Origin of the sequence: Novosphingobium sp. (assembly GCF_036803765.1) — a bacterium.
In the GTDB taxonomy this organism is placed as follows: Bacteria; Pseudomonadota; Alphaproteobacteria; order Sphingomonadales; family Sphingomonadaceae; genus Novosphingobium.
Genome location: NZ_DAIRTS010000006.1, coordinates 57672 through 114277, shown reverse-complemented (window position 1 = coordinate 114277; position 56606 = coordinate 57672). Strand labels below are relative to the sequence as shown.

54 protein-coding genes (2 of these 54 cut by a window edge) are annotated in these 56606 nt (G+C 66.8%); 33 read left to right on the top strand and 21 right to left on the bottom strand.

Annotated features, from left to right (window positions below):
- Positions 1 to 19: the end of a hypothetical protein gene (locus V7Q48_RS05795; RefSeq protein ID WP_333836830.1), read on the top strand. 1595 nt of this gene lie to the left of the window's left edge; the window shows 19 of its 1614 coding nt (coding positions 1596-1614); the start codon falls outside the window, past its left edge; it ends in the stop codon at positions 17 to 19.
- Between the two features lie 36 nt (positions 20 to 55).
- On the opposite strand, the gene topA is transcribed toward V7Q48_RS05795, so the two are convergent.
- The 3 genes from topA to plsY all read right to left on the bottom strand — a co-directional run bounded on the left by topA (position 56) and on the right by plsY (position 4543).
- Positions 56 to 2701: a type I DNA topoisomerase gene (gene topA, locus V7Q48_RS05790; protein WP_333836829.1), complete on the bottom strand. Its 2646-nt coding sequence runs from the start codon at positions 2699 to 2701 to the stop codon at positions 56 to 58.
- Positions 2702 to 2801: 100 nt separating this feature from the next.
- Positions 2802 to 3956 (bottom strand): DNA-processing protein DprA, encoded by a 1155-nt coding sequence (gene dprA, locus V7Q48_RS05785; protein ID WP_333836828.1) that lies wholly within the window; start codon positions 3954 to 3956, stop codon positions 2802 to 2804.
- Entirely contained in the window at positions 3956 to 4543 is a 588-nt protein-coding gene (gene plsY / locus V7Q48_RS05780) for a glycerol-3-phosphate 1-O-acyltransferase PlsY (RefSeq protein ID WP_442947097.1), read from the bottom strand. The genes dprA and plsY overlap by 1 nt, the downstream gene beginning before the upstream one ends.
- Before the next feature lie 124 nt (positions 4544 to 4667).
- Here plsY and murI point away from each other — a divergent pair, with 124 nt between their 5' ends.
- From murI to V7Q48_RS05760, 4 genes are all read left to right on the top strand, one after another.
- Positions 4668 to 5489: a glutamate racemase gene (gene murI / locus V7Q48_RS05775; protein ID WP_333836827.1), complete on the top strand. Its 822-nt coding sequence runs from the start codon at positions 4668 to 4670 to the stop codon at positions 5487 to 5489.
- 268 nt (positions 5490 to 5757) lie between these two features.
- Entirely contained in the window at positions 5758 to 6984 is a 1227-nt protein-coding gene (hemA, locus tag V7Q48_RS05770) for a 5-aminolevulinate synthase (RefSeq protein WP_333836826.1), read from the top strand.
- A 20-nt stretch (positions 6985 to 7004) separates the two neighbouring features.
- Positions 7005 to 7220: a hypothetical protein gene (locus tag V7Q48_RS05765; protein WP_333836825.1), complete on the top strand. Its 216-nt coding sequence runs from the start codon at positions 7005 to 7007 to the stop codon at positions 7218 to 7220.
- A 165-nt stretch (positions 7221 to 7385) separates the two neighbouring features.
- Entirely contained in the window at positions 7386 to 10382 is a 2997-nt protein-coding gene (locus V7Q48_RS05760; protein ID WP_333836824.1) for a TonB-dependent receptor domain-containing protein, read from the top strand.
- A gap of 369 nt (positions 10383 to 10751) precedes the next feature.
- Here the strand turns inward: V7Q48_RS05760 and V7Q48_RS05755 are convergent, their stop codons facing one another.
- The 3 genes from V7Q48_RS05755 to V7Q48_RS05745 all read right to left on the bottom strand — a co-directional run bounded on the left by V7Q48_RS05755 (position 10752) and on the right by V7Q48_RS05745 (position 14712).
- Positions 10752 to 11951 (bottom strand): type III PLP-dependent enzyme, encoded by a 1200-nt coding sequence (locus V7Q48_RS05755; protein WP_333836823.1) that lies wholly within the window; start codon positions 11949 to 11951, stop codon positions 10752 to 10754.
- Between the two features lie 216 nt (positions 11952 to 12167).
- Entirely contained in the window at positions 12168 to 13364 is a 1197-nt protein-coding gene (locus V7Q48_RS05750; RefSeq protein ID WP_333836822.1) for a carboxynorspermidine decarboxylase, read from the bottom strand.
- A 142-nt stretch (positions 13365 to 13506) separates the two neighbouring features.
- Positions 13507 to 14712: a saccharopine dehydrogenase family protein gene (locus tag V7Q48_RS05745; RefSeq protein ID WP_333836821.1), complete on the bottom strand. Its 1206-nt coding sequence runs from the start codon at positions 14710 to 14712 to the stop codon at positions 13507 to 13509.
- 202 nt (positions 14713 to 14914) lie between these two features.
- Between V7Q48_RS05745 and V7Q48_RS05740 the strand changes: the two genes are divergently transcribed.
- Both V7Q48_RS05740 and V7Q48_RS05735 read left to right on the top strand, forming a co-directional pair.
- The gene (locus tag V7Q48_RS05740; RefSeq protein WP_333836820.1) at positions 14915 to 16153 is read left to right on the top strand and encodes a DUF3419 family protein; all 1239 of its coding nucleotides are present in this window, start codon (positions 14915 to 14917) and stop codon (positions 16151 to 16153) included.
- Between the two features lie 38 nt (positions 16154 to 16191).
- Positions 16192 to 16803, top strand: a complete 612-nt coding sequence (locus V7Q48_RS05735; RefSeq protein WP_333836819.1) for a class I SAM-dependent methyltransferase — start codon at positions 16192 to 16194, stop codon at positions 16801 to 16803.
- A 15-nt stretch (positions 16804 to 16818) separates the two neighbouring features.
- On the opposite strand, the gene V7Q48_RS05730 is transcribed toward V7Q48_RS05735, so the two are convergent.
- Entirely contained in the window at positions 16819 to 17061 is a 243-nt protein-coding gene (locus tag V7Q48_RS05730) for a hypothetical protein (protein ID WP_333836818.1), read from the bottom strand.
- A gap of 103 nt (positions 17062 to 17164) precedes the next feature.
- Between V7Q48_RS05730 and V7Q48_RS05725 the strand changes: the two genes are divergently transcribed.
- Together V7Q48_RS05725 and V7Q48_RS05720 are read left to right on the top strand one after the other, a co-directional pair.
- Entirely contained in the window at positions 17165 to 18064 is a 900-nt protein-coding gene (locus V7Q48_RS05725) for a DMT family transporter (RefSeq protein ID WP_333836817.1), read from the top strand.
- Positions 18065 to 18179: 115 nt separating this feature from the next.
- Positions 18180 to 18314, top strand: coding sequence for an entericidin A/B family lipoprotein (locus V7Q48_RS05720; RefSeq protein WP_333836816.1), 135 nt, complete (start codon positions 18180 to 18182; stop codon positions 18312 to 18314).
- A gap of 95 nt (positions 18315 to 18409) precedes the next feature.
- Here the strand turns inward: V7Q48_RS05720 and V7Q48_RS05715 are convergent, their stop codons facing one another.
- From V7Q48_RS05715 to V7Q48_RS05705, 3 genes are read right to left on the bottom strand one after another with little or no spacing between them, the layout of a single operon-like run.
- Positions 18410 to 20200, bottom strand: a complete 1791-nt coding sequence (locus V7Q48_RS05715) for an acyl-CoA dehydrogenase C-terminal domain-containing protein (protein WP_333836815.1) — start codon at positions 20198 to 20200, stop codon at positions 18410 to 18412.
- 14 nt (positions 20201 to 20214) lie between these two features.
- Positions 20215 to 22542 carry a 3-hydroxyacyl-CoA dehydrogenase/enoyl-CoA hydratase family protein gene (locus tag V7Q48_RS05710; protein ID WP_333836814.1) on the bottom strand — a complete coding sequence of 776 codons (2328 nt, stop codon included), beginning with the start codon at positions 22540 to 22542 and terminating at the stop codon, positions 20215 to 20217.
- 2 nt (positions 22543 to 22544) lie between these two features.
- Complete coding sequence (locus V7Q48_RS05705; RefSeq protein ID WP_333836812.1) at positions 22545 to 23678, bottom strand: thiolase family protein; 1134 nt, start codon at positions 23676 to 23678, stop codon at positions 22545 to 22547.
- Between the two features lie 207 nt (positions 23679 to 23885).
- Here V7Q48_RS05705 and V7Q48_RS05700 point away from each other — a divergent pair, with 207 nt between their 5' ends.
- From V7Q48_RS05700 to V7Q48_RS05685, 4 genes are all read left to right on the top strand, one after another.
- Complete coding sequence (locus tag V7Q48_RS05700) at positions 23886 to 24341, top strand: DUF2147 domain-containing protein (protein WP_442947095.1); 456 nt, start codon at positions 23886 to 23888, stop codon at positions 24339 to 24341.
- Positions 24342 to 24385: 44 nt separating this feature from the next.
- The gene (locus V7Q48_RS05695) at positions 24386 to 25690 is read left to right on the top strand and encodes an OmpP1/FadL family transporter (RefSeq protein ID WP_333836811.1); all 1305 of its coding nucleotides are present in this window, start codon (positions 24386 to 24388) and stop codon (positions 25688 to 25690) included.
- A gap of 220 nt (positions 25691 to 25910) precedes the next feature.
- Complete coding sequence (locus tag V7Q48_RS05690) at positions 25911 to 27527, top strand: long-chain-fatty-acid--CoA ligase (RefSeq protein ID WP_333836909.1); 1617 nt, start codon at positions 25911 to 25913, stop codon at positions 27525 to 27527.
- Positions 27528 to 27660: 133 nt separating this feature from the next.
- Entirely contained in the window at positions 27661 to 28140 is a 480-nt protein-coding gene (locus V7Q48_RS05685) for a MerR family transcriptional regulator (RefSeq protein ID WP_333836810.1), read from the top strand.
- On the opposite strand, the gene V7Q48_RS05680 is transcribed toward V7Q48_RS05685, so the two are convergent.
- Positions 28118 to 29053 carry a DMT family transporter gene (locus tag V7Q48_RS05680; RefSeq protein ID WP_333836809.1) on the bottom strand — a complete coding sequence of 312 codons (936 nt, stop codon included), beginning with the start codon at positions 29051 to 29053 and terminating at the stop codon, positions 28118 to 28120. The two genes, V7Q48_RS05685 and V7Q48_RS05680, sit on opposite strands and share 23 nt — an antisense overlap.
- Positions 29054 to 29253: 200 nt before the next feature.
- Between V7Q48_RS05680 and V7Q48_RS05675 the strand changes: the two genes are divergently transcribed.
- The 12 genes from V7Q48_RS05675 to V7Q48_RS05620 all read left to right on the top strand — a co-directional run bounded on the left by V7Q48_RS05675 (position 29254) and on the right by V7Q48_RS05620 (position 39202).
- On the top strand, positions 29254 to 29565 hold the full coding sequence (locus tag V7Q48_RS05675; protein ID WP_333836808.1) for an STAS domain-containing protein: 312 nt from the start codon (positions 29254 to 29256) through the stop codon (positions 29563 to 29565).
- A complete protein-coding gene (locus tag V7Q48_RS05670) occupies positions 29562 to 29930 on the top strand; it encodes a response regulator (protein WP_333836807.1) in 369 nt (122 codons plus the stop codon). Before V7Q48_RS05675 ends, V7Q48_RS05670 begins: the two co-directional genes overlap by 4 nt.
- The gene (locus tag V7Q48_RS05665; protein ID WP_333836806.1) at positions 29927 to 31927 is read left to right on the top strand and encodes a chemotaxis protein CheA; all 2001 of its coding nucleotides are present in this window, start codon (positions 29927 to 29929) and stop codon (positions 31925 to 31927) included. Before V7Q48_RS05670 ends, V7Q48_RS05665 begins: the two co-directional genes overlap by 4 nt.
- A gap of 2 nt (positions 31928 to 31929) precedes the next feature.
- Positions 31930 to 32424, top strand: a complete 495-nt coding sequence (locus tag V7Q48_RS05660) for a chemotaxis protein CheW (protein WP_333836805.1) — start codon at positions 31930 to 31932, stop codon at positions 32422 to 32424.
- Positions 32421 to 32921, top strand: a complete 501-nt coding sequence (locus V7Q48_RS05655; protein ID WP_333836804.1) for a chemotaxis protein CheW — start codon at positions 32421 to 32423, stop codon at positions 32919 to 32921. Before V7Q48_RS05660 ends, V7Q48_RS05655 begins: the two co-directional genes overlap by 4 nt.
- A 4-nt stretch (positions 32922 to 32925) precedes the next feature.
- Positions 32926 to 34008 carry a protein-glutamate methylesterase/protein-glutamine glutaminase gene (locus tag V7Q48_RS05650; RefSeq protein ID WP_333836803.1) on the top strand — a complete coding sequence of 361 codons (1083 nt, stop codon included), beginning with the start codon at positions 32926 to 32928 and terminating at the stop codon, positions 34006 to 34008.
- Positions 34005 to 35819: a hypothetical protein gene (locus V7Q48_RS05645; protein WP_333836802.1), complete on the top strand. Its 1815-nt coding sequence runs from the start codon at positions 34005 to 34007 to the stop codon at positions 35817 to 35819. The genes V7Q48_RS05650 and V7Q48_RS05645 overlap by 4 nt, the downstream gene beginning before the upstream one ends.
- 51 nt (positions 35820 to 35870) lie before the next feature.
- Entirely contained in the window at positions 35871 to 36503 is a 633-nt protein-coding gene (locus V7Q48_RS05640) for a TetR/AcrR family transcriptional regulator (RefSeq protein WP_333836801.1), read from the top strand.
- Positions 36504 to 37050: 547 nt separating this feature from the next.
- Positions 37051 to 37641 (top strand): response regulator transcription factor, encoded by a 591-nt coding sequence (locus V7Q48_RS05635; RefSeq protein ID WP_333836799.1) that lies wholly within the window; start codon positions 37051 to 37053, stop codon positions 37639 to 37641.
- Positions 37638 to 38090, top strand: coding sequence for a BLUF domain-containing protein (locus tag V7Q48_RS05630; RefSeq protein WP_333836797.1), 453 nt, complete (start codon positions 37638 to 37640; stop codon positions 38088 to 38090). Before V7Q48_RS05635 ends, V7Q48_RS05630 begins: the two co-directional genes overlap by 4 nt.
- 538 nt (positions 38091 to 38628) lie before the next feature.
- On the top strand, positions 38629 to 38904 hold the full coding sequence (locus V7Q48_RS05625; protein ID WP_333836796.1) for an HU family DNA-binding protein: 276 nt from the start codon (positions 38629 to 38631) through the stop codon (positions 38902 to 38904).
- Positions 38905 to 38938: 34 nt separating this feature from the next.
- The gene (locus V7Q48_RS05620; protein ID WP_333836795.1) at positions 38939 to 39202 is read left to right on the top strand and encodes a hypothetical protein; all 264 of its coding nucleotides are present in this window, start codon (positions 38939 to 38941) and stop codon (positions 39200 to 39202) included.
- Here V7Q48_RS05620 and V7Q48_RS05615 read toward each other — a convergent pair.
- On the bottom strand, positions 39186 to 39668 hold the full coding sequence (locus V7Q48_RS05615; protein WP_333836908.1) for a GreA/GreB family elongation factor: 483 nt from the start codon (positions 39666 to 39668) through the stop codon (positions 39186 to 39188). The genes V7Q48_RS05620 and V7Q48_RS05615 overlap by 17 nt on opposite strands.
- 154 nt (positions 39669 to 39822) lie before the next feature.
- On the opposite strand from V7Q48_RS05615, the gene V7Q48_RS05610 reads away from it, so the two are divergent.
- From V7Q48_RS05610 to V7Q48_RS05595, 4 genes are all read left to right on the top strand, one after another.
- Positions 39823 to 40404 carry a DUF159 family protein gene (locus V7Q48_RS05610; RefSeq protein ID WP_333836794.1) on the top strand — a complete coding sequence of 194 codons (582 nt, stop codon included), beginning with the start codon at positions 39823 to 39825 and terminating at the stop codon, positions 40402 to 40404.
- A 156-nt stretch (positions 40405 to 40560) separates the two neighbouring features.
- Complete coding sequence (locus V7Q48_RS05605) at positions 40561 to 41574, top strand: diacylglycerol/lipid kinase family protein (protein ID WP_333836793.1); 1014 nt, start codon at positions 40561 to 40563, stop codon at positions 41572 to 41574.
- A 22-nt stretch (positions 41575 to 41596) separates the two neighbouring features.
- Positions 41597 to 42487, top strand: coding sequence for a hypothetical protein (locus V7Q48_RS05600; protein ID WP_333836792.1), 891 nt, complete (start codon positions 41597 to 41599; stop codon positions 42485 to 42487).
- Positions 42484 to 43233 (top strand): nucleotidyltransferase family protein, encoded by a 750-nt coding sequence (locus tag V7Q48_RS05595; protein ID WP_333836791.1) that lies wholly within the window; start codon positions 42484 to 42486, stop codon positions 43231 to 43233. The genes V7Q48_RS05600 and V7Q48_RS05595 overlap by 4 nt, the downstream gene beginning before the upstream one ends.
- A gap of 20 nt (positions 43234 to 43253) precedes the next feature.
- Here V7Q48_RS05595 and V7Q48_RS05590 read toward each other — a convergent pair whose 3' ends face one another.
- The gene (locus V7Q48_RS05590) at positions 43254 to 44570 is read right to left on the bottom strand and encodes a lipopolysaccharide biosynthesis protein (RefSeq protein WP_333836790.1); all 1317 of its coding nucleotides are present in this window, start codon (positions 44568 to 44570) and stop codon (positions 43254 to 43256) included.
- Entirely contained in the window at positions 44567 to 45751 is a 1185-nt protein-coding gene (locus V7Q48_RS05585; RefSeq protein WP_333836789.1) for a hypothetical protein, read from the bottom strand. The genes V7Q48_RS05590 and V7Q48_RS05585 overlap by 4 nt, the downstream gene beginning before the upstream one ends.
- Before the next feature lie 80 nt (positions 45752 to 45831).
- Here V7Q48_RS05585 and V7Q48_RS05580 point away from each other — a divergent pair, with 80 nt between their 5' ends.
- Complete coding sequence (locus V7Q48_RS05580) at positions 45832 to 46347, top strand: DUF2141 domain-containing protein (RefSeq protein ID WP_333836788.1); 516 nt, start codon at positions 45832 to 45834, stop codon at positions 46345 to 46347.
- Positions 46348 to 46361: 14 nt separating this feature from the next.
- On the opposite strand, the gene V7Q48_RS05575 is transcribed toward V7Q48_RS05580, so the two are convergent.
- The 4 genes from V7Q48_RS05575 to V7Q48_RS05560 all read right to left on the bottom strand — a co-directional run bounded on the left by V7Q48_RS05575 (position 46362) and on the right by V7Q48_RS05560 (position 52843).
- On the bottom strand, positions 46362 to 48170 hold the full coding sequence (locus V7Q48_RS05575; RefSeq protein WP_333836787.1) for a GGDEF domain-containing protein: 1809 nt from the start codon (positions 48168 to 48170) through the stop codon (positions 46362 to 46364).
- A 122-nt stretch (positions 48171 to 48292) separates the two neighbouring features.
- Positions 48293 to 50749, bottom strand: coding sequence for a TonB-dependent receptor (locus V7Q48_RS05570; RefSeq protein ID WP_333836786.1), 2457 nt, complete (start codon positions 50747 to 50749; stop codon positions 48293 to 48295).
- A 100-nt stretch (positions 50750 to 50849) separates the two neighbouring features.
- A complete protein-coding gene (locus tag V7Q48_RS05565) occupies positions 50850 to 51533 on the bottom strand; it encodes a response regulator transcription factor (RefSeq protein ID WP_333836784.1) in 684 nt (227 codons plus the stop codon).
- A complete protein-coding gene (locus tag V7Q48_RS05560) occupies positions 51530 to 52843 on the bottom strand; it encodes a sensor histidine kinase (protein ID WP_333836782.1) in 1314 nt (437 codons plus the stop codon). The genes V7Q48_RS05565 and V7Q48_RS05560 overlap by 4 nt, the downstream gene beginning before the upstream one ends.
- A gap of 92 nt (positions 52844 to 52935) precedes the next feature.
- Here V7Q48_RS05560 and V7Q48_RS05555 point away from each other — a divergent pair, with 92 nt between their 5' ends.
- Together V7Q48_RS05555 and V7Q48_RS05550 are read left to right on the top strand one after the other, a co-directional pair.
- A complete protein-coding gene (locus V7Q48_RS05555) occupies positions 52936 to 53370 on the top strand; it encodes a globin domain-containing protein (protein ID WP_333836781.1) in 435 nt (144 codons plus the stop codon).
- 161 nt (positions 53371 to 53531) lie between these two features.
- Positions 53532 to 53696: a hypothetical protein gene (locus V7Q48_RS05550; protein WP_333836780.1), complete on the top strand. Its 165-nt coding sequence runs from the start codon at positions 53532 to 53534 to the stop codon at positions 53694 to 53696.
- A 10-nt stretch (positions 53697 to 53706) separates the two neighbouring features.
- On the opposite strand, the gene V7Q48_RS05545 is transcribed toward V7Q48_RS05550, so the two are convergent.
- Positions 53707 to 54669 carry a bile acid:sodium symporter family protein gene (locus V7Q48_RS05545; protein ID WP_333836779.1) on the bottom strand — a complete coding sequence of 321 codons (963 nt, stop codon included), beginning with the start codon at positions 54667 to 54669 and terminating at the stop codon, positions 53707 to 53709.
- Positions 54670 to 54975: 306 nt separating this feature from the next.
- Here V7Q48_RS05545 and V7Q48_RS05540 point away from each other — a divergent pair, with 306 nt between their 5' ends.
- Entirely contained in the window at positions 54976 to 55389 is a 414-nt protein-coding gene (locus tag V7Q48_RS05540; RefSeq protein ID WP_333836777.1) for a DoxX family protein, read from the top strand.
- On the opposite strand, the gene V7Q48_RS05535 is transcribed toward V7Q48_RS05540, so the two are convergent.
- Complete coding sequence (locus tag V7Q48_RS05535; RefSeq protein ID WP_333836776.1) at positions 55361 to 56326, bottom strand: fumarylacetoacetate hydrolase family protein; 966 nt, start codon at positions 56324 to 56326, stop codon at positions 55361 to 55363. The genes V7Q48_RS05540 and V7Q48_RS05535 overlap by 29 nt on opposite strands.
- A 4-nt stretch (positions 56327 to 56330) precedes the next feature.
- Positions 56331 to 56606: the 3' end of a cyclase family protein gene (locus V7Q48_RS05530; RefSeq protein ID WP_333836775.1), read on the bottom strand. 504 nt of this gene lie beyond the right edge of the window; the window shows 276 of its 780 coding nt (coding positions 505-780); its start codon lies off the right edge, out of view; its stop codon occupies positions 56331 to 56333.

Genomic DNA, 56606 nt, shown 5'->3' with positions numbered 1-56606 from the left:
CCTCTACGCCCGGCGTTGAGCGGGCCGGCGCATCGGCGCCAGCCCGCCCATTCGCTTATTCTGCCGCAGCCTTCTTGGCGGGCGCCTTCTTCGCCGGTGCTTTCTTGGCCGCAGCCTTGGGCGCCGCCGCCTTTTTGGCCGCGGGCTTCTTGGCAGGCTCGGCGTCGCCGGCAGCGGCCTTCTTGGCCGGTGCCTTTTTCGCCGCAGCCTTCTTGGCCGGAGCCTTCTTCTTGCCCTTGGCCGGCCCCTTGGCGGCGCGCTCGTCGATCAGGACGATGGCTTCCTCGGCGGTCAGGGTCTCGGGCTGCTTGTCCCGCGGCAGCGTGGCGTTGGTCGTGCCATCCGTGACGTAGGGACCGTACCGCCCCGACATCAGCTTGATCTCGCCGCCACTGGTCGGATGCGCGCCGAACGTCTTGAGCGGCTCGGCCGCCGTGCGCGCACCGCGCCCACCGCCGCTCGCCGCCTCGGCCAGCTTGACAACCGCGGCGTTCATGCCGGTCTCGAACACTTCGGCCGTCGCCTTGAGCCGCGCATACTTACCGTCGTGCGCCAGATAAGGGCCGTAGCGGCCGATCGAGGCGGTGATCGGTTTGCCGCTTTCAGGGTGGATGCCAACCTCACGCGGGAGATTGAGCAGCTTCAGCGCCCATTCGAGGTCGAGTTCGGGAATGTCCTTGGGGATCGAGGCGCGCTTTGCTTCCTTGCCCTCGCCCAGCTGGATGTAGGGCCCGAACCGGCCTGAGCGGCGGGTGACTTCCAGCCCCGTCTCCGGGTCCTTGCCCATCGGCGCGTCGTCGCCTTCCGTGCCATCGGCGCCGCCCGGCTGCGCGAACTTGCGCGTGAACTTGCACTCGGGATAGTTCGAGCAGGCGATGAAGGCGCCATACTTGCCGCCCCGCAGTGCAAGCCGCCCTTCGCCGCACTTGGGGCACTCGCGCGGGTCGTGCCCGTCGGCGCGCGGCGGGAACAGATAGTCGCCAAGGAACACGTCGAGCTCGGCCGTGACCTCGCTCGGCTTCTTCTCCATGACCTCGTCGGACTTGGGTTTGAAGTCGCGCCAGAACGCGGCGAGCACCTGCTTCCACGCCGCGCGTCCACCCGAGACGTCGTCGAGTTCGTCCTCCATCCCGGCGGTGAACTCGTAGGCCACATAGCGGTCGAAGAACCGCTCGAGGAACGCGGTCAGCATCCGCCCCGACTCTTCGGCAAAGAACCGGTTCTTTTCAGTGCGGACGTAATTGCGGTCCTTCAAAACCTGCAGCGTCGCGGCATACGTCGAGGGTCGACCGATGCCCAGCTCCTCGAGCCGCTTGACCAGGCTCGCTTCGGAATAGCGCGGCGGCGGCTGCGTGAAGTGCTGCGTTGCATCGACGCCGTGCTTCGTGGGGCAGTCGCCCTTGTTCAGCATCGGCAGCAGGTTGCTGTCGTCGTCGTCTCCGTCCGCCTTCTGGTCGCGCCCTTCCTCGTAGACCGCAAGGAAGCCCGGGAACTTGACGACCTGGCCGGTGGCGCGCAGCTCGTGCTGGCCGGTGCCTTCGCGGAAGGTGACAGTGGTGCGCTCGATCGCGGCCGAGGCCATCTGGCTCGCCAGCGCGCGCTTCCAGATCAGGCTGTAGAGCCGCGCCTCGTCGCCGCTGCCGTGGTGATCGCGGGTGAAGTCGGTCGGGCGGATCGCCTCGTGCGCTTCCTGCGCGTTTTTCGCCTTGGTCTCGTAGATGCGCGGCTTTTCGGGCAGATAGTGACCGTTATAGCGATCCGAGATCGCGCGGCGCGCCGCGTCGATGGCGCTCGGGTCCATCTGCACGCCATCGGTACGCATGTAGGTGATCGCGCCCGCTTCGTAGAGCGTCTGCGCCACGCGCATCGTGTGGCTGGCGGAGAAGCCCAGCTTGCGGGCGGCTTCCTGCTGCAGCGTCGAGGTGGTGAACGGCGGCGAGGGATTGCGCCGCGTCGGACGCACATCGACGTCCTCGACGCGGAAGGTCGCGGCCTCGACCACGCCCTTGGCGCGCACCGCCACGCCTTCCTCGCCCAGCGACAGCCGGTCGAGCTTCTGCCCGTCGAACTTGACGAGGCGCGCCACGAACGGCGTGCCGTCGTGCTCCATGCGTGCGGCGACGGACCAGTATTCCTGCGCCTTGAACGTCTCGATCTCGCGCTCGCGCTCGACGATGAGGCGCAACGCCACTGACTGCACGCGTCCGGCCGACTTGGCGCCCGGCAGCTTGCGCCACAGCACAGGCGAAAGCGTGAAGCCGAACAGATAATCCAGTGCGCGACGCGCGAGGTACGCGTCGATCAGATCCTGGTCCAGCTCGCGCGGCGCCTTCATCGCCGAGGTCACCGCCTGCTTGGTAATGGCGTTGAACGTGACGCGCGAGACATCCTTGGGCAGCGCGCGGCGTTTGGCCAGCAACTCGCGCACGTGCCAGGAAATGGCCTCGCCCTCGCGATCAGGGTCGGTCGCGAGGATCAGGCCATCAGCTTCCTTGGCAGCGTCCGTGATCGCCTTCACGCGCGACTGCTTGTCGCCGTAAAGCTCCCAGTCCATTGCGAAGTCCTCGTCCGGGCGGACCGAGCCGTCCTTCACCGGCAGGTCGCGGACGTGGCCATAGGAGGCGAGAACCTTGAAGCCGGGGCCCAGGTACTTTTCGATGGTCTTGGCCTTGGCCGGGGATTCTACGATGACAAGCTGCATGGCGGCGGTCGATATGTCCTTGCGCGTATACGTGCGTACGAGGGTGGCGGCGGTTTGCCCGGCCCGTCAAGGCCTGCGCTGCAAATTGACCACCGGCCTTTCAGGCGAGTGACACCCGCCCGCCGGCGTGGCGGACCAGCCGGCCGGCCAGTTCCAGCTCGATCAGCGCCAGTTGCACCGCGCCGGCCGGTGCTTGCGACAGGCGGACGAGTTCGTCCACCGCCACCGGTGCCGTGCCCAGCAGGCCCGCGACATCCGCGGGTTCATGGGCGTCGCGGCCGGCCGGCACCTCGGGCACGGCGGGTTCGTGAAAGACCGAACGCGGTTGCCCGCTATAGCTTTCGAGCAGTTCGATGACGTCCTGCGGGCTCTGCACCAGGATCGCGCCGTCGCGGATCAGCTGGTTGCAACCGTGGCTGCGCGAATCGAGCGGCGATCCGGGGATCGCCATGATCTCGCGCCCACACTCGCCGGCAATGCGCGCAGTGATCAGGGAGCCCGACCGCGGCGCGGCCTCAACCACCACGGTGCCCGCACAAAGCCCGGCGATGATGCGGTTGCGCCGGGGAAAGTGGCGCGCCTGCGGCTCGGTGCCGGGTGGCATCTCGGCCAGGAGCAGCCCTTCGGCCGCGACCTGGTTCTGCAAGTCGGCATTTTCGGGCGGGTAGCAGACGTCGATACCGCCGGCGATCACCCCGATCGTGCCCCCGCCCCGCCCGGTCCCGCGCGAAGTTGCCGTGCCGCCGACCAGCGCGCCGCGATGAACCGCCGCGTCGACAACGCGCGCCAGGCCCGAGACAACTGCATAGCCCGCCTCGGCCAAGGCCGCGGCAAACTCGCGCGCAAGCCGCATCGCCGCGGCCGAGGCATTGCGCGCCCCCACCAGCGCGACGGCCGGTCTTTCCATCAACGTGGCATCACCGCGCATGGTCAGGATGGGCGGCGGCGCATCGGTTTGCGCGAGCAATCGCGAATAGGTTGGTGAATCATGAAAGAGATAGCGCGCGCCTGCCGCCCGGACGGCGGCTGCCTCGGCGGCGATACGCGCCGGGTCGGTCGGCCGGTAGGGCGCCCCGCCCCGCGCGGCCAGACCCGGCAGCGCCTCGATCGCCTCCCCGGCCGAGCCAAAGCGGCGGAGCAACTGGTAATAGGACACTGGCCCTACATTGGGCGAACGCAGCAGCCGCAGCCGCGCGAGCGCTTCCTCGTTGGGCAGCGCAGGGACCGGAGCCGGGGCGGGCGCCGGGTCAGCCATCAGCCCTTGCTGCCGATACGCGGCTCGGTCCCGGCCAGCAGCCGCGCGATGTTGGCGCGATGCAGCACGACCACCAGCGCCGCGATGATCGCCAGCACCAGCGCATAGTCCGCCCGTCCGATCACCAGGGCCGCAATCGGCGCGGAGATGGCGGCAGTCATCCCGCCGACCGAGGAGATGCGCACCGTCGCCAGTAGGCCCAGCCACACCAGCGCATAGACCAGCCCGATCGGCCAGGCGAGGCCGAGTGCGACGCCCATCGTGGTGGCCACGCCCTTGCCGCCACGGAAGCGCAGCCACACCGGAAAGCAATGGCCCACCACCGCGGCGAGCGCCACCAGCGCTTCCGAACCGGGCAGAAAGGCGCGCGCCAGCCAGACGGCCGCAGCCCCCTTGAGCAGATCGAGCAGGAGGGTGGCCGCTGCCAGGCCCTTTCGGCCGGTGCGCAGCACGTTGGTCGCGCCGATGTTGCCCGACCCTATCGCGCGCAGGTCTCCGGCGCCGGTCACGCGGGTCAGCAACAGCCCGAACGGGATCGAACCCAGCAGGTAGGCGGCCGCGATCGCGAGCAGCAGGGTGGGCGTCAGGGCGGGCAGGATCGAGGCGGTTTGGGTCACGCGCCCGCTCTTAGCCGGGGCGATCCGGCAGCGGCAAGCCGCACCGCGCCTCGCCCCCTCCCTTTTTGCCGCCACTCTCGATAGAAGCCGGGTGATGACCGATCCCGTGCAAGCCGAATCCATTCCGCCCTCCGCGCCGCTCCTCCTGTTCGACTCCGGCGTCGGCGGCCTCTCGGTGCTGGCGCGGGTGCGCGCGGCGCTCCCGCAAGCGCCGGTCATCTACGTCGCGGACAACGCCGGCCTGCCCTATGGCACCAAGACCGAGGCGCAGATCGCCGCGCGCGTTTCCGGACTGCTCGGCCGCCTCACCGAACGGCTGCACCCCCGCCTCGTGTGCATCGCCTGCAACACCGCCTCGACGATCGCGCTCGCTTCAGTGCGCGAAGTCCTGGAGGTGCCGATCGTCGGCACGGTGCCGGCGATCAAGCCTGCCGCCGCAATGACGCGCAGCGGAGTGATCGGGCTGCTCGGTACCGAGGCGACGATCCGCCAAGGCTATGTCGACCGGCTGGAAGCGGAATTCGCCCGCGGCAAGACGCTGCTGCGCCATGGCGCGCCGGAACTCGTGGCAGCCGCCGAAGCACGGCTGCGTGGCGAGCGTGTCGATCCGGCCGTGTTCGCCCGGGCCACCGATGCCCTGCGTCGCCAGCCCGGCGGCGAGGCGATCGACACCGTGGTCCTCGCCTGCACGCATTTTCCGTTGATCGAAGCCGAGCTTGCCGCCGCCTTCGGCCCTGGTGTCGCCTTCATCGACGGGTCGGAGGGGATCGCCCGCCGCATCGCGCACCTCACGCAAGGGCAAGCCTTTGCCCGGATCCATGCCGACACCGCGCTGTTTACCCGGCTCGACGACACGATTGCCCCTCTGGGACCGATACTTATGTCGTATGGACTGGACGAGGCAGGTGGTGTCTGAAGGCACGTGCATTCGACGCGATCACTCAAACCGTAAAAGTCACTTGGCAATGGTTTGGGCGCGGGAGTAGAGGTACGCCGTCCGCCGGCCGATCCTTGGGAGAGGGGACGTCGACAGGCGGGATAAAGATTTGCGGTTCTGCCGATGTCCTCGTTCAGCGATGCGTCGGGATTGTTGCGATAGAACAAAGACGCGCAGGTCCGGGGATGCTTCAGGGTGAAGCGGATCGGGCCCAGCCGGTCAGCTGCGTTATGAAGGAGCGGCAGCAGTGAACTACGACCAGATTTTTGATGCTGCCATCGATCGTCTGCATTCCGAAGGTCGCTACCGCGTTTTCATCGACATCCTGCGCAACAAGGGCGCCTACCCCAACGCGCGCTGCTTTGCCGGCCACAATGGCCCCAAGCCGATCACTGTATGGTGCTCGAACGACTACCTTGCGATGGGCCAGCACCCCAAGGTCATCGGCGCCATGGAAGAGGCGCTGCACGACGTCGGCGCAGGCTCGGGCGGCACGCGCAACATCGGCGGCAACACGCATTACCACGTCGACCTCGAACGCGAGCTGGCCGACCTCCACGGCAAGGACGGCGCGCTGCTGTTCACCTCGGGCTATGTCTCGAACGACGCCACGCTGTCGACGCTGGCCAAGGTGCTGCCGGGCTGCGTGATCTTCTCCGACCAGCTCAACCACGCCAGCATGATCGCTGGCATCCAGAATTCGGGTGCCGAGAAGCGCATCTTCCGCCACAACGACCTCGAGCATCTCGAGGAGCTGCTGGCCGCGACCGACCCTGCCCTGCCCAAGCTGATCGCTTTCGAGAGCGTCTACTCGATGGACGGCGACGTCGCCCCGATCCACGCGATCTGCGACCTGGCGGACAAGTACAACGCGCTGACCTACATCGACGAGGTCCACGCGGTGGGCATGTACGGCCCGCGCGGCGGCGGCATTACCGACCGAGACGAGGCCGCGCATCGCATCGACATCATCGAGGGCACGCTGGGCAAGGCATTCGGCGTCATGGGTGGCTATATCGCCGCCGACAACCGGATCATCGACGTGATCCGCTCCTATGCGCCGGGCTTCATCTTCACGACCTCGCTGTCGCCCGTGCTGGTGGCAGGCGTCCTGGCCTCGGTGCGGCACCTCAAGGCCTCGAGCGTCGAGCGCGAGGCCCAGCAGGCTGCCGCTGCAACGCTCAAGCAACTGTTCCGCGAGGCCGGCCTGCCGGTCATGGACAGCACCACGCACATCGTGCCGCTGATGGTCGGCGATCCGGTGCGCGCCAAGAAGGTGTCGGACATCCTGCTGGCCGAATACGGCGTCTACGTGCAACCGATCAATTTTCCGACCGTGCCGCGCGGTACCGAACGCCTGCGCTTTACCCCGGGGCCGTCGCATACAGAGGCGATGATGGTCGACCTTACCCGCGCGCTCGTCGAAATCTGGGAGCGCCTGGAACTCGAGACGGTGCAACGCCAGGCCGCCTGATCATACATTCACCGACAACCGTGATCGCCGCCCTGTCCGGGCGGCGATTTGCGTTTGGCCATCCGACTCAACACTGTCGCGCAGATGCCGTGCAGGGCCGGTCGACGCGCAATTTACCCCTTCGTCGCATTTCCGAATATGACCGGAACAGAGTGAAAATTCGTGCGTTGCAGCGCAAAGGCGATGCCAGTTCAAAAATTGCGACATCAAAAATGGTGTACGCGGCATTCATGTAACCTTCATGCAACATGCGTCGCAAACCTTTGGGAAACGCCGTTCATTTTGGTTGCAAATCGGAACGGGCTGGGCACACCCGGTACCACTTGCAACAAAATGGGGGCTTCATGGCCAACTTCTCCCTTTCGCGCCGTCGTTTGAACGCGCTTGCAGCATCGGCTTCGATGCTCGCGCCGCTCATGTTCGCGACTGCTGCCCACGCCCAGGACGCGGCTCCCGCGCCCGCACCCCAGGCCGAACAGCCGGCCGCTGAATCCGGTACGCCGGAAATCCTCGTCACCGGTTCGCGCATCACCAAGGCGCCGATCACCGACCAGCCGGTGGCCACGCTGAACAGCGAACTGCTCGAGCAGCGCGGCTTTACCAACCTTGGCCAGGCGCTGCTGCAGCTGCCGGGCTTCGGCGTGCCGGGCAACAGCGTCGCCGGCTCGCAGGGCAGCTTCGGCGCCGGCCAGACCTTCGCCAACCTCTACAACCTCGGCTCGCAGCGCACGCTGACGCTCGTCAACGGCATGCGCTTCATCAGCCCGGCCACGTCGTCGATCTTCGGCGCGGTTGCCGGCAGCCCGGTCGACCTCGGCCAGATCGCGCCGAGCCTCGTCGACCGCGTCGAAGTCGTGTCGGTCGGCGGTGCGCCGATCTATGGCTCGGACGCGATCGCCGGTACCGTCAACGTCATCCTGAAGAAGAATTATCAGGGCGTCGAACTCAACGGTTCGTCGGGCATCTCGCAGCACGGTGACGGCCAGGACTACAACTTCTCGGCGCTGGCCGGATACAACTTCAACGAAGGCCGCGGCAACATCACCGCGAACTTCTTCTACGACAACCAGACCGGCATCGCCGGCTACCAGCGCCCGACGACCTACGGCGGCTCGCGCTCGTTCTTCGGTACGTCGCGCCGCGGCTCGCCCTACTCGTTCGCGCTTTATGGCGGCGGCCAGCGCTACAACGTGTTCACTAACACCGGCATGCCGATGGCGTTCGACTCCTACCCGATCATCGGCGGGCAGGCATACGACGGCATCACCAATGCCGCCGGCCAGGCGCTGTTCTTCAACCGCACCGGCCAGCTCGTGCCGTTCCAGAACGGCCAGCTCACCGGCAGCTCGATCTACCAGGCGGGTGGCGACGGTTTCGCCATTGCCGACTACAGCAACTTCCTCGTCTCTTCGGAACGCTACCAGGGCACGATCCTGACGCACTACGACTTCAGCGACAGCATCCGCTTCAACGGCGAAGTCTGGTTCAGCCGCAACTATGCGACCAACACCTCCGACCAGCCGTTCTACAACTACGCGGGCTTCGGTGATGCGGGTGACCCCAACGGCAACCTCGTGTTCAGCACGGCCAACCCGTTCCTGAGCAATGCCGACCGCGCGACGATCATCAGCAATTTGACCGCCGTCGGCGCCGATCCCTCGACGTTCTACCTCTCGCGCGCCAACACCGACCTCGCCAGCGGCTCATTCCGCACCAGCACCGACCTGCTGCGCTTCGTCGGTGGCCTGACCGGCGACATCCAGGCCGGCGAACGCAAGTTCACCTGGGAAGTCAACGGCACCTACGGCCGCACGATTTCGCGCACGACCGAGCGCCAGATCGTCACGCAGAACTTCTTCAATGCGCTCAATGCCGTGCGTGACGGCAGTGGCAACATCGTCTGCGCCCCGGGCTACACCAACTCGGCGTTCCAGACGTTCAGCAGCACCTGTGCGCCGCTGAACGTGTTCGGTACCGGTCGCGCCAGCAAGGCGGCAACCGACTACATCACCGGTCTTGCGACCACGCGCCAGCTGAACAAGCAGTTCGACATCATCGCCGATATCAAGGGCGATCTGGTGCGCATGCCGGGCGGTTTCGCCAAGTTCGTGCTGGGTTACGAACACCGCTACGAGAGCGCCAACTTCGATCCGGGCGCGTTCTATCGTGGCCAGGACAACGGTGACGGCACGTTCTCGCAGTACGGCAACTCGATTCCGATCACGCCGGTCGTGGGTAGCTACTACACCAACGAAGGCTTTGCCGAGCTCGACATTCCCGTCGTCGGCCCCGACAACAACGTGCCCGCGATCTATCGCCTCGATGTCAACGGCGCCGCGCGCTACGTGAAGAACAGCAACACCAGCAAGGGGTTCTGGACCTACACCGGTGGCGCAACCTACGCGCCGGTTCAGGCGCTGACCTTCCGGGGCAACTACACCCGCTCGTTCCGTTCGCCCGCGATCGCCGAGCTCTATGCCCCGATCGGTTCGATCTTCGACACCGGCGACGATCCGTGCGACGCCCGCTACATCGGCCAGGGCCCCAACCCTGCCCGCCGTGCGGCCAATTGCGCAGCGGCAGGCGTTCCCGCCAACTTCACCTCGAACGTGGCCGACGCCACCGTTCAGGGCACGTCGGGCGGCAACCCCAACCTGCAGAACGAAGTGGCCAACAGCTGGACTGTCGGCGGCGTGTTCCAGCCCAACTTCATCCCGGGCCTCACGATCACATCCGACTACGTCAACATCAAGATCAAGAACGAGATCGCGACGCTCAGCCTGACCGACCTGATGAACGCGTGCTATGACGCGGTCAATCCGGGCGCCAGCGGCTATTGCGGCACCTTCACGCGCGGCCCCGATAGCCAGGTTACCGGCTTCGCCGAAGGCAACTACAACATCGGCCAGGAAACCTTCCGCGCCATCCAGACCTCGGCCAAGTACAACCTGCCGCTCGAGCGCCTCGGCATGAGCTCGACCGCCGGCGTGCTGCAGCTGGACGTCAATTACCTGCACACCTTCCGCCACTACTACCAGATCGGCATGGGCGACCTGACCAAGACGGCCGGTGGCGTGGGCGAGCCGACCGACAACTTCACCGCCACGGCCAACTACCAGCGCAAGGGCTTCGGCTGGATGTGGCAGGCCATGTATTATGGTCCGTCGCGCGTGTCGGTGAACTCGGCCGATACCGTCTACCAGTACCCGAAGGTCAACGCGTTCGTTCAGTTCAACACCTCGTTGAACTTCGACGTCACGCCGCGCTTCAACTTCCGCTTCATCGTCAACAACGTGTTCAACCGCGGGGCGCCGTTCCCGTACTCGCTGAGCGCGAACCGTTACTACGATGCCATCATGGGCCGCTACTTCCGCGTCTCGGCCGGCGTGAAGTTCTGATCCGACGATCGGGCCGCTTGTCCAAAGCAGCGGCCCGACGCGGACCAACCAATCATGACGAAGAGCCCCGCCGGACCACCGGCGGGGTTTTTCATGCGCCACGCATGCGTGTGGATAGACCGCCGCCACAGCGACGATAGCGAAATCCGCCCGTCACCCCGGCCGGATGCGCTTCAAATCATGCTGTGAGCTGAGCCTGACGAGTGCCGGGGTAACGAACAGCAGGCGACCGACAAAAGAAAAGCCCCACCGGCAACCGGCGGGGCTTTTCCTCGCGACCCGATCGGCTCGGGATTTATGCGATCATATCGATTGCCGGATGACCCAAGAATGAACCGGCAGGTACGTGCCCTGCCGGTTCTTATAGGATTAGCGCAGCGACACCACGTTGTCACCGACGCGCAGCGTACGGCGCGAGCCGTTGTACTGGCTGGCCATCGGTTCGTCGGCCACAGTGAAGACCTCCACCGCCTCGAAGCCGTTGAACGCGGTCTTCATCGCCGCGCCATAGGCGCCGAGCATGCCGATCTCGATGTAGTCGCCGGCGCGGACGTCGGCGGGCAGGGGGAACGGACCGGCCATGTAGTCCATGTCGTCGCAGGTCGGGCCGTAGAAGCTGAAGTCCACTGGCTCGCCCGCGCTGTCGTTGTCACCGTCGCGCAGCAGGCGGACGGGGAAACGCCAACCGACGTGTGCAGCGTCGAACAGCGCGCCATAGGCGCCATCGTTAATGAACAGCTCGTTCTCGCGGCGCTTTTCGACACGCACGATGATCGAGTTGTACTCGGCGCACAGCGCACGGCCCGGCTCGCACCACAGTTCGGCCGAATAGGACACCGGCAGCGATTCGTAGGTGCGGTCGATCAGCGCGAAGTAGTCTTCGAGCGGCGGCGGCTCCATGCCGGGATAGACCGAGGGGAAGCCACCACCGACATCGATGATGTCGACCGTGACCGCCGCGTCGACGATCGCCGCTCGGGCCTTTTCCAGCGCGAGCACATAGGCATGCGGGCTCATCGCCTGGCTGCCGACGTGGAAGCACACACCGAGGCTGTCGGCGAGCTGGCGGGTCTGCTGGAGCAGCTCGCGCGCATCGACGAGGTCGCAGCCGAACTTGGCGGCGAGGCTCAGCTCCGAATGCTCCGACGAGACCCGCAGCCGCACGCAGAGCGTGAGGTCGGTCGCGCCATCGGTCGCTTCACGGATCTTCTCCAGCTCGTCGAGCGAGTCGAGGCTGAAGGTCCGCACGCCATGGACGTGGTACGCCTCGGCGATGGCGCGGGGCGCCTTCACCGGGTGCATGAAGCACAGCGTCGCGTCGGGCAGCGTCGCGCGCACGAGCTTCACCTCGGTGATCGAGGCGACGTCGTAATGCGTGATGCCCGAGTCCCAGAGGACGCGGAGGAGGTCAGGAGAAGGGTTCGCTTTGACAGCATAGAGCGACTTGCCCGGAAACTTCTCTACAAAGAAGCGGGCTGCGCGCGCGGCTGCATGCGGGCGGTTGATAATAGCGGGTTGGTCAGGCGCGGTGGCGCGAACTACAGCCCGTGCATCAGGATGAATGTGCAACTCAAGGGACCCCCAAACGGAACGTGGAACGAAAGCTGCCTTGCGGTTTGGAAGTCCCCATGGGGCAGCGAGGAAGCGCTAAATACGGCGGGGGGGGCGAAGTTCAAGTGAAAAAATCACCCCTTCACAAAACTGTCACACAGTCGACTTCGATCCGGCGCGCGCGCGCCACGGGCAGGCGCCGCCGGATTCGAAGTTTTCCTTTTAAATCAATAGTCAGCTCAGGCGGTCGCGAAAATCTTCGTAGGAAAATTTCCGCACGCGATCGAGCGCGTCTGTGGCACTGTCCCAAAGCCATATCGACGGCAGCGGGACGCCGTTGAAGGTGGTCGTCTTGACCATCGAATAATGCGCCTGGTCGAGGAACGCGAAGCGGGCGCCTGGCTCGGCCGGAATCGGCAGGCGATAGTCGCCGATGACGTCGCCAGCGAGGCACGAGGGACCGCCGAGGCGCACCGGTGCGTCGCCCTCACCACCCTCGTACTCGTCGAGCGGCTTCTCGCCGAGCATGGCGGGCCGATAGGGCGCCTCGATCACGTCGGGCATGTGGCAGGTTGCCGAAATGTCCGTCACGGCGATGTCGAGGCCATTCCAGTGCCGGTCGAGCACGGTGCCGACGAGGATGCCCGCGTCCAGGGCTACCGCCTCACCGGGTTCCAGATACAGCTCGCACCCGGTTTCGCCCTTCACCGCCTGCAGGAAGGCGACGAGGTCGTCGCGCTGGTAATCGGCGCGCGTGACATGGTGCCCGCCACCGAAGTTCAGCCACTTGAGCTGGCCGAACCAGGGCGCGATGCGCGGCTTGAGCGCAGCCCAGGTGCGCGCAAGCGGCTCGAAGTCCTGCTCGCACAAGGTATGGAAGTGCAGGCCCGACACGCCTTCCAGATGCTCGGGCTGCAACTGGTCGACCGGGAAGCCAAGCCGCGAGTGCGGGGCGCACGGGTCGTAGCGCGGCACCTCGCCCTCGGCGTGCAGCGGATTGATGCGCAGGCCGACGTCGAAGACGAGGCCCGCGGCGCGCGCGGCATCGAGCTGCGGCTTGAAGCGGGCGATCTGATAGGGCGAGTTGAAGATCACGTGGTCCGAGATCGCGAGGATCTCGGGCAGGTCCTCCGCCTTGTAGGCGGCGCAATAGGTCGCGATCTCGCCTTGGTAGTGTTCCTGCGCCAGCTTCGCTTCCCACAGGCCCGAGGTGCATACCCCATCGAGGTATTCGCCGACCACCGGCGCCACCTGCCACATCGAGAACGCCTTGAGCGCGGCCAGGACCTTGAGCCCCGCCCGATCGCGAATGTCGGCGAGCGTCGCGAGATTGCGGCGCAGCGCCTGCACGTCGACGACGAACGACGGGCTGTCGACGCGCGACAGGTCGAAGTGGGCGAAAGCGCCCGGATCACCGGCTCTGGTTTCCATGGGGATGGGCCTTTCGTAACTATGTTGCGTCAGGCTTCCACCACCCCCAACCCCCTCCTCTGAAGAGGCGGGGGCGTCTCATCTCCCCCTCTCCTTAGAGGAGGGGGTCGGGGGGTGGTGGAAGCCTGGAACCGTAAAAACGTCAGAACTGCAGCGGACCTGCCAGTTCCTTCACCTGCCAGGGCAGGCCGTGCTGGTTGAGCATGTCCATGAAGGGATCGGGATCGAGCTGCTCGATGTTGAACACGCCCTCGCCCTGCCACAGGCCCTTCACCATCAGCGCCGCGCCGATCGTGGCCGGGACGCCGGTGGTGTAGCTGATCGCCTGGTTGCCGGTCTCGGCGAAGGCATCCTCGTGGTCGCAGATGTTGTAGATGTAGAACGTCTTCTCGACGCCATCCTTGGTGCCGGTGGCGATGTCGCCGATGTTGGTCTTGCCCTTGGTCGTGGCGCCGAGCGAGGCGGGTTCGGGCAGGACGGCCTTGAGGAACTGCAGCGGAATGATTTCCTTGCCCTCGTAGACCACCGGGTCGATCCGGGTCATGCCGACGTTCTGCAGCACGGTGAGGTGCGTGATATAGGCATCGCCGAAGGTCATCCAGAAGCGGATGCGCTCGATCTCGGGCAGGTGCGTCTTCAGGCTTTCGATTTCCTCATGGTACATGAGGTACATGTTCTTGGGGCCGACGGCCTCGAAATCGAACTGCTGGCGGATGGTCAGCGCCGGGGTTTCGACCCACTCGCCGTTCAGCCAGTGACGCGCCGGGGCGGTCACTTCGCGGATGTTGATTTCGGGATTGAAGTTGGTGGCAAAGGCCTGCCCGTGATCGCCGCCGTTGCAGTCGAGGATGTCGAGCGTCTTGATCGTGTCGAGCTTGTGCTTCTTGAGCCAGGTCGCGAAGACCGAGGTCACGCCCGGGTCGAAGCCCGAGCCGAGCACGGCCATCAGGCCCTTTTCCTTGAAGCGGTCCTGATAGGCCCACTGCCACTTATACTCGAACTTCGCTTCCTCGCGCGGTTCGTAGTTGGCGGTGTCCATGTAGTTGACGCCGGCCGCGAGGCAGGCATCCATGATCGTCAGATCCTGGTACGGCAGCGCCAGGTTGACGACCAGCACCGGCTTGACCTCGTTGATCAGCGCCGTGGTCGCGGCGACGTCATCGGCATCGATCTGGTAGGTGGCGACATCGACGCCGGTGCGTTCCTTCACCGAGGCGGCGATCGCGTCGCACTTGCTCTTGGTACGGCTGGCGAGGGCAATGCCGGTGAAGATATCGGCATTCATCGCCATCTTGTGGACGGCGACCGAGCCGACACCGCCGGCACCGATGACAAGAACCTGAGCCATGGACACTCCATAAATCTGGGAAAAACAGGGGACACGCGGGCCCATCCGCGAAGGATGGCCCATCATGCGCAGGCCCATAAGGCAAGCACATGACAAACCCAAGTCCTGTTTCGCGACAGGCCAGGCGCAGCGGGCTTGCCACATAACCGCAATACCATCGCCGTATTGCCGCGCCATCCATACCAATGGGAAGGGCAAGGCCATGCAATTGCGCAAGAAACCACGGCTCCGCAACGGCGCGCATCCGATTACGCGGTCCGTCGTGCGCAAGGGCACCCGCGTTGTCAGCCGGCTGCTCGACCACACCTTTGCCTTTGCCTTCCGCGGCCTCGTCTATGCGCAGATCTGGGAAGACCCCAAAGTCGACATGGAGGCGCTGCAGATCGCGCCGGACAGTCGCATCGTGGCCATCGCCAGCGGCGGCTGCAACGTCTTGTCCTACCTCGTCGCCGATCCCGAAAGCATCACCGCAGTCGATCTCAACACCGCCCATATCGCGCTCAACAAGCTGAAGGTCGCCGCTGCGCAAGCGCTGCCCGATCACGCGCATTTCCGCCGCTTCTTCGCCGAGGCGGACAGCCCCGCCAACGTGGCGGCCTACCGCGAGCACCTTGCCCCCCACCTCGACGAAACCACGCGCCGCTATTGGGAAGGTCGGGACCTGATCGGCCGGCGCCGCATCGGTGGCTTCCGCAAGGGGATCTACAAGCGCGGCCTGCTGGGCAACTTCATCGGCGTCGCCCATCTCCTCGCCAAGCTCTATCGCATTGATCTTGCCCGCATCCTTGCGGCGCCGACGCAGGAAGACCAGCGCGCGGTGTTCGAGGCCGAACTGGCGCCGGTGTTCGACAAGCGCTTCGTGCGCTGGCTGACCGACCAGCCGGCCGCGCTGTTCGGCCTCGGCATTCCGCCGGCCCAATTCGACGCGCTGGCCGGTGACGAACGCATGGCGCAAGTGCTGCGCCGACGCCTCGAAAAGCTCGCCTGCGACTTCCCGGTCAGTGACAACTACTTTGCCTGGCAGGCCTTTTCACGCGGCTATGCCCGCGATGCGCAAGCGCCGCTGCCGCCTTATCTCCAGGCTGCCAATTGGGATGCCGTGCGCGCCCGCGCCGAGCGCATATCCGTCCTGCACGCCAACTTCACCGAACACCTCGCCACGCTCCCCGCCGCCTCGCGTGATCGCTATGTCCTGCTCGATGCACAGGACTGGATGACCGACGACCAGCTGAACGCCCTGTGGCGCGAGATCACCCGGACGGCCCGCCCCGGTGCGCGCGTCCTGTTCCGCACCGCCGCGGAACCCAGCCTGCTGCCCGGCCGCGTCGCGCCCGCCATCCTCGATCGCTGGACATATCACGCGGAGGCCTCGGCCGATTTCACCCGCCGCGACCGCTCCTCGATCTATGGCGGCGTCCACCTCTACGTACTGCGGCCGTGACCGGGCTGGCCCCGCACCAGCGCCAGCATGCGGCGCTGATGGACGCGATCTATCGCCGGCAGGTCCATATCTATGACGCGACGCGGAAGTACTATCTGTTCGGCCGCGATCGCCTGATCCGCCAGCTCGACGTGCCTGAGGCCGGGCGCGTACTCGAGATCGGCTGCGGTACGGGGCGCAACCTGGCGCAGATCGCACGTGCTTGGCCCGGCAGCCGGCTCTACGGGATCGATATTTCGCAGCAGATGCTGCGAACCGCGCAAGCCAAGCTGGGGAAAGGCGCCCGGCTAGGCCTGGGCGATGCGACGAATTTCGATCCCGCGGCACTTCTGGGGACCGCCCAGTTCGATCGCGTTGTCATTTCATTCGCCCTGTCGATGATCCCCCAATGGCAGCACGCCATCGCTCACGCGGCGGGCCTGCTCGCCCCCGGCGGCGCACTGCACATGGTCGATTTCCATGATGGGGCCGGTTTGCCCGGACCACTCCGCCGCGCACTCATGCGCTGGCTGGCCCGCTTCCATGTCAGCCCGCGACTCGATCTGGCGGAGGTAGCGCAGGCAATCGCGGGGCAGCGCGGCTTACTCATGCACGTACACCAGGGCGGATTCGGCTATTATCGCCAGGTCACGCTAAGCCGCCCGCGGTGATCCGACGCGAGCGCCTCAGGCCATCGCGCGCAAGGCCGTCGCCAGCAGGATACTCGCGACGAAGAAACTGAGCACGTAGATCATCGTCCACGGCATGCACCCGACGCGGTCGAGATTGCGCCGGCGACGACGCTGACGATCCGCCAAGAGCGCCAGCAGTGCGACCAGCAGCAGCGCCAGCCCGGCCGCGATGATCGCGTGTATCGGCTCCAGGGCCACCCAGTCCCACGCCCGTTCCAATCCGCTCTGCCCGTCCACGTTGTCTGTGCATCCTGCCTGCAATCTGCGCCGGGCAGATGGGCAGCGGGACTTTCCGGCGCAAGGGCTTGCCTCGCTTTGCCCACCACTTTAGGCGCAGCCCATGCCGGCACGCGATCGTCCCTTCCTGGCCTTAGGCCTGCGCCTGGCGGCCATGGCCACGCTGTCGATCATGCTGCTGCTGGTCAAGCTGGCGGGCACGCGCGGCATGCCGCTGCCCGAGACGATGTTCTGGCGGCAAGCGATTCCCGCCGTGCTCATTCTTGCCTGGCTCGTGTCGACCCGGCGGATGCATCTCTTGCGCACGGCCCGGCCGTGGATCCATTTCCGCCGCGCCATGATCGGGACGGCAGGCATGTTCCTGACGCTCGGAGTTGTGCAGATCCTGCCCCTGGCCGAGGCGACCGTGCTGGGATTCACCGCACCGGTCTTCGCCGTGATCCTGTCGGCGACGTTGCTCAAGGAACAGGTCGGGCCGTGGCGATGGGCCGCGGTGGTACTGGGGCTGGCAGGCATTCTGGTGATTGCCGGTCCCGATCGCGGGCATGTGCCATTGGTCGGCCTGGCCACCGGGATCGGTGCGGCCTTCGCGGTCGCGCTGGTGTCGATCCAGATCCGCGACCTCGGCCGTACCGAGCAGCCGCTGACCGTCGTGTTCTATTTTTCGGCGATGAGCCTGCCCGCCCTCGCCCCGTTCCTCGTTTTTACCGGCATCAACCACGATCCGGTCGGCTGGCTGATTCTGGGCGGCATCGGCCTCAGCGGGCTTTTCGCGCAAGTGCTGATGACCGCGGCCCTGCGCATCGGCGTCGTCTCCAGCGTGATCGTCATGGACTATTCGCAGTTCGGCTGGGCGACGCTGTGGGGGTGGCTGGTGTTCGGACAGTTGCCCCCCGGCACGACCTGGCTGGGCGCCCCGATCGTGATCGCATCGGGCCTCTTGATCGCGTGGCGCGAACACGTTCTGTCGCGTCGCAGAGCCGACGCGGCCGCCACCGCCTGATGCTAGAACGACGGTAGACCTATCACACAGGAACCGCGCGGAAATCCGCGCGTTGTGGCAGCGTTCGGGAGGGCGCTGGCCGCCTCTGCCCCTGCACCAAAGGGAGTTTTTCACCATGATGCGCAAGATCATCGTTGCTGCCGCTATGGGCGGCCTGCTGCTGGGCACCGCTGCGTGCAATACCGTCAAGGGCGCGGGCCGCGACATCCAGTCGGTCGGTCAGGCCGGTTCGGACGCGATCAACAAGTAAGGTCGGCACGCCGGTTCGCCGGCATGCCACCCCAAGCAAAAACGCCGCGCGGACGATAAGTCCACGCGGCGTTTCTCGTTATCGTGCGGCTCGCCTCAGAACGCGTCTTCGGCGAAGTCCATGACTGCAGCCTTGCCGGCCTTGATCGTCAGGTAAAGCGCTGCCGACTGCGGCAGCAGCTTTTCATAGAAGAACCGCGCGGTGTCGATCTTTGCCTTGTAGAAGGCGACTTCGCCGGTGCCGCTCATCAGCGCGCGCGACGCGATCTTGGTCGACTTGGCGAAGCAGTAAGCCATCGCCACCAGGCCCATCAGGCGCAGGTAGTCGGTCGCCGCCGCACCGCCCTCTTCGGGGTCCTTCATGCCGCGCTCGGCGATCATCGCGGTCGCGCCCTGCAGCGCCTCGAACGAACGCTTGAGGCCTGCGACCATCTTGCCGATCGCCGGATCCTCGAGGTTTTCCTCGATGAACTCGCTGATCGGGTGGAACAGGCTGCGCAGGTAACGGCCCATCGCGAAGGGCAGCTTGCGGCCGACGAGGTCGAGCGCCTGGATGCCGTTGGTGCCTTCGTAGAGCATGGCGATGCGCGCATCGCGCATGTACTGCTCCACGCCGCTTTCACGGATGAAGCCGTGGCCGCCGTAGGTCTGCACCGCGAGGCTGGCGTTCTCGAGGCCGATGTCGGTGAACATCGCCTTGACCACCGGGGTCATCAGCGCGACGAAATCCGAGGCGCGCTGGCGCTGTTCGGGCTCGTCGGCATGCTTTTCCGCGTCGAGCGCACGCGCGACCCAGGCCGAAACGCTGCGGCAACCCTCGTTCCACGCACGCATGGTAAGCAGCATCTTGCGCACGTCGGGGTGGACGATGATCGGATCCGCCGGCTTGTCGGGGTGCTTCGGCCCCGACAGCGAGCGACCCTGCAGGCGGTCCTTGGCGTACCATACGGCCGATTGATAAGCCGCCTCGCCGATGCCCAGGCCCTGGATACCCACGCCTACGCGCTCGGCGTTCATCATCGTGAACATCGCCTCGAGACCGCGATGCGGTTCGCCGACGAGCCAGCCCTTGGCGTCCTCGAACAGCATCTGGCACGTGGCCGATGCCTTGAGACCCATCTTGTGCTCGATCGCGGTGCACTTGGCGCCGTTGCGCACCGACGGGTTGCCATCGGCATCCGGCAGGTACTTGGGCACCAGGAACAGGCTGATGCCCTTCACGCCCTTGGGGGCATCGGGCAGGCGTGCCAGCACGAGGTGGACGATGTTGCCGGTCAGGTCGTGCTCGCCGGCCGAGATGAAGATCTTGGCGCCCGAGATCTTGTAGCTGCCGTCCTCGCCCACGTCGGCACGGGTGCGCAGCAGGCCGAGGTCGGTGCCGCAGTGCGGCTCGGTAAGGCACATCGTGCCAGACCATTCGCCGCTGACCATTTTGGGCAGGTAGGCCTGCTTCAGCTCGTCATTGGCATATTCGGTCAGCGCGGCGATCGCGCCGTTGGTCAGGCCCGGATAAAGGCTGAACGACACATTGGTCGCGCAGATCATTTCCTCGACCAGCTTGCCCACGGCCTCGGGCGCGCCCTGCCCGCCCCATTCGGGCGGCAGGACGAGCGCGTTCCACCCGCCTTCGGTGAAGGCCTTGTAGGCTTCGATGAAGCCCTTGGGGGTACGCACTACGCCGTTTTCGAGCGTGCAGCCTTCCTCGTCGCCGCTGCGGTTGAGCGGCAGGAGCACGTCCTGGCACAGCTTGGCCGCCTCGGTCAGGACCGCCTCGGTCAGGTCGGGGGTAAAGTCAGCCAGCGCCGGAATATCGCCGAAGCCGTCGTCGGTGTGGAGTTCGTTGAGAACGAAGCGCATGTCGCGCAAGGGGGCAGTATAGATCTGCATGGCAAATCTCCCGATCAGTTGCGAAGCGGCTTGCCGGTCGTGAGCATATGCTCGACGCGGGCCTGTGTCGCGGGATTACGGACGAGGGCGGCGAATTCGCGGCGCTCGAGGGCGAGCAAGTCGTCCTCGGTCACGACGTCCACCACATCGGCGTCGCCGCCGGTGAGGATGCGGGCCAGCGCGCCCGAGACGACTTCGTCATAGGGCGTGGCGAGACCGCGGGCGCGGAAGCCCTGCACCGCCATGTCGAGGGCGGTACGACCACCGGCACCGGGCAGGCGGAACGTCGGCGGCTCGGGCGGGGTATAGCCCTCGACCATGGCCAGCGCGCGCGCCTTGGCATCGGCGAGCAGGCGATCGCGGTTCATCGTTACCTTGTCGGTCGGGCGCAGGAAGCCATGCTCGATGGCCTGCGCCGCCGACTTGGACACCGTGGCGGTCGAGACGGTCTCGAACACCTTGGCCACTGCCGGCATCGGCCCCTTGGGCAGAGCCGGGTTCTGGCGCCAGCGATCGATCATCTCGCCGTTGCCGCCCCAGCCCGGGACCAGACCGACGCCGCATTCGACCAGGCCGATGTAGCTTTCGGCATGGGCCTGGATGGCATCGCAGTGAAGCAGGACTTCACATCCGCCGCCCAGCGCCATGCCCGAGGGCGCGCCGACCACCGGGAACGGTGCGTACTTCAGCGCCTTCAGCGCCTGCTGCCCGCCCGAGACCAGCTTCTCGATCTCGCCCCAGGCCGCGATGTTCATCGCGAAGATGGCAAGGCCGAGGTTGGCACCGGCGGAGAAGTTGCTGCCTTCGTTGTAGATGACCAGCGCCTTGAACTTCTCGGCCACGACCGGGACGGCCTGGCTGATCAGCTTCATGACCTCGTTGTCGAGCGCGTTCATCTTGCCGGTGAACTCGATCGCGGCGACGCCGTCGCCGACGTCCCACAGCGCCGCCGAGGCGGTCTTCATGATCGGCTTGGCCGAGAGCTTGATGTCCTCGAGCAGCAGCACGCCATCCGGGCGCGCAACGTCATGGTAGGCCCCATCGAGACCCAGCGCCTGCCGCTTGCCGCCCTCGACACGATAGAACGGACGGCCGGCGGCGGTCTCGACGATCGCCGGGACCGGCTTGCCTTCGGCCTTGAGGCGTTCGGCGAAGGCGCCGGTGCCCAGCTTGTCGATCAGCTCGAACGGACCGAACTTCCAGTTGTAGCCCAGGCGCATGGCCGCATCGATCGCGACGATGTCGTCGCTCGCCTGCGGCACCAGCGACGCTGCATAAGACAGCGTGGCGCCGAGGATCGCCCAGGCATAGGCGCCGAGCTTGCCCGACAGGCCGACGAGCGCGCGCAGGTCCTTCTGCGCCGCGGCCGGAAGATTGGGCGCCTTGGTCGCCGCGCGGTATTCTCCGGTCGCGAGGTCGATCGCTTCCTTGCGCTTCCCCATGTCGCGGTTGAGACGGTAGAAACCGCCCTTGCCCTTGCGGCCGGTGTAGCCGTCGGCGATCATCCTGGTGATCAGCGGGTGATCGACCGCGATGGTCCGATAGGCATCATCGGCCGGCAGCGTCGCGGTCAGGCTGGCCTTGAGATGCGGCATCAGGTCGATGCCGACGAGATCGACCAGACCGAACACGCCGGTCTTGGGCACGCCCATCGGCTTGCCCGCGACAGCATCGGCTTCCTCGACCGTGAGGCCGAGGTCAATCGCGGCGTTGATCGCCTGCTGGATCCAGAACGTGCCGACGCGATTGGCGAGGAACCCGGGGGTATCCTTGGCGCGCACCACGGTCTTGCCCAGCGCGCGGTCGGCGAAGTCCGACACGGCGGTGACCAGCGCGGGATCGCTGTTGGGGCCGGCCACCACTTCGATCAGGCGCATGTAGCGCGGCGGATTGAAGAAGTGAGTGATGAGGAAATCGCGCACGAAGCCTTCGCTGCGGCCGGCGACGAGCTGCTCGAGCGGGATCGTCGAGGTGTTCGACGAGACCGCCGTGCCCGGGCGGCGCACCGCCTCGAGCTTTTCGTACAGCGCGTGCTTGAGATCGAGCCGCTCGATGATCGCCTCGATCACCCAGTCGCATTCGGCGACGCGGCCGAGATCGTCTTCGATGTTGCCCACTTCGACGAGCTTGGCGTTGCGCTTGCTCATGAAGGCGGCGGGTTCGGCCTTGAGCAGGCGATCGAGCGCGCCCTGCGCCACCGCATTGCGGTTCGCCGGATCGCGCACGATGTCGAGCAGCAGGACGGGGACGCCGGCGTTGGCGACCTGCGCCGCAATGCCCGCCCCCATCGTGCCTGCGCCAATGACGCAGACCTTCCGGATGGTGGTTGTCGTATCGCTCATGGTCAGATGGCCTCCAGAACCGTGGCGATGCCCTGCCCGCCGCCGATGCACTGCGTGGCCAGCGCATACTTGCCGCCCGTGCGCTGCAGCAGGCTGGCGGCCTTGCCGACGATGCGCGCACCGGTGGCGCCGAGCGGGTGGCCCAGCGCGATCGCGCCGCCATCGAGGTTGATCTTGGCAGTGTCGAGACCGAGGTCGGCGATGCACGCCATGGCCTGGCTGGCAAAGGCTTCGTTCAGTTCGATCACGTCGAGATCGGCGACCGAGATGCCTGCGCGGGCCAGGGCCTTGCGGCTCGATTCGACCGGCCCGATGCCCATGATTTCCGGCGCGCAGCCCGAGATCGCGACCGACTTGATGCGGGCGAGGATCGGCAGGCCGTGAGCGCGGGCATAGTCCTCGCTGGCCACGAGGACGGCGCTGGCGCCATCGGTCAGCGGCGACGACGTACCGGCCGTCACCGTGCCGTCGGCGCTGAACGCGGGCTTGAGGCCGGCAAGCGCCTCGGCGGTGGTGCCGGGACGCGGGCAACCGTCGACATCGACGAGGCCAGCCTTGGTTTCGATGCCGACGATCTCGTCCTTCAGACGACCCTCGGCGATCGCGGCGGCCGCCTTGTGCTGGCTGGCGACGGCGAAGGCTTCCTGCGCCGAACGGTCGAGGCCGTACTGACGGGCCAGGTTCTCGGCGGTGTCACCCATGCCGATGTAGGCCTGGCTGGCCTTGGCAAGCGCCGGGTTGGGCAGCGGGTTGAAGCCCATCATCGGCACGCGGCTCATCGATTCGACACCGGCAGCGATGAAGACTTCGCCGGCACCCATGGCGATCTGGCCAGCAGCATAGTGGACCGAGCTCATCGACGACCCGCAGAAACGGTTGACGGTCATGCCGCCGACCGAGCGCGGCAGGCCGGCGATCATGCCGATCAGACGCGCGACGTTGAAGCCCTGCTCACCCTCGGGGAAGGCGCAACCGACGATCAGGTCCTCGATCGCATCGGCCGAAACGCCGGTGCGCTCGACCAGGCCCTTGACGACGGCAGCGGCCAGGTCGTCGGGCCGGGTGCGCGCCAGCGCGCCCTTGCCGGCCAGGTGGAAAGGCGATCGGGCGTACCCGGCGATAACCGCATTCGGCATGTTCAGCATCCTCGCAAGTGGCGCGGTGTCCGGGCGTGAAAAATGGAATCACCCTTGGCACCGCTTTCGTCCGTAATGGTGCGCAAGTTTCCCTATACGTCAACTGATTTTTGAGGCATACACTGATTCGTACCGGCGGCACCCGCCGGGTCCAACAGGGCATCGGAACAGCGCACAGGCGGTGTAACCGGTTCCCAAGGGTCGAGGATGACAGAGATGAAAGGTGTGCCGCTTCAGGCCTTTACCGCAGTATCCCTGCTCGCAGCCGCAGCCCTTGCTGCACCCGTGGCTGGCGCAGCATCGGCAGACCAGGCGCTGGGGCGCTGGTCCACCCCGTCCAAGCACGGCGTCGTCGAAGTCGCCACCTGCGGCAGCTCGATCTGCGGCCGTCTAATGGATTCCGACAGCATCCGCGCCAACCCGGCCTTTGCCGACGGCAAGAACAAGGATGCGGCGCTGCGGACCCGTCCGCTCAAGGGTATGACGATCCTCAAGGGCTTCACCCGGACCAAGGACGGCTGGGACGGCGGCTCGATCTACAACCCCGAAGACGGCGGGACCTACAAGGCGACCATCACCGTCGTGGATGCCGACACGCTCAAGCTTAAAGGCTGCATCGTCTGGCCGTTGTGCAAGACCCAGACGTGGAAGCGGCTGCGCTAATGCGCGTCGCGGTGACGAATACAGAGACGACCAAGGGAGAGAGAATGATGAAGACGATCAACCGCCGCTCCATCGGCGCTGCCATGCTGCTGGCGGGCACGGCGGGCATCGCCACCCCGGCGTTCGCCGGTGCGTTCTACCTGCAGGACCAGTCGGCGAAGGCGACCGGCCGCGCCTATTCGGGCGAAGTGGCTGACACCGGTGTCGAGAGCCTGTGGTGGAACCCGGCCAGCATCGCCGGAATGGAAGGCGGCGAAGGCGCGCTGAGCGCGACCGGCATCCTGCCCTATGGCGAAGTCAACAACGTCAACACGCTGATCAAGCGCCCGGGACAGCCGCTGGCACCCGTCGGTGGCGAGCAGAGCGCGCGCAACCCGATCAACAAGGGCGTTGTCCCCTCGGGTGCCATCGCGCATTCGCTCGGCAAGAACCTTGCGTTCGGCCTGGCCGTGACCGCGCCCTACAACTTTACTACCGAATACAGCGCCAACAGCTGGGCCCGCTACACCGCGCTGCGCACCAGCCTGCGCACGATCGACATCCAGCCCTCGCTGGCGCTGCAGCTGACGCCGGTGATCTCGATCGGTGGTGCGGTGAACGTCGAACATGCCGATGCCACGCTCGGCAATGCCCTGCCCAACCTCTCGCCGCTGCTGCCCGACGGCAGCCAGACGCTGAAGGGCAAGGGTTGGGATGTGGGTTGGTCGGCCGGCACGCAGTTCCGCGGCAAGACCGTGACAGTGGGCCTCAGCTACAAGTCGTCGATCAAGCACACGCTGAACGGTGACGTGGTGATCGCCGGCCTGCTCGGCCCGCTTGCCGCCCAGAACCGCACCGTGTCGACCCAGGCGCAGTTCTCGACCCCGTGGCAGCTGACCTTCGGCGGCCGCTGGGCCGTCACGCCGATGCTGACTCTGAATGCCCAGGCCACCCGCTTCGGCTGGTCGCGCTTCAAGCAGATCTCGCTCGGCGCGCCGCTCAACACCGCAATCCCCGAGGACTATCGCAACACCTGGGCCTTCGCGGCGGGCTTCGATGCCAACGTCTCGCCCAAGTGGACGATCCGCGGCGGTGTGCAGCGCGACGTGACGCCGGTTCGCCCGAACGAGCGCGACGCCCGCGTGCCCGACAGCAGCCGCTGGAACTACGCACTTGGCGCAACGCATGCCTTCAGCAACGCGTTCAAGATCGACGTGGCGGCCAATTACCTCACGCTCGCCGATGCGCCGGTCAATCGCCTGACCGCCGCCTATGCCGGAACGCCGGTGCAGACGCCGATCGTGGTCAACGGTACGTTGCAGGACGCGCACGTCGTCGTGCTGTCGCTCGGCGGCCGAGTGAAGTTCTGACCGTTCGGCGCCGGGGGTTGCCTCTCCCTCCCCCGGCGCCACCCCGGTCCGCGATGCGGGCCGGCGTTAAGAGCCGAGGCATGACGCCTCGCGCATGATTACCGACCACCAGGAGTTCGCGATGATCGCTGCCCCCTCGATCCCGGCCTCTCATGATCCCGTCGTGCCGCTGTCCGCCGATTGCGACGAGACCCTGGCGCCAGACTGGTCGCCGCCCGAGATGCTGCTGAGCGACCTCATCGACAATGCCGTACGCGACCATGGCGCCCGGCCCGCCATCGATTTCATGGGCCGCACCTGGACCTATCGCGCCGTCGGCCGGCTCGTCGAGCGGGCCGCGCGCGGGTTCCAGGACATGGGCGTGCGCAAGGGCGACCGCATCGCGCTGTGCCTGCCCAACACGCCCTACTACATCGTGCTCTACTTCGCGGCGCTCAAGATCGGCGCGGTGATCGTCAACATGAACCCGCTCTACACCGAGTGCGAGATGCGCCACCTGCTCAAGGACAGCGGCGCGCGGATCGTGGCGGTCCCGGACTTGCGCGAGATCCACGGCAAGGTCCGTGCCGTCGCCGACGAATGCGGGCTGCAGTCGATCATCGTTTGCCCGATGGCCGGCATTCTTCCGCGCATGAAGGCGTTGGGCTGGCGGCTGTTCAAGCGGCGCGACCATGCCCGCTATGCGCACGACACGCTGCACGTACGGTTTTGCGACCTCGTCGCGCGCGGCGACGCGCCGAAGCCGGTGCCGATGCAACCCTCGGACCTGGCCGTGCTGCAATACACCGGCGGCACGACCGGCACGCCCAAGGGCGCGATGCTCACGCATCGCAACCTGACGGCCAATGCACTGCAGCAGCAGGCCCACATCCACGGGTCGCTGCCCCAGCCACAGCGCACGCTGGCGGTGCTGCCGTTCTTCCATGTCTTCGCGCTGACCGCCGTGCTCGATTTCTCGATCCTGATCGGGGCCGAGCTGGTGCTCATGCCGCGCTTCGAGATGGGCGCGATGCTGGCGACCATTCGCCGCAAGCCGCCGACGCTGTTCTTCGGCGTGCCCACGCTGTTCATCGCCATGAATGCGCTGGAAGATGCCAGGGTGCCCAACCTCTCGGGCCTGCACGCCTGCATCTCGGGCGGTGCACCGCTGCCGCTGGAAGTCCGCCAGACTTTCGAGCAGCGCACCGGTGCGCGCGTGGTCGAGGGCTATGGCCTGACCGAAGCCTCGCCGATCATCGCCTGCAACCTGCTCAAGGGCGAGATCCGCGAGAACAGCTGCGGCGTGCGCTTCCCCGGCACAATCCTCGAAATCCGCGATCCGGACAATCCCGAGACGCTCCTGCCGACCGGCGTCAACGGCGAGGTCTGCGCCCGCGGTCCGCAGGTCATGGCCGGCTATTGGCAGCGCCCCGACGATACCGCCCAGGTCTTCGTCGATGGCGCGCTGCGGACGGGTGACATCGGACATCTCGACGAGGACGGCTACCTCTATCTCGTCGACCGCCTGAAGGACCTGATCCTGTGCGGGGGCTACAACGTCTATCCGCGCGTGATCGAGGAAGCGGCCTACCTCCACCCGGCAGTGGAAGAGGCGATCGCCATCGGCGTCGACGATCCCTATCGCGGGCAGAGCCCCAAGCTTTTCGTCAAGCTGCACGCTGGCATGACGGTGACGACCGAGGAACTGCTGGCCTTTCTGGGCAGCCATCTCAACAAGATCGAGGTGCCGCGCAGCATCGAGATCCGCGATACGCTGCCCAAGACCATGGTGGGCAAGCTGTCGAAGAAGGAACTGGTTGCGGAAGAGCGGGCCAAGCGGGCGCAAGCCGCACATTGAGGGGTGCGCCCGCAGCGGCCGGAAGGGCAATCGGCCTTGCGGCACTTGATCTGGATCGGATGTTCCTGTTTTGCTGGTGTGTGGCTCATGCTGCAGTTGCGATGGACGGGTTGAAGGGGGTAGAGTGGCGACCATGATCGAGACGCAGCCCGGTCTGCCCCCGACGAACGGGGAGGACACGCGTGGCGAAGCCGCGCAGGTCGCAGCGAGCAAATCCGCCCCGGAACAGCTGCAGGGCATCCAGCAGGTGGCCGAGCGCCTCGGCGTGACTCACCGGACCTTGCGTTTCTACGAAGACAAAGGCCTGATCGAGCCGGCACGCGTCGGCAACACCCGCATCTATTCGCCGCGGGAAGTGGCGCGCATGCAATTGATCCTGCGCGGCAAGCGGCTTGGCTTTACCATCCGCGAGATCAAGGAGTTCCTCGACCTCTACGACGTCGACCATACCGGGTTGGAGCAGTTGCAGCATCTCGTCGCGCACATTCGCTCGCGCATTCGCAAGCTTGAAAGCCAGCAGCGTGCGCTGGTAAAGACGATGGCCGAGCTTCAGGTGATGGAGCAGGAAGCCGACGCGCGGATCGCCGAGCTCAAGCGGGGCTGCGCCGCCTGAACAACCGCGCGGCTGCGGCCGGAATGCTGTCGGCAGTGCTGACCACTACGATACCGGCGAGGATCAGTACGGCGCCGATGATGAACGCGCCGCTCAGCTTGTCGTTCAGCACCGTCACGCCCGCGATCACGCCGAAGATCGGCGTCATGAAGCTGAGCACGCCGAGCCGCGCGGCGCTGTAGCGGCGCAGCAGCGCGTACCATACCAGGTAGCTCAGAAAAGCCACGACGACGATCTGGAAGCCCATGCTGGCAAGCAGGATAGGCGTCACGCGGAATGCGGTCTCGTGCATGATCGGCGCAAGGCCGGTGCAGAGCACGAAGGCACCGGCAAGCTGGTAGAACAGCGTGACCGACGCGGGCGCATTGGCCAGCGAGGAATTACGCAGCACCAGCGTGGTACAGGCCCAGCCGAGTGCACCGCCCAAGGCCAGCGCGTCACCCAGCCGCATGTGCGGGTAGCGCGCGGCATCGGTCTCGCCACTGAAAGCGACGATGACGCCGACGAACGATAGCGCCACACCCAGCCACTGCCCGGCGCGCAGCCGCTCGTCTCGGCGCAGCAGGCCAAGGCCGATCGCCGCCGCGATGGGTGCGGAATAGACGTAGATCGTGGTGTGCGACGCGCTGGTGAAGCGCAAGGCTTCACCCCCCAGGACGAACTCGGTGCCAAACAGCACGCCGATCGCTAGCCCGGGCAGGATCGTGTGCCGCCTGAAAGCGTGGCCTTCGCCGCGCCAAGCGATGACGCCAAGGGTCGCGAGCGCCGCCAACCCCGAACGCAGGCCCATCTGCAGAAGCGGGCTCATCGAGCCGGCGGCGAGCTTGATGGCCACCTGCTGGAAGCCCCAGATTGCGCAGAGGACGAGCATGATGAGCGCGGCGGACGCGTCGATGGGCTTGCGATCGTTCACTGGGCGGGACCTCACGGCTGCGTCGCCGCTCCCTTGCCACCATGCGCGCCGAAATCACAATGCGTTTTCATCATCGCTTTGCTGCCACGGCATGGCCGCCGCCGCGTCGGGCCATGGACATACGCATAGTGCCCCATGCCCAGGCTTACCGGCACTTCATCAAAACCGGCGTAGTCCTGGCGCCCTAGCCGGAGGGTGTGATGACCTACGTTGTCGGCCTGGGATCCCGGGCGAACATGCAGACGATCGCGACGATCTGCAGCGATCTTGCCGAAGCCCTCGAGACGCATGACGCGATCACCGTGGATTGCACCGAGGTCGTCGACGCCGACCTGTCGATCGTCCAGCTGCTCGAGGCCGCGCGCGGACAGGCGGCCCGCTGCCACAAGACCCTCGCGCTTGCCGCGCCTGCGGGGCCGGCGATCACCGCCGTACTCGAGCGCGGCGGCTTCCTGACCGATCCCTCTCCGGAATTCCGCGATTTCTGGTGCCATGGAGACCATTCCCGATGACGGCCTCGATCCTGACTGTAGATGATTCGGCCAGCCTGCGCCTCGCCACCCGCATCGCGCTGACAGGGGCCGGCTACACGGTGGCAGAGGCGTCCGACGGCGTGGAGGGGCTGGCCAAGGCGCGCAGCTGCCGCTTCGACCTGATCATCACCGATCTCAACATGCCCAACATGGATGGCCTGACCATGATCAGGCAGATCCGGCAATTGCCGATCCAGACGGGCACGCCGATCATCTTCCTCAGCACCGAATCCGACGACGGCCTCAAGCAACAGGCCAAGGCCGCCGGCGCCACAGGCTGGCTGGTCAAGCCGTTCCAGCCCGAACAGCTGCTGCGCATCACCCAGAAAGTCTTGGCCCGGTGAGCGAACAGGATCCTGCCGCAGCATTCCGGATCGAAGCGGCCGACCTGCTCGACGGGATCGAGCAGGCCCTGCTCGACCTTGCCATGCAGTTGGACGACCGCGACCTTGTCGACACCGTCTTCCGCGGTCTGCATACACTCAAGGGTTCCGGCGCGATGTTCGGCTTCGATGCCCTTGCCGCCTTTACGCACCATTGCGAAACGGCGTTCGACCGCGTGCGCAAGGGACAGGCCCAGGCCAGCGCCGAACTGGTCCACGTCATCCTCTCGGCCATGGACCACATGCGCGCGCTCGTGGATGGCGATGCGCCCGAGGCCGCGAGCGATGCCATTCTCGCGCGCCTGCACGCCGCGCTTCCAGCAGACGGCGCCCCTGCTGCCCGTTACCCCGACCTTTCCGACAAGGCTCCGGGTCAGCGCGCCCCGGAAATGGCAGGCTGGCGCCTGGCCTTCCGCCTCCCTCCCGATGCCATGGCGAACGGCACCAATCCGCTGGCCCTGCTCGACGAATTGCGCGGTCTCGGCGCTTGGCGCGTCCGTACGCTGGCGAGCGATCTGCCCGCGCTCGATGAGTTGAACCCACAGGATTGCCTGATCCGCTGGGAGGTCGAGCTCGACGGGGCGATCCCGCGTGAGGCGATCGAGGACGTCTTTATCTTCGTGATGGACGACATGGAGATGCAACTCGAGCCGGTGACGCCTTCAGTGCCCGACACCGTGAATGTCCCGACCTCGCTCCCGCCGCCCGCCGTGCCCGAGCCTGTAACCCACAAGGTGGAAACCGCCGCCCGTGCAGTGCCGCGCGCCGGAGAAAGCGTCAGGGTCCCCGCCGAGCGCCTCGACGTGCTGATGGACCGCGTGGGCGAGCTCGTCATCGTCCAAAGCCGCCTGTCCCAGCTCGCCAACAGCCCGTTCTCCGCGACCGCGGGCAACGCCATCGTATTGCGCTCGATCGCCGAGGAGATCGAACGGCTGGTGAGCGAGATGCGCGATACCATGATGGTCCTGCGCATGGTGCCGATCGCCACGCTGTTCGGCCGGTTCCGCCGGCTGATCCACGACCTGGCGCGTGAGACGGGCAAGGACATCGAACTCGTCACCGAGGGCGAGGCCACCGAGGTCGACAAGACCGTCGCCGAGCAACTGGCCGATCCCATCGTCCACCTGATCCGCAACGCCTGCGACCATGGCCTCGAAACCGCCGCCGAGCGCGTCGCCGCCGGGAAAGCGCCGGCGGGGCGTGTTACTCTCACCGCCGCCCACGCCGGCGGCGAGGTGCTCATCACCATCACCGATGACGGACGCGGCATCGACCGTGACCGGGTACGCGCCAAGGCCGAGGCGAACGGGTTGGTCCAGCCCGGCCAGGCCCTGTCGGACCCGGACTTGCTGCACATGATCTTCCACCCGGGCTTTTCCACGGCGGCGCAAGTGACCAGCCTGTCAGGGCGCGGCGTCGGTATGGATGTCGTCAAGCGCACGATAGAGGGGCTGCGCGGCACGATCGATATTTCCAGCGTGGCTGGCGCGGGATCGACCTTCACCCTGCGCATTCCGCTAACCCTTGCGATCATCGAGGGCCTGCTGGTGCGCGTCGGGACGGGGCGCTACGTCATCCCCCTGACGGCGGTCGAGGAATGCCTCGAGCTGACCGCGCACGACGACGATCGCTCGCGCGGGCGCAGCCTGATCCGCCTGCGCGATGCCCTCGTCCCGTTTCTGCGTCTACGCGACCTGTTCGGCAGCACGTCCGCGCCCGACGATCATCAGAAGATCGTCGTCATCGCCACGGGCGGCGAACGCGTCGGCCTGGTGGTCGACCAGATCATCGGCAGCCACCAGACGGTCATCAAGTCGATGTCGGCGGTGCATCGCCCCGTCACCAGCTTTTCAGGCGCGACCATCCTTGGCGATGGCAGCGTCGCCCTGATCCTCGACATCATGCATCTGGTCGCGCTGGGCCAGCACCGGGAGGCGCGGCTGCGGGCCGTGGGCTGACGATGGACGACACCGCCAACACCCCCTGGGACGACAATGGCCAACTCGAGGTGCTGACCTTCGACGTGGGAGACGAACGCCTCGCGATCGAGGCGACGCATATCCGCGAGATCGTCGACCTGCTTCCCGAGACGCTCGTGCCCGGGTCCGAGCCGCTGGTGGCCAGCATCGTCAACTATCGTGGCAAGATCATCCCGATCGCGGACCTCAGGGTCGCGTTCGACATGCCGCTTGCCGAACCGACGCCCGACAGTCGCATCGTCGTCATCGAGACCGAACTGGCCGGAGAGGTCACGCAACTCGGCCTCAGGACGGACAAGGTCCACGAGGTAGCCATCCTCAGCCGGCAAGACAGCTCGCCCCCGCCCCAGGTCGGGCTGCGCTGGCGCCGCGACTATGTTCGGGCGCTGGTCCGGCTGCCCGATGCCGTGCTTGCGCTGCCCGATCTGGGGGTCATTTTCGACTCAGTCCTCGGCTCTGGAAGGAAAGCGGCATGAGCGTGCTGGAACGGACGAGCGCCGCAGGCAGGCGCGAAGACGTCCAGGTCGTCACGTTCGGACTGGGCCGCGAGGTCTTTGCAGTGCCGGTCGCTATGGTCCGCGAAATCCTCGACTTCGCACCGCCCAGCCACATGCCCGGTGGGCCCGACCACTTTCTCGGCCTTACCGATGTTCGCGGCCAGGGCATACCGACCGTCGATTTTCGCCGACGCCTCGGCCTGCCACCAGCTGAGCCGACGCTGGCCACGCGGATCATCATCCTCGATGTTCCCCTCCCCGACCGCACGCTGGCGCTGGGCGTGGTGATCGACCGGGTCCTGGCCGTGAGCACCCTTGACGGTGCGCGGGTAGAGCCGGCGCCCGATATCGGGATCGGCTGGCGGTCCGAATTCGTCGCCGGGGTGGTGCGCGAGCGCGACGGGTTCGTGGTCATCCTCGACGTCGCCCTGATCTTCGGCCGCGAGGATGCGGTCATGGCCGATGCGGAGACCTGATCCCATGGCCCGCCCTCCCATCCGCGTCCTTGTCATCGACGACAGCGCCAGCGTGCGCCAGACCATGAAGGCCATCCTCGAGGAGGATCCCGACCTGCAGGTCGTGGCGACCGCCGCCGATCCCTTCGCCGCGGCGCGCCATATCCAGAACCAGGTGCCCGACGTCATCACCCTCGATGTCGAGATGCCGCGGATGGATGGCATCACCTTCCTGCGCAAGCTGATGCAGCAATGCCCGATACCGGTGGTGATGTGCTCTTCCCTGACAGAGGCTGGCTCGGATACCCTGCTCGAGGCGATGCAGGCTGGCGCGGTCGACGTCATCCTCAAGCCGCGGATCGGCGTCGCCGACCATCTGGCGGAAAGCCGCATGATGGTCCGCGATACGGTCAAGGCCGCGGCCCGCGCCCGTGTACGCCAGCAAAGCGCGCGAGAACTTGCCCAGCCCCGCCTGACCGCCGACGCGGTGCTGCCGCCCCCGCTGCGCAACCCCGGCACGCGGGCGATGAGCCGCACGACCGAGATGGTCGTGTGCATCGGCGCTTCGACCGGCGGCACCGAGGCGCTGCGCGAAATGCTCGTCGCCCTCCCCGCCAACGCGCCCGGCATCGTCATCGTCCAGCACATGCCCGAGCACTTCACCCGCGCATTTGCCGCCCGTCTCGACAGCCTGTGCGAAGTGTCGGTCAAGGAAGCGGAGGATGGCGACACCGTCATGCGCGGCCATGTCCTCATCGCGCCGGGCGGACGGCACACCCTGCTCGACCGCCAGGGCGCGCGCTATTGCGTGTCGGTCCGCGACGGGCCGCTGGTCAGCCGTCACAGGCCCTCGGTCGACGTGCTGTTCCGCTCGGCCGCGCGCTGCGCCGGCAGCAACGCGCTGGGCATCATCATGACCGGCATGGGCGACGACGGTGCGCGCGGCCTGCTCGAAATGAAACAGGCCGGCGCACGCACCATCGCGCAGGACGAGGCGACTTCGGTCGTGTTCGGCATGCCCAAGGAAGCCATCGCGCGCGGCGCCGTCGATCGCGTCGCTCCGTTAGGCGCCATAGCCCAGAGCCTGATGCAGGAAACCGCCCGTTGACCATGCCCCGGATGGCGCCCCAGCTGGCGCCGCTGCCTGATCTGCCACCTTTTCCGCCAGAGGGTGATGCCCACCACAGTGGTGGGCCGACGGCGCTGCCCCGCACCGCCGCCGTGCGCGCACAGCTCGCCGACGTTCTCACCGGGCTCGACGATCACTTTACCCGCATCGGCGCGGCGCTGGAGCAGACGGTGAGCGCGATCGCCGCCATGCTCAGCACCTTGGGGACGATCAGCGCCGCGCTTCATGCCGGCGATGGCAACGGCGCGGTGGGCAAACTGACCGCAGCCGCCGGTCGGTTGCACCAGGTGACCGGCCAGGTCGCCGGCCGCCGCAGTGAAGTCGCCCGCATCCGCCGAATCTCGGCCGCGCTCACCGACCAGGTTGGCGATCTCATGCGCACGCTCGAGGCGCTGCGGATCTACGGCATGAACGTCAAGATCACCGCGGGCGGCGCGCGTGAATTCGTCGACTTCGCCGAATTGATGGCGGACAAGCTCAACGCCGGGAAGGCCGATGCCGAGGGCTTCCATGCCCGACTTGCCGAGCTTGAACGCAGTCTTGTCGGCATGGTCCGGTCCGACGAACGGCTGGCCAGCGAATGCGCCCGGGTGGTGCCACAAGTGCCCGATCGCCTGATCCGCGATTCCGCCGCCCTGCAGCAGCATCAGGACGCCTTGGGTGCGACGGCAAAGGCCGTGGCCGAAGCCGCCGCCGTAATCCAGAGCCGGGTCGCCACCGTGCTCGGCGCCATCCAGATCGGCGACATCGCGCGTCAGCGGCTCGAGCACATCCTCGGCGCCTGCGAGACCCTGGACGCGCACCTCGATCGCGACGAGGGCCACAATGAGTCGGCCACCAGCTGTGCGCGTGTACTTGCATTGATCCAGGCCCAGCTCGACGACACGGCCGCCGACTTCCGCCGGGAGACGCAAGTGCTCGTGGCCTCGCTGCGCGAGCTTGAGCCGCAGGCGCGCCGCCTCGTTGCCTTGCAGACGCGGACCGGTTCGCCGGCCGATGGGCAGAATGCCGAAGCCGGGTTCCTGCGCCAGCTGGAGGCCGGGATCACCGAGGCGACTGCCATGATCGCGCAGTTGCAGAAGGCCGATCGACAGGCCGCCGCAACCCTCGGGCTGATCGTCGACACCGTGCGCGATCTCACCTCGCGTGCCACGGCCATCCGCGCCCTGCGCATCGACGTGCAGCTGATGGCGATCAACATCGGTCTCTCGTGCCGCCGGGTCGAGGTGATCGGCCGGCCCATGACCGTCATCGCCAACGAGATCCGCACCCATTCCGAGCAACTCGACGAGGCGGTGACGAGCATAACCGCCGCCGCCGACGACCTGCAGGGTTGCGCAAAGGCGATGGACGACGCCGCATCGGGCCCGGCCAGCGGCGGTACGGGCGAAGACCTCGACCAGTCGCTGGCGATGATCCGCGAGGCCGCCGGCAGCACCGAACGGGCCTTGTGCGTGGCCGCCGAGCAGGGCGACACGATCGTGAGGATGATCGACGAAACGCGCGATGCCCTCGAGATCAGCCTCGAACTGGCGACGCGGGTCGAGGCGGTGGGCGCCGGGGCGAGCGAACTCGTGAATGCACTAGGAACGGCAGCATCGGGGGCTGGCGAACCTGGCGCCGAAGATGCGGCCGGGGCTGTCATGGACGTCATCGCGCGCAGCTACACCATGGCGGGCGAGCGCCAGGTCCATGAACGCTTTCGCGCGCTGGTAGGGCCACATGCCGGCCCGAGCGCGTCCGTCAGCGGCTGTCCGCAACAGGAGGATGACGACGCACTTTTCCTGTGACACGCACGACAATGGACGGGGCGACGATGCCCTTCTATGCTGGACGGTACGATGAACGCGACAGCTTCCACCCCGACAGTGCCCACCGAATGCGTCACGCGCGGACGCCCGCGCCAATTCGATCCCGACCAGGCATTGATGTCGGCGCTCAAGGTCTTCTGGGCGCGTGGCTACGATGGCGCCTCGCTGTCGGAACTGACCGAGGCGATGGGAATCACCCGCCCCAGCCTCTATGCCTGCTTCGGAAACAAGGAGTCGCTGTTTCGCAAGGCGCTGGATCTCTACGAGCGCGACAAGCTCAACTACGTGCTTGCCGGTCTCGACGAGCCAACCGCGCGCGGCGCAATGTCACAGCTGTTGCATCGCGCGCTCGTGCTGATCACCGGCGACGAGTCGCAGCGGGCATGCCTTGGCGTGATGAGTGCGGTCGCGTCGAGCACCTTCGACCACGAGATGCGCGATGAAATCAAGGCGCGCCGCGCTGCTTACAACGACGCGATCATGCGCCGTTTCGATCGCGCCGAGGCCGACGGCGACATCCCCCCCGGCCATGACGGTCACTCACTCGGCGCCCTGTGCATCTGCATTCTCAATGGCTTGAGCGTCATGGCCAGTTCCGGCGCCAGCGACGAGACCATGCGCCGTGCGTCCGAGGCCGCACTTGCGGTCTGGCCGGGTCGCTGAATACCTCGGCTTTTGGCTCTATCTGCCGTCTACGAAGAGGTTGACCACGCCGGGCTTCGTTTATATACCGATTGGTATTGAATGCCCTGGCCAGCCAGCCTCCCCCCAGGCCGGTTTCCCCCTCCCCCCAAGGCCAGCGGACATTCAAGGTACGGCGCGCCCCCTGCGCGTCGGTCCAATATCGGCAAGACCCTCCCCCCGGTCTGCCGTGGATTGGCCCCGGTTTCGCCGACGCAGCACTGTCCGTGCCGGCGAAACCGGACCTTTCCTTGCCAGATTATGGCTCGTTGCTGCGATGTATTGCGCAAATGCCGACAGCTTTTTCAGCGCGATTTAGGCCAAACCACAGTCGTCTCGGTATTTTCCCGTAGCGATACGGTATTGGTTTGCGTCATCTCCAACTACACACGCTTTCTCTATAAGATTAAGAATTTGTAGGCATTTGGGGCAGATGGGCGGATTAAACCTGGGGCAACGCAACGTGCATGTCGTCGACGGAGACGCCGTACACCGTCGCGACCTCGCAAAACAGCTGCGCCAATTGGGGTTGGAAGCCCACCCTTTCGCCTCGATGTCGGACTTCGCCGATGCGGCAGGTTACCTGCCGGCCGGATGCGTGCTGCTCGCCTATCGCACGCATAGCGATGATAGTGGGCAAGCGAAGCGCGAAGCCACGGACATGGCCCGCGACATCCAGTCGACGGTGCAATCCGTACTCGAACGGCGCCCCGAAATGTCCGTGATCATCATGGATACCGAAGCCAGCGTCCGCGCGGCGGTCCAAGCGCTGCGCGCCGGTGCGATCGATTTCCTGCACATTCCTGCCAGCACGGCCGAATTGCGCGATGTTCTGGACCATGCCTTCGCGGTCCTGCCTGCGCGCATCGTGCGGCAGCAGCGCGTCGGCCAAGCCACGGCGATGACCACCCAATTGACGCCGCGCGAGCAGGAAGTGCTGCGCGGGGTCGTCGCCGGCCTCACCAATCGCGCCATCGCCGAACGGCTCAAGATCGGCGTTCGCACCGTCGAGATGCACCGCGGCAACATCATGCACAAGCTGCAGATGGACAATCTTGCAGCCTTGATTCGCTTTGCGCTGCTGACCGGCATCCTCGACCAGGGACTGGACGCGGCGTGACCACGCCTGGTGCCGCGCCCACCGGCACCGCCTCCGAGCCGCAGTGCCGGCATTGGGCCTATGTGAGCCGGTGCATCCTGCCCGTGTCGTGGAGCGCGGGCGCCGTCGACGACATCGTGCGGCGGGCACGGCTGTCCAACTTCCATGCCGGCATCAGCGGTGCACTGCTGTTCACCGGCGAACATTTCGCGCAATACATCGAGGGGCCTGCCGATGCCCTCCAGCGCCTTCAGGACCGCATCGGAGCAGATCGGCGCCACACCGACCTTTCCATCGTCGCGGAGGGCACGCGACCGGACCGAATCTTCACCGGCTGGTCACTGGCCTATGATGGAACCTCGACCTACCTCGCAGCCACCATCGCGCGGATGTGGGCGCGCGAAAGCGGGGCGGACGACCTGATGGCGATCCTCCACGCCTTTTTGCCGGTGCGAACAAGGCCCGCCTGACCCGGGCGCTAGCCGCGATGGGCAGGGTTCTGCCCACAGAATTTTCACCATTGTGGTGCGGCATTTATAAGCGCCGTCCCGCGTGAGCACGCCAGCACCGCACCTGCTCAAGAATATGCACGAACCCCGATAAATGCTGGGTTTTACCACGCATAGGCGTTTCCCGCCTCGGAGGGTTCGGTCACGCACGCGACGTGCAGCGTGTCTGTAGCTTCAGCGATCAATATACCATAAAATCAGATATATAGCGCATAGACTTGAATTCTCTGCCAACCTTTCGCCTGATGGGCGGTGCAATCGCCGCCATATCGGCTGCGTTATTTTCGGCCCGGTGTCGGGATTGCCACACGCGGCACGGCGCGTGCTGCAACGCGATGAAACGGCAGGCGCTGAACCCCAGCCGCCATCGCCCGCGCCCGCTCCGAAGGGACAGCAGGGCCCGCAACCCGGCGCAATCCCATGGTTTCTCGACCATCCCCCGATTTACAGCGGCGAAAATGGGCGTTAGTCCGCGTCGGCATTTTGGAGAAACGCTACCATGAACACTACTGAACTTGTCGATGCCGTCGCCGCCAGCCAGGGCATTGCCAAGGCCGAAGTCCGCAAGACGGTGGATGCTGTTCTCGCCGCCATTGCCGACGCCGCGACCCAGGGCGAAGAAATCTCGCTGAACGCGTTCGGCAAGTTCAAGGTCAAGGACGTGCCGGCTCGCGAAGGCCGTAACCCCTCGACCGGCGAACCGATCCAGATCGCGGCTTCGCGCAAGCTCAGCTTCGCGCCGGCCAAGGCCCTGAAGGACAAGCTGAACGGCTGATAGCCGCCAGCATCGTCTGCGACAAAGGCGTTCCGTGGATTTCGACGACCAGATGCGCCGCTATTTCGGTGATGCCGATCCTGCATCGGCTTCACCGGGTGCGCTGGCCGCGGGCATGGAACGCCTTTCCGTCGACTTCGGGCTGGAAACCGACCCGGCGCGCCGCTTCGCGCTGTGGAGCCTGATGGTCATGCTCGGCAACGCGCCCGATCTCGACGTCGCCTTTCCGGACCCGCGCGAGCGCGACGCCGCCCGCAATTTCCTCGACATGATCGATCGCGCTACGGCTCGGGATTGATTTCCAGGGCAGGATTGATCTCCAGAATCGTCACCGCGTCGGGCTTTCCGGCGAAATCGACGGTCTCTCCTGCTTCGGCCCCCATGATCGCCCGCGACAGCGGCGCCGTGAACGACAGCAGGCCCGCAGCAGGGTCGGCCTCGTCGTCCCCCACCAGCATGATCGTACGCTCGCGTCCGTTGTGGCTAAGCCGCACGACGCTGCCGAACGCGACGACGTCGTCGCCGGGCGGCGGCATGACCTGCGCGCTTGCCTGACGGGTCGACCAATACCTGAGGTCGCGCCGGATCGCCTTGCGGACTTCGTCGTCCTCCGCGGTCGCCAGCGCGTTTTCGAGTTCCGTCACCCGCGCCGCAATCTGCGCGAAACCTTTCTGGGTCACGAGGTTCGGGCCGGGCGGGATCGGCAGTTCGAACCTGGGTTCGAGATGCTCGTCATCGGTCTCGCGCCGAAATGCCACGCTCATCGTCGAACCTCCTGCCGCAACGTCTCCCGGGGCCGGGTGCCGAACGGGAGGGGATCGACGGGCATCGGCCATCACACAGCGCACGGCAAGCGCTTTTGCCGGTTCGAACGGCGACAGGCTTGGCAAAGCGCGTGGTGGCGCACAAAGATGACCCATGTCGCTGTCCTATGTTCTCGACGCTCCGGCGCGCACGATCGCTGATGCGCTTGGCGCCGATTGCGGGAACGACCCTTGGGAAGGCGGCGCGGTAACGGCCGGGAGCTATGCCCCGGTCGTGATCAAGGGACGCGACGGACGCAGGCGCCTGGTGCCGCGTCAGTTCGGCGTCCCGCCCCCGCCCCGCAGCGCGAATCCTCACGTCGTGACCACACTGCGCAATCTCGAGAGCCCGTTCTGGATCGGCACCTTGCGCCACACGCAGTTCCGTTGCCTCGTGCCGGCAACCCACCTCGCTCTGGGCGGCAGGGGCCGCTGGTGGGTGTCTACGGAGGGTCCGATCATGGCGCTGGCGGGAATCTGGCGCGATTCCGAGGTGCCGAGTTTCGCCGTTGTCACGGTGGCGGTCGATCGCCTGTCCGGGCCGGCCGACCTGCCGCAGACGGCACCATTGCTGCTGACACCGCGCGAACAGGCGCGCTGGCTGACCGACGCCTGGGCCGATGCGGAGGCGCTGGCGCGGCCACTCCATCCCGATCGATTACGTCGCATAAGATCAGGGAACGAGAGCGACGGCTGACGCATTCTGATCCGCCACTCCAAAAAAAATCCATTTTTCAGTTTTTTTTGGAAACCCATCTTGGTTTTGCGCGTTGCCGCCACCATTGAGTGACTGGACCGTCACGTGCCGCACTCCGCCGATTGCGCGGGCTGCGGGGATTTGGATCGAGCGGAGATGAAACAGGAATTCGGCCCCGCCGGCGGCGGGCTCACCACCATTCGCCCTGAGGATTTCGTGCCACGCGAGGCGGCACGCGTGGTGCCGCGCGTCGGCGTGATCGCCAACCCGCGCAGCCACCGCAACCACGGCGGCTCGCGCCCCACCGAGCTGCCCGAGGCCTTCGTGTTCAAGCGGGAGCCCGCATCGCGCAACGAACTGGTCGGTATCTTGACCCAGTTCGCGCAGGAGCGCGTGGACCTGCTGGTGATCGACGGCGGTGACGGCACGATCCGCGACGTCCTGAGCGTCGCGCACGGGGTATTCGGTGCCAAGATGCCGCGCGTGGCGGTGATCCCGTCGGGCAAGACCAACGCACTGGCCATCGACCTTGGCCTGCCGGCACACTGGAGCCTGGGCGATGCCATCCGCGCCCACCTAGCCGACCAGGTCATGGACCGTGCGCCGATCCAGATCCACTGGAACAACCGCGCCCTCCCCGACCAGCTCGGCTTCATCTTCGGCCTCGGCGTGTTCAACCGCGCGACGATGCTGGCGCAGCGCGTCCACAGCAAGGGCGTCTTCAACAGCTTCGCGGTCTTCGTCACGCTGGCCACGGCGCTGCTCAAGAGCATGTTCGGCGGCGCGCGCAACAGCTGGCGCCGCGGTGAAATGGCGCGCATCTCGCGCAACGGCGTCGATATCATGGCGGTTCGGGTGTACCTGCTGCTGGCCTCGACGCTGCGCCGCATGCCGGTCGGGCTGCGGCCGTTCGGCAAGGTGCGCGACGGGCTCAAGTTCCTGACCGTCAAGGCGCCGCCGCGCGCACTGTTCCGCCACTTCCTCCCCGTGATGAAGGGCCACGAGTCCCCCTCCCTCGAGGCGGACGGTTACGTTCGTCGCGACGCGGACCGCGTGTTCCTGTCGCTCGACCGAGGCTTCATCCTCGATGGCGAGCAGTTCCCGGGCGGCAACCTCGTCGTCAGCGAAGGCCATCCGATCGCCTTCATCGTCCCGGCCGCTGCCGCTTGAATTTCATCCGAGGACACCACCCATGTTGAGCAAGGCCGTTGCCACGATGCTGGCCGAACCGGCGCGCCGCGAGATCGTCGAGGCCGCCCGGATCCTCGCCGACCGTCTCGGCGGCGATGCGGTGCTGTTCTACGGATCGAACCTGCGTCGCAACGACCTGGAAGGCCTGGTCGACTTCTACGTGCTGCACGAGCGCCCGATGCGCGGTCTTGGCACCGTGATCTGGCCCGACGTCGGCTATCATGAAATCCAGCTCGGCGGAGCAACGGTGCGCGCGAAGGTCGCCGTCATGTCGCTGGCGCAGTTCCGCCGGGCCACCCAGGGCCGCGGCGTCGATACGACGGTCTGGGCGCGGTTCTGCCAACCCAGCAGGTTGCTCTATGCCCGCAACGAGTTCGTGGCGCAGGGCGTGCGCCGGGCCGTCGCTTCGGCGATCATGACCGCATCGCGCTTTGCTCTGGCGCTCGGCCCCGCCGAGGGGACGCCCGACGACTGGTGGCTCGCGCTGTTCCGCCAGACCTACAAGGCCGAACTGCGTGTCGAGCCGGCCTCCCGCGCCGGCACGATCATCGACAGTGCACCCGATCATTTCCGCACGATGCTGCCGCTGGCGTGGCGTGCTCTGCCCTTGGCGGTGAAAAGCCGCGACGGCTTGCTGGTGCCGCGAGTCAGCGATGCGCAACGTGCGCAATGGCGCCGCGAATGGGGCTGGCGTCGCCCCCTCGGAAAGCCGCTCAATGCGCTCCGCCTGATCAAGGCGGCCTTCACGTTCGACGGGGCAACCCGATACGCCCTGTGGAAGATCGAGCGGCACTCGGGCCTCAGCATTGCGCTGACGCCGTGGCGCGAACGCCATCCGATCCTCGCCGCACCGGGCGTGCTCCACCAGCTGTGGCAGGCACGCCGGGCGTGAACCGCTATTCCGCCCTCATCCTGGCGGGATCGCGGCCCGGCGGAGATCCCGTCGCGCGGGCTGAAGGCGTCGGCGCCAAGGCGCTGGTCGACGTGGCCGGGCAAGAGATGCTCAGCCGCGTGATCGCCGCGGTTCGCGAAGCGGGCGCCGACCGGATCGGCGTCGTCGCCTCGGACCCGGACACCATTGCGCTCGCCGAAGCGCAGGGCTGCGTGATCATACCGGCCGCATCCGGGCCGAGCGAAAGCGCCGCGCGTGGATTTGCCGCTCTCGGTGCGCCGATGCTGCTGACCACCTCGGATCATCCGCTGCTTCAGGGCCAATGGATCGAGGATTTCCGCCAGACCGTTCAGCCGACGAGCGACGTGGCCGTCCTGCTCGCGCGTCGTGACGTGGTCGAAGCGGCCGTGCCGCAGACGCAGCGCACATGGCTGCGTTTCGCCGACGGCGAATGGTCGGGCTGCAATCTGTTCCTGTTCCGCACCCCTGCGGCCGTGGCGGCCTTTGCCTTGTGGCAGGCGGTGGAGCGGGACCGCAAACGTCCCTGGCGGATCGTGCGTCGGCTCGGCCCCGGCCTGCTGTTGCGCTATCTGGCCGGGCGGCTGTCTCTGGCGGACGCGGTCGCCCACCTCGGGCGCAAGGCCGGGGTGGTGGTAGAGGCACTCGCAACACCCCATGGGCTTGCGGCGGTCGACGTTGACAAGGTCGAGGATCTGGCGCTCGTGCGGCAGATCCTGTCGCGCTGAGGCACGGCACCTTGGCCGGTTCAGGACGCCGCCTGCGCCCCTGTTCCATGGCGCAATGCGTAGCGCCACAGCACTACGCCGAGCAGGATGCTCGCCGCAGCCGAGCCGGCGAAGGCGCCGATGCTCGCCCCCAGTGCACCGATCCGCGGCATCAGAAGGAGCATCAGCGCGATCTGGAATGCCACCGCTCCCGCGCGGGCAAGCGTCGCCGAAACCGCGCGATGCACCGACAGCAGAATCGGCTCGAACGCGGCGGCGGCGAGTTCGATCGCTCCCGCCCCCGCCAGCCACAACAGGTAGACGTACCCTGCACCAAACGCGGCACCGCCGACGAGTACCAGCAGCTGGTGGCCACAAACCGCGACCAGTCCCATGACGAGGCCCGCCGCACCAACACACGCGATCGCCACGCGCAGGACCCCGCGACGGAAGACCGCCGGCGAGGCGCTGCGTATGGCACGGACCATCTCGGGAAAGGCGGCGCGGGTCAGCAGGATCGACAGCTTCGACAGGGCATTGGCCAGTTGCGCGGCGAGGCGGAAGGCGCCGGCCGCGGCCGGGCCGGCAAAACCGCCGACCATGAGCAGCGGCAATTGCCGGGCGGCAAGGCCAAGGCTCGACTGGCCGTTGGCCCCCAGCAGCATGGGCACAAGGCCCGGGTTTTCATGGCGGATCGTCGCGAAATCCGGCCTGGGCCCGCAAATGCGGCGCAAGGCGCCGGTCTGGGCGGCCAGCGCCCACGTCGCGGCCCAGGTCATCAATTCGGCCAAGGCCCAGGCAACCAGAAAGCCGACGAGGCCGGGCGCCCACCGCTGGACCAGTACTGCGCCGGCAAGACGCATCAGCGGCTGCACGCTGTCAGCGAGCGCGGCGAGGCGGAAGCGGTCATGCATGCGCAGAATGCCGGTAGGGGTCGAGCGCAGCGTCACGAGCTGAACCACGGCATAGCCCGCCGCGAAGGGCACGACCGCCGGGTCCAGACCGAAAAGCGCGGGCGCGGCCAGGCATATCACCGTGACCACGACAATGCCGAGCAGGGTGCTGGCCGCCTCGATCAGCACCGCCGCCTGCTCGAGCCGCGCCAGCGCCGCCTCCCGGCCTGCGCCTTCGTGCGCCAGGCCGTATTGCACGACCAGCTTCCACGTCTCGAAGCTGACGAGCGTTGCCAGCGTCTGGGCCGTGCCGGTGATCAGCGCGAAGCGGCCGAAGTCGGCAAGGCCGAGCGTGCGCGTCGCAATGCCGATGTAGACCAGCGACAGCACCGCCATCAGCGCATTGCTGGCCAAGAGCCACCCGAGGTTGCGGGCGACGGCCCCTGCCCTGGCCCGCAGGCTCATCGTGGCGTCCAGGCGCGCGGGCTGGCGGCCAGGTCGATCAATGCCTCGGCGGCGCGGAGCACGGCGGGATGGCCGGGCTGATGCGAGATCGTATCGGCGAAGAGCGCGGCTTGGGTGTCGCGCAAGGCCGCCTGCCTTTGCCACAGCCCCGGTATCAGCGCGGCAAGACCCGCCGCGTCGCGTGCCACCTCCCCGCCACGCCAGGCCGGATAAGCGCCCTCGCGCGAGCGGGGATCACGGGAGAATGCGTCGATGAACAGCATCGGGCGCGGATGCACGAGGAACTCATAGACCTGGCTCGATACGTCGCCGACGTAGGCATCGGCGGCGAGGGTGTACGTCATGTCGACCAGGCGCGTGCTGCCGGTGTCGATCAGGATATTGGGTGCAGTCCGCCAGTGCGGGGCGATGTCGGGGCGAAGCCGCGCCGTGCGATATTCAAGCGAGATATGCAGTGTCTTGCGGAACAGCATGATATGTGGCGCAAAAATCAGGTTGTAGTTCTGCCCGGCCGAACCCGCGAACCAGTCGAGAAGAGCTGGCCCATGATCGTACCAGCTGGACAACAGCGGATCGAAATGCGGGTTATAGACCAGAACGGGATTGTCGTTTGGAAACAGGCGCTCACGCCGGTTAAGGTCGATGGTGTTGAACTTGGGATAGCCGACCACTCGCAAACGCTCGGCCGGTGCGACACCGCGCTGGATCATCTCGCGCGCGGTCTTCTCACCACTCACCAGGATGCGGTCAAACCCGCCCTTGCCGGGGTGGTAGGACACCATGCGATCCCCGGCGCCGTGAGGCACATAGGCGAACTGCGCCTGGCCCGCGGGATCGCGGATCGACAGGCACGTTCGCTCGGCGCTGACGACGACCGTCGCGGCATTGATGCGGCGGGCGTGATGGCGCAGGCGCATGACGCGGCGAACCGGTGCCACGCGATTTGGCAAGGCCAGCGCGCTCTCGAGCCAGGCCGGCAGCGCAATATCGAGCCAATTGACCTGCCCCGCCACACGCGCGCCGAGCACCGCCTCGACCCGGTCGCGGATCGCAATGGTCGCCGTCGCACAGGTGATCGTGCGGCCGGTTTCCCGCTCGGCCAGCGCCCGCGCAATGCCGGCAATGTGCGCCACCTGGTGCGGCGCATCATGATTGAACAGGAACAGGATCTCGTCAGGCATCGCCGTCGCGGTCCTTCACTTGTGCCCAAATTGCAACCCGCAAATGCCCGAACCGGGCGCCTCGGAACAGGATAGCCACAATGATCCGCAAATTCACGACATCGCTTGCGCTGGCCGCAGGCCTGCTGGGCGCAGCACCGCTCGTCGCTCAGGCGCAAACCACCCGCGAAACCCGAACCCCGCCCCGTGCCTGCGCCCCCGGCGGGCGGAGCCTGACGGTAACCGTCACCGGGTTCAGCAACACGACCGGCACGGTCCGCGCCCAGTTGTATGGTCCGGGCCCCGCCAAATTCCTCGCCAAGGGTGCATGGACCATGCGGATCGAGCAGATCCGCCGCCACGATGGGCCGATGCAGTTCTGCTTCCCGATCGACCGTCCGGGCGAGTATGCGGTGGCGATCCGTCACGATGCCAACGACAATCACGCCTCGGACTGGAACGACGGCGGTGGATTTACCGGCAATCCGCACCTCTCGCTGCTCAAACTGAAGCCGCCGTTTGCCAAGACGGCGGTGACCGTCGGCGATGCCCCCGTGCGGCAGTCCGTAGTGATGCAGTACCGTCGCGGCCTCGGCATCGGCCCACTCGCGCGGTGATCCTCCGGCCGCGTTCACCCAAACGCGCTGGTGGTGCGCGACGGCGTCACGGCAAGGTCGGCCGTGGGCGCGAGGACCACGCGATTGCGCCCCTGCCGCTTGGCGGCATAGAGCGCGGCGTCCGCCTTGCGGTACAGCGTGGTGAAATCGTCGCCGGGTGACAGCATCGCCACCCCGACACTGACCGTCACGCCGCCTTCACCCAGCATCGCGCCGAAGTCGCAGGCGGCAATGGCGCTGCGCACGCTTTCCGCGAGTTGCAGGACGGCGAAGCGGCCCATGCCCTGTGCGACCAAGGCGAATTCCTCGCCGCCGACGCGGCCGACGGTGCACAGGCCTTCGTCCCAACGCGCAAGGCGCTCGCCGAGCGCGACCAGGACCGCATCGCCGGCGTCATGGCCGTGCGTGTCGTTGATCGTCTTGAAATGATCGACATCGAGCAGCAGCATCGCGGCGTTACCCACCTCGCCCGCATCCTGGAACATCGGCGCCATGCGTTCGATCAGGCCACGCCGGTTACGCAGGCCCGTCAGCGGGTCGCGGCGGGCCTGCTCCTGCGCTGCGGCTTGCGCGATCAGCGCACGATCGCGCTCGATCCGCATCCGCGTGAAACGGCGTGTCGCGGCGACCGAGAGCCACATGGTCTGGAACGAGGCCGACAGCAGGACCAGCATCTGGGCGCCGCCGCCCCACAGGATGCGCGATGTGTCGACAAAGCCCGACAGGCCCATGACGAGGATCGGCAGCGCCCAGGCGCCGACGAACGCGCGCGCTGCCGAACTGCCGCGCCGCCACGCGATCGCCAGCAAGGCGACGGTCAGCACGAGAAGCAGGAGGACGAATACTCCGATTGCCGCGGCCCAGGCCGACATCGGCCCGCTGCGCATGAACCCGAGAGGAATGCCGAGCAGTGCCAGGGCAACGGCATTGGTGAGGATCACGCGGCGCAGCCAAAGCGGAGTCATTCCCGGCTCCAGCGCGCTGACCATGCTGGTGGTGGTGAACAGCATGGCGAAACACGACAACGGCGTGCAGATCTGCGCCGCTATCGTTCCGGCCATCGAAGGCAGGAAGAACAGATGGAACTGGGACCACAACGTACCCCATGCGAGCATCGTTGCGGACCAGGCGGCCTGCCACGCTGGGAATTGCCGTCGCACCGCCAGCGCCAGCGCGCCGTTGTAGATCGCCCCGATGAGCAGGAGCATCAGGCACGCGCCGGTCAGGCTGGCGATGGCGATCGACTGGATGTCGGCCTGCGCGCTTTCCAGCATGCGGATGCGCAGCATGTCGGCCGCCCCCAGCCGGTCGAACCGCAAGTCCACGCCTACCAGCGGTGCGCTGCGGGAATCGGGCGTGAAGGCCATCTGCCCACCCAGCCGCCAGTGCGTGCCGAAATCGCCGGCTCTCACACTTTGCCAGTCACGCGACCCGTCGGCATAACGAAATCCGACCAACAAGGTGTCGAAGCGCGAGTAGTGGATCATCAGAACCGGCGCCTTGCCGCCCTTGGCCACGACGTCGGGCCCGCCGCGCAGCCACAAACTACCCCGCTGGTAGCCGGACGGTTCGCCGGTGCAGGCATAGTGCGCCGGGTCACCGTGATCCCGCGCGTTCGCGGCCGGGATCGGGGTCGTGGCATGGCACAGCGTGTCGACCGGGACCCATTCGAGGTTCGCCTGGGCCGCCCCCATCGGCGAGATGTCATCGTTCTCGCTTGCCTGGGCCGGCGTGCAGACCACGCACGACAACACCATCGCGAGCGCCGCGAGCGCCTTGCGCAGCCCCGCCGTCGGCGACCGGCGCACACCGGATTTGATCACCCCTTCCCTCATGGCATTGATATGCCATGAAAGGGTCTTCAAATGGTTACGACATTGCAGCCAGCCGGCTCCGTACGACATACGATGTCGGCCGCAGCCTTACGCGCCGTCGCAACAATCGATCAGAAACGGACGCGCGCGCCCACTTCGATCGAGCGCGGCGCGCCGGGCGCAAAGAACGTGCTCTGCAGCAAGGGCCGCTCGCCGTCCACGACCGGACCCGCAAAAGGCCGTGCCACGAACCGCCCGCCGGCATCGAAGGCCGTGGCGCCGAGTTGTGCTGCCGTGGCGTAGGATTTGTCGAGGACGTTGCGGACCATCGCGAACAGGCTCAGCCCCTCGCGCAGCCGGCCCGTCGCGCCGAAAGTGACGACCGCGTAGGGCGCGGTCCGTCCCGGCCCAAGGTACATCGTGCCGTCGGCCTGGTGCGCATTGTTCTCGTTGCCGCGTGCCCAGACACCCGAGACGGCCACGGCATCGAGGTCGAGCGACAGCCAAGGCGCTGCCTGCCAACCGATCGCCGCCTTGGCGGTATGGCGGGGCAGGAGCGGGATCTGGTCGCCGGGGCGAATGTCGATCGTTCCATCGAAGCCTGGCCCGGGCCCGTCGTTGCTGCTGTTGGCCGATCCGTTGACCACCTCGGGGCTGCGATACGTTGCATCAAGATAGGCATAGCTTGCCGAGAACGTCCAATTTTGGACTTTGGCATCTGCTGACAATTCAATGCCTTGCCGCCGGGTCTTGCCGAAGTTGCGAAAGTATCCATAGCCTGATGCGTTGTCGCTGACGAACAGGATGTCGTCGCTGCTGTCGGTTCGGAATACGCTGGCGCGGGCGTGCAGGATGCCGCGCTGCACATCTGCGCGCGCCTCGAGCGTGCGCGCGATGACCTGCCGCAGCGGCGGGTCTCCGGCGAGTGCGTTGGGCAGCCGGCAGGGGCTTTCGGGGTCGGAGCATCCCAGTTCGATCGCCGACGGCGCGCGCGCCGCCTGGCTCCACGACAGCGTCAATCCGCTACCGCCGGCACTGCGGACATGGAGCGAAACTGCGGGGTTGAAGCGTTGGTAGACCGGGCTGCTGTCGAGCGATCCGGTGCCGCCACCCGGCGTGATGCGGTCGCGATTGCGGACGGCCACGCGGTCGTAGCGGCCGGCCAGATCGAGCGAGAAAGGCCCGCCGAGCGTCACCTGGTCGAGCGCATAGGCAGACAGCGTCGAGGTCGTGGCGTGGAGATCGACCCGCGCATCGAATGCGTTTTCAGAGTCCTGCGTGCCATCGGCGAAAGCCCCCGGCCCCGCAACTGCGGTCACGGTCCGATCGGGCATGAGGTATCCGAACTGGCTGGTCTGCCCGAAATCCGCAGTGCCTCTCACCCACGAGCCGCCCACGACCACTGCGTGTCCGATACTGCCGGTCTTCAGGTCGATCGCGGCCTCCAGGGTGCCGCCCCATTCATACTGCCGGGTGCGCGAGCGATTGAGGATGCCATTGCATTTCTCGTTGGGCTCGCTGTTGAGCAGCACGTTGGCAATGCAACGCCATTTGGGGAACGCGGTGTTGCCCTGCGTCTCACCCGACGTGGGGAAGCCACGGTAACCCGCCTCCGCCAGCGCTGCGCGCTCCGCCGCGTTGGGCTGATAGAGATTCTCGCCAAGGGCATCGTCGTTGACGTCACCGTTGAGCGTGCTGGTGCGGATCGTCCGCCAGAACGCATTGGCCCGCAGGGTCACGCCATTGCCGACCTGCCTGTCGGCGTTAAGCACGACCATGCCCATGCGGTTGCGGGTGGTATCGGGCGCGGTATAGATGCTGCGGCGATCGGCGGCGAGCAGCCGCATCTCCTGCAAGCCGTTCCCGGTCAGGTTCGTATCGGCAAAGTGGCCGGACAGCGCGACATGGCCGGCGGCATCGCTCCACCCCAGACGTCCGAACGCGCGCGTCGCCTCTGACGGCGACATGGCGCGCCAGCCATCTTCGTAGAAATGATCACCCGCCACGAACCAGTCGAACCCGCTTGCGGTAACGCCGCCCGCCTGGCCACGCACCGTGGTTCGACCGAAGGAACCGGCGCTGAGTTCCGCCCCGATGCCCGGGTCGCTGCGCCCGCTCTTGGTGCGCAGCACCAGCGCGCCAGCCAGCGCGTTGCGCCCGAACTGCGGAGCAGAGCCCGACACGAGGTCGACGTCGGCTATCGCATTGGTCGGAATGAGGTCCCAACTCACCACGTCGCCGAAGGGCTGATTGATGCGAACCCCGTCGAGATAGACCGACAGGCCCTGCGGCGTACCCAGCAGCGGCGAGGCCGTCAGTCCGCGATAGTTGACGTCAGGCTGCAGCGGATTGCCCTGGATCTCGTTGATCGTCACCCCGGGCGCTGTGCGGGCCAGATGCTCGGCGATGCTGGTCGCATGGGTCGCGGTCAGCGCCGGCGCATTGCCCAGTTCGTCCGCCTCGCCGGTCAGTGGCGTCGCGCGCACGACGATGTTCTCGGCAGCTTGTTCCTTAGGAGCCGGGGCGCCCGTATCGGCCTTCGCCCAGGCCGGGCTCGCCATGACCAGGAGCGACGCGCCCGCGCTCAACCATGCACCCCTGCTCATCATCTCCGCCCCTCGTTGTTCTTGTGGGGGAAAGGCTTAGCAGAGCCATGCCGCCGAAACCTGAGGACGGCCTCAGTCCGACCTAAGGTACAAGACGCAAGGCATACCCCTGCCCGCGATGCGCCTGGACGGCGAGGCCAGGCGCATCGTCGCCGGGTTCGGGCAGGCGCCGGCGAAGCGCGCTAATTGCCACATCGACCGCATTGTCGGTGATCACCGCGTCGGCGCCCCACACCCGGTCGACGAGCTGCGAACGCGAGACGATCCCGCCGCGCGCTATCGCCAGTTCCGTCAAAAGTGCGAAGGCCCGTGGCTCGAGCGTCAGTGGCGCGTCGCGCCAGGTCGCCCGGCCGCTTGCCCGGTCGATGCACAGTGCCTCCCACTTCACCGGTGCCGGTGCCAGCTGCTCGGAGCGGCGCACCATCACGCCGACCCGCGCCGCAAGCTCGGCAAAAGCGAAGGGCTTGGGCAGGTAGTCGTCCGCGCCAGCGGCGAACCCATCGAGCCGGTCATCGAGCGCCCCACGCGCGGTCAGCATCAGCAACGGCAAGCCATGACCGGCCGCCCGGATGGCGCGGCACAGTTCTAGCCCGTCGGCATCCGGCAAGCCGAGGTCGAGAACGATCGCGGCGATGGGCGCCTCGGCCAAGGCATCGAGCACCCCGGCCCCCTGGCGGAGCCAGCGAACCGCCAATCCCCGCGCGGACAGCCCCTGAACTACGGCCCGCCCGATGGCGACATCGTCCTCCACCAGCAATACGCTCATGCACGGTGCTCCACGGGCAGGGATATGTCGATCGCACATCCCCCGCCCTCGAGGTTGCGCGCGGTGATCATGCCGCCATGCTGTTCGACGACCCACCGCGCTAGTGCAAGCCCCAGCCCGGACCCGCCCCGCGATCGACCGGCGTCGGACTGGTAATAGGCATCGAAGATCCGCGGCAAGTCGGCATCCATGACCCCGGGCCCGCGGTCCGTGATCACGATCGTCGCACGCTGCTCCGGCGCGAGGGAGAGCGCCACGGACAACGCGGTGCCCTCCGGTGAGAACTTAAGCCCGTTTTCCATCACGGCCAGCAGGGCCTGCCGCAGCCAGCGCGCATCGCCGCGTACGACAGCCGGCTGGTCCGGTGCGGCCATGACGATCGTGACATCGACCGATGCCGCATACCTGCGCGCTTCGGCCACCGCGTCGGCCACGGCCCGGTGCAGGTCGAACGGCTCGTCGGCGAGTTGAAGCTGACCGTCTTCTGCCCGCGCAAGACCGAGCAGTTCGTCTATCCGGTGCGAGAGGAACGCCGCGCCGGCGACGACATGCGCCAACGTCTCGCGCAGGGACGACGTGGGAAGATCAGGCTGTTCAAGCGCGACCTCGGCCGCGCTGCGCAGGCCTGCGACGGGTGTGCGCAATTCGTGGCTGGCCTTGGCGAAGAACAGCCGCCGAGAGGAATCGACGGCCGCGATACGGGCCGTGCGGACCTCGACCAGCGCCTCTAGCGCGCGGTTGGCGCGCCACAGCAGCCATGCGCCGCACAATGCCGAGGCCAGTGCGACGACGGCGAGCAGCCCGGCGATCGTGAGGCTGCGCCGACCCGCCGCGGCCAGCGCATTGCGCGCCTCGACCACTTCGGCTGCCTCGCGCGCGGCAATCTTTGTCGCGAGATCCTGGATTACGGGCGTTCCGGCCGCCCTGCGCGCCAGTTGCTCGAGCCGCTCGGCATCGCGCCGTTCCGCCGACTGGGCCGGGGGGCCTGCCCCGTGCTCCAACGTGGCCTCGGCGATGATGAGATCACGATAACCCCGTGCCGCCGCATCGAGCGCCTCAGCCTGCGCCGGAGATGCGGGCCCGGCACGGCGGGCCAGAAACGCGATCTGCGCCACGGCGGCGGCCTGCTGCTCAGACAGACTGGCCCGGGCGAACTGCCGCTCGGCATGACGCGCGCTGGCCGCAAACGCGATCACCAGCAAGCCAAGCGCGACAACAAGCAGCGCGAACAGCCCGGCCAGCACCCGCGCCCGTGCCGAAATCGCGGAAAGCGGCGGGACAGGAGCGGATGAAGTGATCTCGGTCGGCATCGCGGCAATCATCGCCGGATCGGACAATTATGCCAAGGCCTCACACAGATAACCGCTGGCTCGCTGCCGCCACGGCGGATATGCCCCCGGCCATGACAGACGCCGTGCCGCCCCCAGCACAGGACATGACGCCTTACCTCGCCCTCGGCGGCGAACCGTTCGTCCTCGCTTTTTGCCAGCGCTTCTACGCGCTGATGGACAGCCTGCCCGAGGCGGCGGCCTGCCGCGCCGTGCATCCGCCGTCGCTGGAACGGGCGGAACAGCGTCTCTACGAATATCTGACGGGGTGGCTTGGTGGGCCGCCGCTGTACACCAGCCAATACGGACACCCGCGGCTGCGTATGCGCCATTTCGTCGCGCCGATCGGCCGTTCCGAGGTGGAAGGCTGGCTGTCATGCTTCCGCACGGCGTGGGACGAACTGGCCGGACCTTCGCCGCATGGCGATGCTGTCCTGCACCGTGTCGAGGCACTCGCCTGGCACATGACCAACAAGCCGGACACTGGCGAGGCCCCCTCGCAAAACTGATTTCATTGCATCGCAGCATCTTATGCCATCGAGGTCATGCAGATCGCTATGATCGTGGCCCTCGGCGTATCGGTGCACCGCAATATATGGTAGCGTCTAGCTCGCTCGAAGCGCAGGCATCCGGCGATTCACTACAGGGCAGTTGCTGGGAGGACATAATCTTGCAGCAGTTCAAGCACCTAAAGCATGCAGTCCTGTGCGCCATCGGTCGCCACAAGCCCGACCGCAGCCAGCGCTACGCCGAGCATGCGACCGAATATGCCCCGTGCCGTTACTGCGGTCAGAAGCTGCGCCACCACGGTCCGGGAGACTGGAGGGCCAGCTGACGCGCGGCTTTCAGGGCCGCGCCGCGTAGCGCCGGGCGAGCGTTGCGCAGACGAACAGCTGGGCTTGGTGGAACAGCATCAGCGGCAGGACGATCAGGCTCACCGCGTGTCCGGCGAACAGGATCGTCGCCATGGGGATGCCGCTCGCCATGCTCTTCTTCGACCCGCAGAACACGATCGTGATCTCGTCCTCGGTCGTGAAGCCGAGGCGCCGGCTGGCCACGGTCGTGATCACGATCACCAGCGCCAGGATCGCGAGGTCGATGACGAGCACGATGGCCAGATCGATCGGCGCCAGCTGCGTCCACACCCCGGCGACGACGCCCGCGCTGAATGCGGCATAGACCACCAAGAGGATCGATCCGCGATCGACGTAGCCGACCAGCGTCTTGTGGCGTGCCAAGAAGTCACCGATCAGCGGCCGCAGTAGTTGCCCGGCCACGAACGGCAGCAGGATCTGCATGGCGATGCTTTCAATCGAGCTCGCCGAAATCGCGCCCTCGCCCGAAGTGGGCAGGAGCAGCGCCGTCAGCAGGGGCGTAAGCGCCACGCCGATCAGGTTGGACAGCGAAGCACTGCACAGCGCCGCCGGGACGTTACCGCGCGCGATGGAAGTGAATGCGATCGACGACTGGACGGTCGAGGGCAGCAGGCAGAGAAACAGCAGGCCTACCGCGATATCGGGCGCGACGACGCGGGATGTCAGGTGCATGACGCCCAAGCCGATCAGGGGAAAGAGCAAGAAGGTGCTGAGGAAGACCACCGCCTGGAGGCGCCAGTTGGCGAGCCCCTGCCACACCGCCTGCGGCGCGAGCCGTGCGCCGTAAAGGAAGAACAGCAGCCCGACCGCGACCGTCACCGCCCCATCCGCAATCGGTACGCCCGCGCCGCGCGCCGGCAGGATGGCGGCCAATGCAATCGTGCCAAGCAGGAGCAGAAGGTACGGGTCGATCAGGTTGCGCAATGCGCGCATGGGAAATTCCTCGGCAGCGGCCACAAGGCCGGAAGGCGCCACGGGCCTTAGCCAGCAGGGGAGCGCCGGGCAACCCGGCAGGGATTGGCCGGCCATCCTCTAAATCCATACCCCCGTCATTCCCGCGAAGGCGGGAATCCAGTGTTTGCGGTGAACATGGCGATAGGCCTCTGGATTCCCGCCTTCGCGGGAATGACGAGCATGGGGGGGGGGGGATTTGTTTCCCCCCCCACAAATCCATCGGCTTCACTTCGAGCGGTCAAAAATGAACTGGTCACAAGCCGATAGCCGTCGCACCATGGCGCGATGACACCCCATCCCGTTCATTGCCGTATCATCGCCGCGATCTATGCCGCGGCTGGTGTGCTTCACCTCGCGCTGCCGCACCCCTTCGTGGCAATCGTACCCGCCTGGGTGCCAGCCCCTGCGCTGGTGGTGGCTCTGACCGGTGTTGCCGAACTCGCCGGTGCCATCGGCATCGCGCAGTCGCGCCTGCCGGGACTGCGGCGGGCGGCGGCGTGGGGATTGGCCGCCTATGCGCTGTGCGTCTGGCCGGCCAACGTCCAGCATGTGTGCAACGACCTGGCACGGACCGGCGGCGGCGGGCTGGGGCTGTGGTACCACATACCCCGGCTCGCGCTGCAACCGGTCCTGATCGCCTGGCCGCTATGGGCCGCCGGGATCCTGCGCTTCAGGCGGCGACCACCCTCTGGTCGATGACGCCGAAGGGCTGGTTGCCCGCGGCATCGGTCGCCGCCATCGTGACGGTATCGCCGATCGCCATGAACGTGGTCGCGGCCGCGCCCTGGTCGATCATCTCGATCGCACGACGCTCGGAAATGCAGGCCGAGCCGACGTCGCGACACGCGGCGTTCGACACCGTGCCCGAACCGATGATCGTGCCCGCCACGAGGTCGCGGGTTCGGGCAGCGTGGGCGACGAGTTCGGGGAACGAGAACGCCATCTCGCGTCCATTGGCATGGCCGAACGCCTGGCCGTTCCACGTCACGACGAGGTCGATGGCCACGCGTCCCTCGCTCCAGCCCTCGCCCAGTTCGTCGGGCGTCACGGCAAAGGGCGCCATGCTGCAAGCGGGCTTGGCCTGGACCCAGCCGAACCCCGTCTTCATCTCGACCGGGGCCAGCGCACGCAGCGACCAGTCGTTGATCTGGACGACCAGCCGGATGTAGCAGGCGGCCTCCTCGGCGCTGGTTCCCATCGGCACCGCGTCGACGATCACGCCGTATTCGCCTTCGAAGTCGATCCCAAGCGCCGGATCGGTGAACGGCACATCGTCGCGCGGGCCATAGAAGCGGTCCGACATGCCCTGATACATCAGGGGACGCTCGGTATCGATCGGGTCCATGCCGAAAGCGATCTGCATCAGCTCGCCATGGGTCGCGAAGGCAGACCCGTCGAGCCACTGCCAGCTGCGCGGCAGCGGCGCACGGATGTGTGCCAAGTCGATCGCTTCACCTTGCCCCGCGGCAAGGGCGGCGGCGACCGGCTCGAGATCCGCCTGGGCCGCAGCCCAGTCGCCCATCGCCGTCAACAGGTTGGGCCAGCGCGCGCCGGCGGGAAGCCAGCGGGCGCCGTCGGGCGAGACGACCATGAGCTGGCCATCGGGCGTGCCATCGGCACGGGTGCAAAGGCGCATCGTCTCAGTCCTCGAAGATGGCGACGGCGCGGGTCCAGCCCGCCGAAGCGCCCTTGATCTTGTGCGGGAAACAGCTGACGGTGAAGCCATGCGGCGGCAGGACCTCGAGGTTGTGCAGCTTCTCGAGGTGGCAATAGCCGATGTCGCGGCCGGCCTTGTGGCCTTCCCAGATCAGCGAAGTATCGCCGGTTTCCTTGACCTTCTGCGCGGTGTAGCTGAACGGCGCATCCCACGACCACGCATCGGTGCCGGTCACGCGGATCCCGCGCGAGGTGAGGTA

What these genes read in the sequence shown, in the direction of transcription:
- V7Q48_RS05740 (WP_333836820.1), top strand. Translation starts at nt 14,915, where the DNA reads ATGCAATTGCGCAAGAAACCACGGCTCCGCAACGGCGCGCATCCGATT.
- V7Q48_RS05690 (WP_333836909.1), top strand. Translation starts at nt 25,911, where the DNA reads ATGCTGCTGAGCGACCTCATCGACAATGCCGTACGCGACCATGGCGCC.
- V7Q48_RS05715 (WP_333836815.1), bottom strand. Translation starts at nt 20,200, where the DNA reads ATGCAGATCTATACTGCCCCCTTGCGCGACATGCGCTTCGTTCTCAAC.
- V7Q48_RS05655 (WP_333836804.1), top strand. Translation starts at nt 32,421, where the DNA reads ATGAGCGTGCTGGAACGGACGAGCGCCGCAGGCAGGCGCGAAGACGTC.
- V7Q48_RS05540 (WP_333836777.1), top strand. Translation starts at nt 54,976, where the DNA reads ATGACACCCCATCCCGTTCATTGCCGTATCATCGCCGCGATCTATGCC.
- V7Q48_RS05725 (WP_333836817.1), top strand. Translation starts at nt 17,165, where the DNA reads ATGCCGGCACGCGATCGTCCCTTCCTGGCCTTAGGCCTGCGCCTGGCG.
- topA (WP_333836829.1), bottom strand. Translation starts at nt 2,701, where the DNA reads ATGCAGCTTGTCATCGTAGAATCCCCGGCCAAGGCCAAGACCATCGAA.
- V7Q48_RS05610 (WP_333836794.1), top strand. Translation starts at nt 39,823, where the DNA reads ATGTCGCTGTCCTATGTTCTCGACGCTCCGGCGCGCACGATCGCTGAT.
- dprA (WP_333836828.1), bottom strand. Translation starts at nt 3,956, where the DNA reads ATGGCTGACCCGGCGCCCGCCCCGGCTCCGGTCCCTGCGCTGCCCAAC.
- V7Q48_RS05705 (WP_333836812.1), bottom strand. Translation starts at nt 23,678, where the DNA reads ATGCCGAATGCGGTTATCGCCGGGTACGCCCGATCGCCTTTCCACCTG.
- V7Q48_RS05560 (WP_333836782.1), bottom strand. Translation starts at nt 52,843, where the DNA reads ATGCCGACCGAGATCACTTCATCCGCTCCTGTCCCGCCGCTTTCCGCG.
- V7Q48_RS05660 (WP_333836805.1), top strand. Translation starts at nt 31,930, where the DNA reads ATGGACGACACCGCCAACACCCCCTGGGACGACAATGGCCAACTCGAG.
- V7Q48_RS05745 (WP_333836821.1), bottom strand. Translation starts at nt 14,712, where the DNA reads ATGGCTCAGGTTCTTGTCATCGGTGCCGGCGGTGTCGGCTCGGTCGCC.
- V7Q48_RS05585 (WP_333836789.1), bottom strand. Translation starts at nt 45,751, where the DNA reads ATGCCTGACGAGATCCTGTTCCTGTTCAATCATGATGCGCCGCACCAG.
- V7Q48_RS05750 (WP_333836822.1), bottom strand. Translation starts at nt 13,364, where the DNA reads ATGGAAACCAGAGCCGGTGATCCGGGCGCTTTCGCCCACTTCGACCTG.
- V7Q48_RS05580 (WP_333836788.1), top strand. Translation starts at nt 45,832, where the DNA reads ATGATCCGCAAATTCACGACATCGCTTGCGCTGGCCGCAGGCCTGCTG.
- murI (WP_333836827.1), top strand. Translation starts at nt 4,668, where the DNA reads ATGACCGATCCCGTGCAAGCCGAATCCATTCCGCCCTCCGCGCCGCTC.
- V7Q48_RS05545 (WP_333836779.1), bottom strand. Translation starts at nt 54,669, where the DNA reads ATGCGCGCATTGCGCAACCTGATCGACCCGTACCTTCTGCTCCTGCTT.
- V7Q48_RS05600 (WP_333836792.1), top strand. Translation starts at nt 41,597, where the DNA reads ATGTTGAGCAAGGCCGTTGCCACGATGCTGGCCGAACCGGCGCGCCGC.
- V7Q48_RS05670 (WP_333836807.1), top strand. Translation starts at nt 29,562, where the DNA reads ATGACGGCCTCGATCCTGACTGTAGATGATTCGGCCAGCCTGCGCCTC.
- V7Q48_RS05535 (WP_333836776.1), bottom strand. Translation starts at nt 56,326, where the DNA reads ATGCGCCTTTGCACCCGTGCCGATGGCACGCCCGATGGCCAGCTCATG.
- V7Q48_RS05685 (WP_333836810.1), top strand. Translation starts at nt 27,661, where the DNA reads ATGATCGAGACGCAGCCCGGTCTGCCCCCGACGAACGGGGAGGACACG.
- V7Q48_RS05675 (WP_333836808.1), top strand. Translation starts at nt 29,254, where the DNA reads ATGACCTACGTTGTCGGCCTGGGATCCCGGGCGAACATGCAGACGATC.
- V7Q48_RS05760 (WP_333836824.1), top strand. Translation starts at nt 7,386, where the DNA reads ATGCTCGCGCCGCTCATGTTCGCGACTGCTGCCCACGCCCAGGACGCG.
- V7Q48_RS05555 (WP_333836781.1), top strand. Translation starts at nt 52,936, where the DNA reads ATGACAGACGCCGTGCCGCCCCCAGCACAGGACATGACGCCTTACCTC.
- V7Q48_RS05590 (WP_333836790.1), bottom strand. Translation starts at nt 44,570, where the DNA reads ATGAGCCTGCGGGCCAGGGCAGGGGCCGTCGCCCGCAACCTCGGGTGG.
- V7Q48_RS05605 (WP_333836793.1), top strand. Translation starts at nt 40,561, where the DNA reads ATGAAACAGGAATTCGGCCCCGCCGGCGGCGGGCTCACCACCATTCGC.
- V7Q48_RS05710 (WP_333836814.1), bottom strand. Translation starts at nt 22,542, where the DNA reads ATGAGCGATACGACAACCACCATCCGGAAGGTCTGCGTCATTGGCGCA.
- V7Q48_RS05565 (WP_333836784.1), bottom strand. Translation starts at nt 51,533, where the DNA reads ATGAGCGTATTGCTGGTGGAGGACGATGTCGCCATCGGGCGGGCCGTA.
- V7Q48_RS05650 (WP_333836803.1), top strand. Translation starts at nt 32,926, where the DNA reads ATGGCCCGCCCTCCCATCCGCGTCCTTGTCATCGACGACAGCGCCAGC.
- V7Q48_RS05615 (WP_333836908.1), bottom strand. Translation starts at nt 39,668, where the DNA reads ATGAGCGTGGCATTTCGGCGCGAGACCGATGACGAGCATCTCGAACCC.
- V7Q48_RS05735 (WP_333836819.1), top strand. Translation starts at nt 16,192, where the DNA reads ATGGACGCGATCTATCGCCGGCAGGTCCATATCTATGACGCGACGCGG.
- V7Q48_RS05640 (WP_333836801.1), top strand. Translation starts at nt 35,871, where the DNA reads ATGAACGCGACAGCTTCCACCCCGACAGTGCCCACCGAATGCGTCACG.
- V7Q48_RS05695 (WP_333836811.1), top strand. Translation starts at nt 24,386, where the DNA reads ATGATGAAGACGATCAACCGCCGCTCCATCGGCGCTGCCATGCTGCTG.
- V7Q48_RS05700 (WP_442947095.1), top strand. Translation starts at nt 23,886, where the DNA reads ATGACAGAGATGAAAGGTGTGCCGCTTCAGGCCTTTACCGCAGTATCC.
- V7Q48_RS05625 (WP_333836796.1), top strand. Translation starts at nt 38,629, where the DNA reads ATGAACACTACTGAACTTGTCGATGCCGTCGCCGCCAGCCAGGGCATT.
- V7Q48_RS05720 (WP_333836816.1), top strand. Translation starts at nt 18,180, where the DNA reads ATGATGCGCAAGATCATCGTTGCTGCCGCTATGGGCGGCCTGCTGCTG.